We start from the raw sequence: 47,025 nt of genomic DNA, 5'->3' as shown, positions 1-47,025 counted from the left end.
CCCGACGCGCTCGGGCGTCGGGCGGCCGGGGGGAACGGCGGGGCCAAAGGGTTCAGAAGGTTCAGCAGGTTCAGAAGGTGAGGTTCCAGGCGTCGATCGTGCCGGTGTCGCCGGAGGCGCCGTCCTTCACCCGGAGCTTCCAGGTGCCGTTCGCCGCACTCGCGGCGGCGTTGACGGTGTAGGTCTTGGCGACGTTGTCGGTGCTGTCGCTGTTCGGGAAGTCCTCCAGGAGGTAGACCGTGCCGTCGGGCGCGACCAGGGAGAGGACGAGGTCGCCGCGGTAGGTGTGCTTGATGTCCACGCCGACCTTGAGCGCCGCCGGGGCGTTGCCGCTGACGCCGGTGACGGTGATCGGGCTCTCCACCGTGGTGTTGTCGGGGATCGCCACGTCGGCGGTGTTCTCGAAGTACGTGCCGGTGGGCTGGGTGGCGCCGCCGACCGCCTTCAGCGCGTCGACCTGGCCCTCGCCGAAGAAGCCGTTGACGGCGGTGGTGCCGGTGCAGCGGCTGTCGGAGGCGGGGCAGGCCAGGTCGTTGGCCTGGCTCGCCAGCCGGGCCCGGATGTCCGCCGGGGTGAGCGACGGGTTGGTGCTCGCGATCAGCGCGGCCACCCCGGTGACGTGCGGGGAGGCCATCGAGGTGCCGCTCTTGGTGCCGTACTTGCCGCCGGGCAGGGTCGAGTAGACGCCGGTGGCGCCGTCGCCGCCGGGCGCCGCGACGTCGATGACGCCCTGGCCGAAGTTGGAGTAGGAGGCCTTGCCGCTGCCGCTGCCCGTGGCAGCGACGGTCACCACGCCGGGGAGTTCGGTGGGGATGTCGAGGCAGGCGTTGCTGATGGTCCGGGTGACCTTGGTGGAGTCGTTCGGGCTCTCGCTGTCGGTGGTCTTGTTGGCCAGGTCGTAGTCGGAGTTGCCGGCCGCCGCGACCTGCAGCGAGCCCTTGCCCTCGGCGTACTCCTGGGCGCGCTTGACGCCCTCGATGATGGCCGCCTGGTCGAGGTCGTTCGGGCAGTTGAACTGCCAGGGGTCGGTGTAGTAGCTGTTGTTGGTGACCTTGAAGCCGTGGTCGCCGGCCCAGACGAAGCCGCAGACGGTGTTCTCGGCGTAGAAGAGGGTGCTGGTCGGCTCGGCGATCCGGACCGAGGCGATCTTCACGCCCGGTGCGACGCCGATGACGCCCTTGCCGTTCTTCGCGGCCGCGATGGTGCCGGCGACGTGGGTGCCGTGGGTGTCCACGTCGCGCCAGGCTCCGGTGCGGGTGTCGGGCTTGCCGTAGGCGCAGGAGGCCGAGTCGGCGGCGTCGAAGTTCGGTGCGAGGTCCTGGTGCTGGTCGTCCACGCCGGTGTCGAGCACGCCGACCTTGACGGTCGGGGAGCCGGTGGTGACGTTCCAGGCCTGGTCGGCCTTGATCTGGGTCATGTCCCAGCGGTTGGACTCGGTGAGCGTGGTGGCCGCCTGGGCGGGGTTGGCGGGCAGGGCCGGGTTGTAGGCGTCGGCCGGCACGTCGGAGGTGCGGGTCGCGCCGACCTGCTGGATGCCGGTGACGGTCCGCAGCGCGGCGGCGAAGCCGGCGCTGGTGGAGTGGGCGACGATGACGCCGATCGCGTCGTAACTCGCGAAGACCGTACCGCCCTTGGCGGCGACGGCGGTCTTGGCGGCGGCGATGTCGGCGGGGGCGCTGATCACCAGGTAGGCGCGGGTACCGGCGGCCCAGCCGGCCGCGGTGCCCGCGACGGCGGGGGCCTGGGCGGCGGGGGTCTGGGCGGCGGGCGCGGAGACGGCACCGGGGACGGTGGGGGTGGTGGTCGTGGTGGCGGCGGTCGCGAACGCGGTGGGGGTGGCGAGCGCCATGGCCGAGAGCACGGCGAGGGCTGCGGCCGGGCGGCCGAGCCGCCGGGATATCAGGGGTGACACGTGTCCTCCTAATCGGCCCGTGCGTGAGGGGGATCGCACGGGAATTGAAGGAAACATGCCAGATTGGGCTGGACTTGGGGAAGACTTTACGCCCGACGACTTCTCACGGAGACGTTACGTTTTGATGTCGCGGGGTCCGCGGCGCCCCAGGTCGGGGGTGCGCGGCCAGCCGCGGGGCACCCGGCAGGGCCTCCCCCGCGATGGGTCCGGCGGGGCCGATGAACGGCCGGGCGGCGTCCGTCGGTTCACGAAGCACTTCCGCGTCGGCACAGGGCTCGCCGGCGATGAAACAGACCCTGAACTCCAAGCCGTACGGCCGCCCTCGGACCTTCGTCCTGATCCAGAGCGAGAACAGGTCCGCGTCGCCGCGGCTGGAGCGGTTCTCAGTACGGACGTGCCGACCCAGGTACTCGAACGACAGCTTCTCCCGATCGACCAACAGTCCGGGGATCCGTTCGACCGAACCGTGCATCAGATAGAGACACATCAGGTCCACCGGATGTGTCTCGTGCGCCGGCCGCGCAAGGAATCCATCGGAAAAGCTGTCCCGCAAAGGTGTCTCCAGCCGTCCCAACCGCCCTGTCCCCGCATCCTGGGCACGGGGTAGATCTACGGCCTACGGGACGGTTTTCGGCGCCCCTTCGAACCGGCCCGGCTCTTCCCGGCCTCCCCGACCGGCGAGGCATGAGCTCGACAACCCACGTCCCACGTCCCACGTCCCACGTCTCACGTCTCACGTCGCTGGTCGCTCGATCGGCCGAGGCCTCAGGGATCCGTCGGGGGCGGCCTTCGACCTGAGGTGGAGTTCCACGGGCGGGAAGATGGGCCGCGGGGCGGACACGCTCCGGACCTGAGGCGGACGCCTCGCGTCGAGGCCGCCTGGCACTGTGTCAACTGTCTTTGTCGAGACGGATGTTGACGGCATTCGTCGGTCGGATTCGGGAGGACGGCATGGCGGACGGAGCGGCGGATCCGAGGCCCGGGAGGATCGGATCGAAGGGTCGGCGGTGGCGGGGCACGGCCGGGCGGTCGGTGGTCGTCGTACTCGCCGGCGCGGGCCTGCTGGCGACCTCGGCTCCGGCCGCCGGCGCGACGGACGCCCCGGTGGCGCCCTACCGGGTGGCGGCGGGCGGGGCGCGTACAGCGGACGGGGCGGCCCTGGACGCGGTGGTCCGGGCCATGGTGCGGGAGGGCGGCGCGGCGGCGACGCTGGCCCGTGTCCGGGAGAACGGCTCCACGGCCTGGAAGGGTGCGGCCGGCGTGGCCGACCTGGCCACCGGCGCCCCCGCCGATCCGGCCGGCCGGTTCCGGATCGGCAGCGTCACCAAGACCTTCGTCGCGACGGTGGTCCTCCAACTCGTCGCGGAACACCGACTCGGCCTCGACGACTCCGTCGAGAGCCGCCTGCCGAACGTGGTGCCGAACGGCGCCGGCATCACCGTGCGCCAACTGCTCAACCACACCAGCGGCATCCACGACTTCACCGAGGACCCGGCGTTCGACGTCGGCAACGAGGCGACGCTGCGGCAGTGGCTGGCAGGTGGGCGCTGGACGTCCTACCGGCCGCAGCAACTCGTGGACATCGCGAACAAGTACCCGCCGTACTTCGCCCCCGGACAGGGCTGGCACTACTCCAACACCAACTACGTGCTCGTCGGCATGATCATCGAACGCCTCACCGGGCGCAGTTGGGCGCAGGAGGTGGACCGCCGCATCATCCGGCCGCTGGGTCTGACGAGCACCTCGATGCCCATCGACTCGCCCTTCATTCCCGGCTCGCACGCGCACGGCTACTACAAGCTCGCCACCGGCCCCGCCGACGTGACGCTGCTCAACCCGTCGATGGCATCCTCGGCCGGGGCGGGCATCTCCACCACCGCGGATCTCACCCGCTTCATCTCCGCCCTGCTCGGCGGACAACTGCTCGGCCCGGCCGAACTCGCCGAGATGAAGCGCACCAGCGGCCCGGGCGAGGCCGTCGGCTACGGCCTCGGACTCCAGCGGATGACCACGCCCTGCGGCGAGTTCTGGGGACACAGCGGCGGCATCCCCGGCTACAACACCCTGATGGTCGGCGAGGTCACCGGAAAGCGGCAGTTCGCCACCTCGATCAACCGGTACGACCTGTCCGACCCCGCCGCGATGCAGCGGACCTCCAACGACCTGTACTCCACGGGCACCTGCGGCGGCCGCCCGCCGGCCGCCCCGCCGTCGGCCCTCCCGTCCGCCGCCGCGACACCTCGGTCCACCGGACCGCTCGCCTGACCCGAACCCCGGATCCGCGCGCCGGTACGACCACGGACGCGCGGATCACCTGGGTGTTCAGCAGCAGCCGCAGCCCGGCCGGCAGCCGCAGGCGTCCGGCTCCCTGCCGGGCGGCGGGGCGAGCCCGGCGGGCGCGCAGCAGCCCTTGCCTCGCCAGGCGCCGCAGCACCGGCCAAGCGTCCACAGCGTGGGGTCGCATGCCATGGATGGCCCATCACCGCTGAAGGCGTCCAGGTGGGTGGCGTCCAGGCTCAGGCCTGCGCCGTGCTCCCGTCCATCGGGGCTCCTGTTCCCCCGATCGGGCTAGCCGCAGTTGCGTTGGCTTCGGCTCGGGCGGCTAGGGTTCGCCGATGTGATCCATCCCACAGCAGTGGTGCATCCAGATGCCCAGGTGCACCCCGAGGCGACCGTCGGGCCCATGTGCATCATTGGCCCCGATGTGCGCGTCGGGCGTGGCACGAACCTGATCGGCCATGTCTGGGTCGAGGGGCCCACCGTGATCGGGGAGGACAACCAGGTGTTCCCGTTCGCCTGCCTGGGCGGTCCTTCCCAGACCCGAAGCCGGCCGGTCGACGCGGAGCCGATGCTCGTGATCGGGGACCGCAACCAGATCCGGGAGACGGTGACGATCCACCGGGGAAGTACGGCTTCAAGCACGACCCGGATCGGTGACGACTGTCTGATCATGGCCTCCGTGCACATCGGGCACGACTGCGTGATCGGCAACGGCTGCGTGGTGTCCAGTGGCTCCTGCATCGCAGGCCACTGCCGTCTGGACGACTTCGTCAACCTCAGCGGCATGGTGTTCGTCGTCCAGAATCTGCACGTCGGGACCCACGCCTTCGTCACCGCGATGGTCAAGGTCGATCACGATGTCCCGCCCTACACCATCGCGGACGGCTTGGACGGTATGGCGATCCGCGGGGTCAACCTCATCGGCCTGCGCCGCCGCAACTTCCCCCGGCAGACGCTGCGTCATATCGTCGACGCGGTCCGCGTATGGACCACGCGCACGGACCTGTCACGCGCCGATCGCCTGCAGCACATGGAAGCCCGCCACGGGCATCTCCCCGAGGTGAAGAACCTCGTCGACTTCCTCACCACCCGTGGCGCACTGCCCAACGCCCGGCAGCCTTCGCGTCTTCCGACCGCCGGGCGCCTGCTGCCTCCGACGCAGCGCCCGGAGGTTCCAAGCCCGCCTGGCTGAGTCCCGCCCGGCCCTGCGCCAGCCCTCCGGCGAGAGTTCTCCATTCGGCCTGGTCGGCGACCTGGGGACGGTGAGTGCGGAGGACCCTCGGACCACCCGCCCGCCCGGACCGGAAGGGACCACACCCATGGCCACCGCCACCGCGCCCATCACCCGGCTGTCCGAGCCGACCATCGGGCCCGAGGAGATCGACGCCGCCACCCGCGTCCTGCGCAGCGGCCGCATCGTCCAGGGCCCCGAGGTCGCCGCCTTCGAGGACGAGTTCTCCCGCGCCGCCGCGGGCGGCCTCGACTGCGTGGCCGTCAACAGCGGCACGTCCGCCCTGTTCCTGGCACTGCTCGCCCTCGGCATCGGCCCCGGCGACGAGGTCGTCGTTCCCTCCTTCAGCTTCGCCGCGACCGCCAACGCCGTCCGCCTCACCGGAGCCGACGTGGTCTTCGCCGACATCGACCCCGCCACGTACTGCCTCCGCCCCGACGCCGCGGCCGCCGCCATCACCCCGCGCACCACCGCGCTGCTCCCGGTCCACCTCTACGGCCACCCCGCCGCCATGGACGACCTCCGGGCCATCGCCTCCCGCTACCGGATCGCGATCGTCGAGGACGCCTGCCAGGCCCACGCCGCCACCCTGAACAGCCGCCACGTCGGCACCTTCGGCCAGGCCGGCTGCTTCAGCTTCTACCCCACCAAGAACATGCACTCGCTGGAGGGCGGCATGATCTGCACGCCCGACCCCGCCATCGCCCGCACCCTGCGACTGCTGCGCAACCAAGGCATGGAGCAGCGCTACGCCAACGAGATCGTCGGCGGGAACTGGCGGATGACCGACGTTTCGGCCGCCGTCGGCCGCGTCCAGCTCACCCGCCTGGCCCGGGCCACCGCCCGGCGCCGCGCCAACGCCGCCGTCCTCACCCACCTCCTCGCCGGCACCGCCCTCACCCTTCCCGCCGCGGCCGCCGGTGCCGACCCGGTCTGGCACCAGTACACCGTGCGCACTCCCACCGGCCACCGCGAACACCTCCAGCGCACCCTCGCCGCCCACGGCATCGAGACCGGCGTGTACTACCCCACCCCGATCCACCGCCTCGCCCCGTACGCGGACACCGGCCCCTGGTCTCTCCCGCACACCGACCTGGCCGCCGGACAGGTCCTTTCCCTGCCCGTCCACCCCCACCTGCGCGACGAGGACCTGCACCGCATCGCCACCGCCGTGCAGGCGGCCGCCGCCTCCGTCCCGATCGAGGCCTCCCGGTGACTGCCCGGGCCCTGCGTGCCGGGCTCATCGGGCTGGGAGCGATGGGCCGTCACCACGCCCGTGCCCTGGCCGACATCCCCGGCGTCGATCTGGTCGGCATCGCCGACCCCAACGCCGAGAACGGTGACGCGCCCGCGCCCGTCCTGCGCGACACCGACAGTCTCCTCGCCCTCGGCATCGACTACGCCGTCATCGCCTGTCCCACCCGACTCCACGAACCCGTCGCACTCCGACTCGCCGCAGCCGGCATCCCCGCTCTGATCGAGAAGCCCGTCGCCGCCACCACGGCCGACGCCCGGCGCGTCACCGACGCCTTCACCCGCGCGACCCTCCCGGCCGCCGTCGGCCACATCGAGCGCTTCAACCCCGCCCTCCTCGCCCTGCACGACCTCCTCGCCACCGGCCGGTACGGGCAGCTGCTCCAGGTCACCAGCCGCCGCGAGGCCCCCGCCGCCCGCCCCAGCGACACCGGAGTGCTCCTCGACCTCGCCGTCCACGACCTCGACAACACCGCCTGGATCACCGGCCAGCCCTACCGCGGGATCACGGCCTGCACCGCTTCCACCGCCGGCACGGGCACCGAAGACCTCGCCATCATCACCGGAGAACTCCTCAACGGCGCGCTCGCCGCCCACGCCGTCAACCGGCTCCCGCCCCGACGTGAGCGCACCACCACGGTGCTCACCGAACGCGCCGGCATTACCGCCGACACCGCCGCCGCCACACTGACCATCGTGGGCTCCCGCACCGGCCGCACCATCGAGGTCACCGGCGCCGACGCCCTCCGATCCGAACACCTCGCCTTCTGCGATCTCGTGCTGACCGGACGGCACGGCCGCCTCGCCACCCTGCAGGACGCGACCGTCGCGCTGGCCCACGCAGAACGCCTCGGCGCCCGCCGGCCCACGAATGGCCCCGACTCCGTTCCCGTCACCCCCGTCTGCACCATCAGCGGCGAAGCCCAGGTCGAGGGCGAGGAGGTGCACCCTCCCGAGGGCGGCAACGTCCGCCGCCCCGCCCTCGCGGAGGTCCGGGTCAAGGCCGCCCTGCACGACCAGCCGGTCCGCGTCACCGCCGCAGAGGCGGACGGTTCGTCATGGCACGCGGTGGTCCCGGTCGACTGCTCGGTGACCACCCTCGACCAGCCGCACCCCGAATCAGCGCGGCCGGCAATGCCCCGCAACCAGGTACCGGCACCCGCCGCGGCACCAGCTTGACCCGTCCTGCCGCTGCCTGCCTACGCCTGACCACCGGCCCGAGGCACCCCTACTCCGGCCAGCACCCCCGCGCTGGGCAGGCACACTCGCCGCCAGCGCTGCCTCACTCGGGCCCCAGCCCGCCATAGCACCGCCTCGTACACCTACCGGCCGCTTCAACCTTGATGTAGGCCGATGGCCTCGTCCATAGCGGCGCTGTTCAGCGCTGGATTCCCTGGCCCGCCGTTCCACTCCGCGCCTGGCGAGGGAGCATCCGACCGCCTCTCGCAGCCGTTCAAGAACCGGTGATGTGCTGGTCCCGTCCGGCCTGGTACACACGGGAGTTGTCTCGGGCTTCTGCCTTCATGATGATCGGCCGATGCTGGGGCTGCTCACCGTCGGATAATGCCGGGTCCACGTGTTCGTCCAACAGTCGCCGCAGTTCGTCGGCAAGGGCGGGATCCTCGTTGATCAGCTGCTGTAACCGCAGGCGCCAGGCACCCGCCAGAGCCTGTTCGGTGTCCTCGTCGCCCTGCTCCCGTGCGGCCAGTACCTGTGCGCGCACTGCCTCCAGGTCGGATCCGACACCATCGGCCCGGTCGGGGCGTCGGCGCCGCCACCACTCCACCACCGCGGCCCGGGTCTGCTGCCAGCCGTCGGTTGCCATCGCGCTCACCAGCGCGCTTCCCGCTGCCAGGACGACCGGATCCATTTCGCCCCCCACATCAACAAGACACTGCTGTAAGGACCGTAACCGGCATCGTCTCGAACTCGGAGCCCTTTGCGCAAAGTCGCGGTGCTCTGCCACCACCGAGTGAGCGACAGAGCCGCTCGATGGACAGACCCGCTTCCCCTGTGGCGGGGCCGTCCCTGCGGTGGCATCATGAGGCGGCAGATCCGATGGGGGGAGCTGAGGGTGGGCGCGATCGTCTTGCGGGTGCACCGGGCCGTCCGGGACGAGCGTGTCGTAGAACGGTGAGCGGCACAGGGTGGCAGGAGCCTGAGGACGCGGCGGAGCAGCCACTTTCGATGAGTGCTGCGGCCAACGACGAGGCCAGGATCTACCAGTCCGGCCGTGACATGGTCGTGGCGGAGGCCGGCGACGTCCATCTGCACTACCTGGACGGCGTACGCGAGACCCGGCGGGCCCCCGTGGATGCCGCCGCGCAGTGTCCGTACCCGGGGCTGAAGCCGTTCGAGCCGGGCGATGCCCGGTGGTTCTTCGGCAGGGACGAGCTCGTCGCGCAGGTGCTGGCCGAGCTCGACCGTGACGCCGAGGGGCCGCTCGTGATCGTCGCTCCCTCCGGGGCGGGGAAGTCCTCGCTACTGCGGGCGGGGGTGCTGCCGGCGCTGGCGGAAGGCCGCCTGCCCGGTTCGGCCGGCTGGAGCCAGCTGTTGCTGACCCCCACCGAGCGGCCGGTCGACGAACTGACTGCCCGGTTGGAGCAGGTCGTCGGGGTCAGTGCCGCGGAGGCCCGTCGCGCGATCGAGGCGGGTCCGGACGCGGTTGCGTCCGTGCTGCGCGCGTCGTCCAGCACCTCTCGGCTCCTGTTGGTCGTGGACCAACTCGAAGAACTGTTCACCCTGTGCACCGATGAGCTGCAGCGGCAAGCGTTCCTCGATCTCCTGGACGCTCTGGCCGCTGGTCCGGAGCCCGCCGCCTTTGTCGTCTGCGTCCTACGGTCCGACTTCTACTCCCAGTGCGTGACCTACCCCCAACTGCGGTCCGCATTGCAGCACCGCCAGATCGTCGTCGGGCCGCTGTCGCAGGAGGGCCTTCGGGAAGCCATCCTCTTCCCTGCCCAGGAGGTCGGACTCGTCCTGGAGCCCGGGCTGGTGGAGCTGATGCTGGCCGACCTCGGGTGGCCGGGGAGGGAAGTCGGCCAACTGCCGCTGCTGGCCCACGCGTTGCGGGCCGTCTGGCACCAGCGGCAGGGCAACACCCTGACCGTCAGCGGGTACCGCACCACCGGCGGGATCGGCCAGGCCGTGGCAACCAGCGCCGAGCGGATCTACTCCGGCCTCGACCCGGCAGGGCAGTCAGCGGCCCAGGCCATGTTCCTGCGGCTGGTCCGAATCGGTGAGAGCGGCGACGGAGCGGAGGACACCCGTCGCCGGGTCGCCCGGTCCGACCTGCCTGCCGGCCTCGTCGGGGTGTTCACCGTCGGCCGGCTGCTCACCGTGGAGCACGACGCCGTCACCATCGCGCACGAAGCCCTCGTCCGCGCCTGGCCCCGCATGCGGACCTGGATCGAGTCCGACCGCGCCGACCGGCTCGTCCGCCAAGGCCTCGAAGAGGCCGCGGCGGCCTGGGAGCGCGACGGCCGGGATCCGGGCATGCTCTACCGAGGCGAGCGTCTGGTCGCGGCCAGGCGGGTGGCCCACGAGGCCGGCCCTCTCGCCACTGTCTTCCTGAAAGCCTCCGCACACCGGGCCCGCCGGGTGGCCGCCCGCCGTAACCGGGTGATCGCGGTGCTGAGCGCTCTGGTCCTTGTCGCGGTCGCCGCCGCGGCGGCCGCCGTACAGCAGAGCTTTACGGCCCGGTCCGAGCGCGACACCGCCGTGTTCCACCAGATCCTGGCCAAGGCGGACCATCTGAGGGGAACCGACCCGTCGCTGGCTGCTCAACTGGACCTGGCCGCACACCGCATGCGCGAGGCGGACCCGGAGGCGTACACGCGACTTGTCAACGATGCCGCGTCGACGCTGTCGACTGCCTTGGCCCACCGGAACCCGGTCGGCGAGGTGGTGTTCAGCCCGGACGGTCGGCTCCTGGCCGGTGTGGGGCTGCACGGGGCCCTGGAGCTGTGGGACACGACCGAGCCGCGGCACCCCGCCTCCCGAACCGAGTTGCTGCCAGGGCTCGACACCGGTGTCCTGTCGGCCGCGTTCAGCCCGGACGGCAAGCTGCTGGCAGCCGGCAGCGACGGACACCTCCGGCTGTGGGACGTCACCGACCCCGCCCGCCCGAAGGCCGGGGCCGACCTGAGGACGAACGGCGGCATCGACGCGATCGCCTTCAGCCCCGACGGCGGACGTCTGGCCGTGGGCGACGACAAGCAGGTCCGGGTCTGGGACCTGGCCGTCCCCTCGTCACCGGCCCCGCTCGGCAAGCCGCTCGGCCAGACCGGCATCGTCACCCGCCTGCGCTTCGGCCGGGACGGCAACGTCCTGGTCGTGGGCGTCCTGGTCACGAACCCGACGGACGCCGCGGTCCGGGTATGGGACCTGACCGGCTCGACCGCGCCCACTCCGCGCAGCACGGCCTTGAAGACGGAGGACCGGCCGACCGTGAGCTGGTTCGGCATGAGCCCCGACGGCAAGGAGGTCGCCGTGGCGGCCGGTGGCGGGACCGTCCACCGGTGGGACATCGGCGATCCAGCGGCTCCCGCACCCCTGGGGGAGCCGCTGCCCGGTCACGGCAGCCTGCCGGCGTCCCTTGCGTACAGCCCTGACGGCCGCGTTCTCGCCGTCGCAGGCGACGACGGCACCATCCGGCTGTGGGACGTCACCGACCGCGCGCGCCCCAAGCCCCTCGGCACACCTCTGCCGGGATCCTCCCCGACGTCCGGTCCCCTGCCCTCGGGCCGGCTCGGCAACGGCCACGAACTCGTCTTCGGTCCCGACAGCACCACACTTGCCGCGGCAGGCGACGACGGAACGGTGCGCCTGTGGAACGTGGCCCTGCCCGAGCACATCACCCCCCTCGGCAACCCGCTCGTCGGCCACGGTGACGCCGTCCGCTCCCTGACGTTCGGCCCCGACGGCACGACTCTGGCGACGGCCGGGATGGACAGCACGGTCCGGCTGTGGAGCCTGCCGGGATCACGGCTGGTGCAGCAGGGCGATCCTTCGGGAGGCCTCTCGATCAGCTCCGACGGCGAACTCCTCGCCGTGCGCGGTGACGACGGTGCCCCGGGCATCCGGACATTGCGGACCACCCCGGCGGGCACCTGGGCCAGGACCGGGGCCGACCACCTGTTCAAGGACGTGTGGTCGGCGGTGTTCAGTCCGGCCGGGCGGACGCTCGCGGCCGCCACGACCGACCAGACCCTACGGCTGTGGGACCTGCGCGACCCGGCCTCGCCGCGGGCAGCGGGAAGCACGAGGACCGGACACCAGGACACGATCAATCAGATGATCTTCACCCCGGACGGGGGTGCACTCTTCACCAACGACCGGACGTCGGTACAGCTGTGGGACGTGAAGGACCCGGGCCGTCCGAGTGCACTGGCCACCCTCGTCGATCTCACCGACCGGGCGGCACACGACTACAGCGTAGGCATCGGCCGCCTGGCCCTCAGTGCCGACGGAGCCGTGCTCGCCGTCGAAACCGGCGAGGGCACGAGGGAGACGAGCGTCCACCTGTGGGACGTCCGCGATCCGGCCCGGCCACGTCCGGCCGGCACCCTGTCCGCCCCGCTGGGCACCGTCGAATCGGGTCCGCCCGTCTCCGTCACCTCCCTGGCCTTCGCCGGAACGACTCTCATTCTCGGTGACCAGGACGGGAGGCTCCACCTGTGGGACATCGGCGACCCGGCACGACCCCGCTCACGCGGTCCCGCCGTCACCGCCCACGCCGTCAAGGTGACCGCCCTGGCCCTCGATCCGCAGGGCAGGACCCTGGCCACGAGCAGCGAGGACCACACCGTACGCCTCTGGGACATCAGCGACATCTCCCACCCCCGCCCCCTCGGCACACCCCTGACGGGCCACGCGGGACCGGTGACCGCCCTGACCTACAGCCAGGACGGCAGACACCTGGTGACCACGAGCCGGGACGGCACCGTCCAACTCCGCGCACTGAGCCCGGACGACCTGTCCCGCACCGTCTGCGCCACCACCTGGCAGGCCCTCACCCGCACCTCATGGGAGCGCCACCTGCCGGGTATCCCCTACGAACCCCCCTGCTGACCGTTCTCGGAACTGCCACGCTTCCGCGGGGTCATCTACGACTGCCCGACCGAGCGGCGTGGCACCCTGTTCGAGCCAACCGACGCAGTGCTGTGCACCGACGGGCCGGTGAAGACCCTGGTGGACCTGGCGCCGGCGCCCGAGCACGCCCGCTCGCCGCGGAAGAGGTCGAGCCGCGCGAGCGCCTGGTCGCCCAGTTCGACGCCAACGACCTCAAAGTGGCGCACCCGTGACCCCGACCCACATCGTTCCAAGGGCGGCGCCCCCAGCTCGGTGCTGGGCTGGACCTGCTTGACCCATTCGGTAGCTGGGACAACAACGAAGGCCGCGGGCCGGAGGATGACGAGGCCGTCGGCCGCGGCGACATCGAACGCCTTCACAACCGGATCCTCGCGTTGCTGAACCGGTGACCTGTGCCCACCGGCCGCGCGCCCGCCGCCCGTCCCTGCCCCCATGACCCACCGTGCCGGGCACAACTCCGACATCCACACAATTCCCAGGATGACGAATGACCTTCCGCACCATGGCAACCGCCGCGATCCTCGCGCTCTCCATAGCGATCGGCTCCTCTGAATCCACTCTGGCGATTGAGCCGGACATGCCAATCTGGAGTGTCCCTACCGCCGAGAGCCTCCCGATCTGGACCGCTTCCACCCGGTGATCAACGCGGGACGCCGTACCGCACCCGGAAGCCCCCTCCCGTCGCACTCGCGACGAGCCGCGGCTCTCTGCAGTACAGGTGCCCACCGACCCCGGCATCCAGGCAGCAGTCTGCGGCCCCCGCACCGAGCTGCTCTGGGGCCACGACAACCACTCCGCAGTGGGTGCCTCGACTGCCTGGCTCGCCCACCTGCTCCGCCGGCTGGAACAAGTCCCCGCGCTCCTGGCCCGCCGGACGCGGCCGCGAAGACACCACGCACGTGCTCGGCGACCGACTCGTGGCCCCTCCCCAGCCGCTCGACCGGCCCGGAGGCGGCACGAGCCGGACGAAGGTGAGCCTTCGGCACACCCGTCCCCGAGACCGCCGAGCTGCTTACCGACCCGCGGGCCGTCGAGCACGCGATCACCGCACACAATCAGGCGGACCTGCCGCTCTTCCCAGCGGCCGGGATCGCCGGGGCGGGCCTCGCCGTCGTCGCCGTACCGCTTCCTGGGACCGCCGAACCTGAGGTGCGGATCGTCGTCGGCCCCGGCCAGGAGGAACGCTGGGATCGGGCAGCATGAGCATGTCCGTAATGAACGATTGTGTTCCCTATGCCCCGGGGATACCGTCGGTAGTGGTGAACGAATCCGTCCCCTGCCCGCCGTTCACCCTCGAACCCATTGGGGGACCGCCATGGCCACCTCGCGCGCCCTGGCCGAGGCTTCGCCCGCGACCGCACGTCGGGGCCAGCACCCGGGGATCGCTCTCACCGTCATCGCGGCGACACAGCTGATGGTCGTTCTCGACATCACGATCGTGAACATCGCGCTGCCGCACATCCAGTCGGCGCTGGGGTTCAACACCACCGAACTGTCCTGGGTGATCAACGCCTACACGCTCACCTTCGGCGGGCTGCTGCTGCTCGGCGGGCGCGCCGGCGACATCCTCGGGCGGCGGCGGGTGTTCATGGTCGGCGTGCTGGTGTTCAGCCTGGCCTCGCTGCTCGGCGGCGTCGCGCAGTCCTCGGCCTGGCTGCTGGCGGCCCGGGCGCTCCAGGGCCTGGGCGGCGCCATCGCCTCGCCGACCGCACTGGCGCTGATCGCCACCAACTTCAAGGAGGGCCCGGAGCGCAACCGGGCCTTCGGAGTGTTCTCGGCCGTGGCCGGGGCCGGTGGCGCGATCGGGCTCCTGCTCGGCGGCATGCTGACCTCCTGGCTGTCCTGGCGCTGGGTGTTCTTCGTCAATGTGCCGATCGGCATCGCGATCGCGCTGCTGGCGCCGCTGTACATCAACGAGTCCGAGCGGCACCCCGGGCGTTTCGACCTGACCGGCGCCTTCACCGCCACGGCGGGCATGGTCTCGCTGGTGTACGGCTTCATCCGTGCCTCCGACCACGGCTGGACGGACCCCGTGACGCTGACCGCCTTCAGCCTCGCCGCCGCACTGCTGGTCGCGTTCCTGTTCAACGAGCGGCGGGTGCCGCAGCCGATCACCCCGCTGCACCTGTTCCGCGACCGCAACCGCTCGGGCGCGTACGGGCTGATGCTCTGCGTGGCCGCGACGATGTTCAGCATCTTCTTCTTCATCACCCTGTTCGTGCAGGAGATCCTCGGCTTCAGCCCGCTGCGGGCCGGCTTCGCGTTCCTGCCGATCAGCGTGGCGATCATCGCCGCCGCCCAGTTCGCCGCCCGCAACCAGCTGCGCTGGGGCCCCAAGCCCTTCCTCGTGACCGGCTCGCTGCTGGTGCTGAGCGGGGTGGTCTGGGCGACGCAGATCGACATCGACAGCACCTACGTCGGCGGCATCCTCGGCCCGACCCTGCTGTTCGGCTTCGGCATGGGCTCGATCTTCGTCCCGGTGATGCTGACCGCCGTCTCCCACGTCGCCCCGCACGAGACCGGCGCGGCCACCGGCATGCTCAACACCACCCAGCAGGTGGGCGGCTCGCTCGGCCTGTCGATCCTGATCACGGTGTTCGGTACGGCCAGCCGCAACGAGGCCCGGCAGCAGGCCGGGGCGTTCCTGCGGCAGGCCACCCCGCAGCAGCTCGCCCAGTTCCGGGCCACCGGCCGGCTCCCGGCGCCGTACTCCTCGCAGGTGCTGGTGCACGGCATCGCCAGCGCGTTCCAGATGGGCCTGGTCTTCGCGGCGCTGGCGGTGTTGATCGCGGTGTTCGTGATCAAGGTCGGCCACCTGCCGGTGCCGCCGGCCGTCAGTCCTTCGGGGGGCGGCGCTTGACAGGGCGTCGGGGTGACCGGGAGAGTCCTTCTTGCAATGGTTTTCATCTTCGATAACCGGTGCGGGTGAGCGCTGCCCGTTCCGCCGGTCACCGCTGCCCGCCACCGGTCGAAGCCCACGCATCCCCGAAAGAGGACCTCCATGTCGCTCGACGTCTCCCCCGCCCTCCTCGCCCAGGCCCAGCAGGGCCGCGTCGACGAGGCCGACTTCCTCGAGACCGTCCGCACCTCCCTCCCGTACGCCTACCAGGTCGTGTCCGGTCTCAGCACCGAACTCGCCACCGGCCAGGAGGAGTTCACCACCGACAACACCACGCCCAGCGACGAGCAGCGCGCCCAGCTGCTGCGCGCGCTCGCCAGCAACGCGATCCGGGGCAGCCTGGAGAGCCACTTCGGGGTGAAGCTCGCCTTCGTCAACTGCCACCGCGTCGGCGCCTTCCGCCCCGGCACCGAGGACGGCGCGGCGTACCGCGAGTTCACCTCGCTGCACAACCAGATCCGCAACCAGAGCCCGGAGCTGCGCAGCTGCTGACAGCCCCCGAAGGCGGCCCGGACGCGGTCCGAGCACAGCCCGGGCAAAGCCCGGGCGCTACCCGAGCCGGCCCGGGCGCGACCCGTATCACGGCGGCTCCCACCCTGCCCACCGGGGTGGGAGCCGCCGCACGTGACACCCGCGTTGCGCCGTGTTGCGGGCCGGTGACCGGATCGTGCGTCGATCTTGTCGGACGGCGCGGCGCCCGCTTACGTTCGAAACGCACCATCTCGACCGGCCCTCACCGGGCCGCCCCTCACCCCCGCGGAGCCCACCATGTCGCCGACCCCTCGCCCGCTGCGGAAACTCGGCTTCCTGACCATCGGGCTCTTCGACGAGGCGGACCCCCGCCGCGGCCACGAGTCCACCCTCGACCTCATCACCCTCGGCGAGCGGCTCGGCTTCGACAGCGCCTGGCTGCGCCACCGCCACCTCCAGTACGGCATCTCCTCCCCGATCGCCGTCCTCGCCGCCGCCACCCAGCGCACCAGCCGCATCCAGCTCGGCACCGCCGTCACCCCGCTCGGCTGGGAGAACCCGCTGCGGCTCGCCGAGGACCTGGCCACCGTGGACGTGCTCTCCGGCGGCCGGCTCAACCCCGGCTTCAGCGTCGGCCCGCCCACCCACTACGAGCAGGTGCGCGGCGCGCTCTACCCGGACACCGGCGAGCAGGAGGACTTCAGCCCCCGGCGCGCCGAACGGCTGCTCGCCCTGGTCCGCGGCGAGGACGCCTCCGACTTCGCCGGCACCGAGGGCATCGAGGTGTACTCCCGCCGCGTCCAGCCGCACTCCCCCGGCCTGGCGTCCCGGCTCTGGTACGGCGCCGGCAGCCTGCGCTCGGCCCGCTGGGCCGGCGAGCAGGGGCTCAACCTGCTCACCAGCAGTGTCGTGAAGCCGGAGAGCGAGGAGGGCCCGCTCGACTTCGCCGCCATCCAGGCCGCCCAGATCCGCGCCTTCCGCGAGCGCCACCCCGACGGCGAGCGCGCCCGGGTCTCCCACGGCCTGGTGGTCATCCCCACCGACAGCGCCACCCCCGAACAACGCGCCAAGTACCGGGCGTACGCCCTCGCCCGCACCCCGCGCACCCTCGCCCCGCAGGGCCCGGCCCGGCTGCTGTTCGCCCCCGACCTGGTCGGGACGACCGAGGAACTCGTCGAACGGCTGCACGCCCACGCCGGCTACCGCGAGGTGGACGAGGTCGCCTTCGCCCTGCCGTTCACCTTCGAACACGAGGACTACGTGCAGATCCTCACCGACCTGGCGACCCGGCTCGGGCCCGCCCTCGGCTGGCGTCCGCAGCCGGCGCCCGCCGAGGGCTGACCCGCCCGACCCCTTCCCTGTCCCTGTCCCTGTCCCTGTCCCTGTCCCTGTCCCTGTCCCTGTCCCCAACAGGCGTACAGACAGCGGGAGTCGGCCGCAACCACCGCGTCCGGCACGGCGTCCCAAGCCGGTACGGACGGACGGCCGGCCCGGCCGGACGCCACCCCGGGGGGAGACCGCGATGGGGCCCTACCACGCCACACCCGTACCGCCGCCGCCCGCCCTGCACCCCTGCCCGAACTGCGGGCTCACCGACCAGGTCCGCGGCGTCCCGGCCGTGTACCACGCGGGGAGGACGCGGGTCACCACCCGCCCCTCGCAGGGGAGCGGCGACCACCGGACCCGCGAGGTCGTCTCCGACCTCGCCCGCGCCCTGGCACCCGTCCCGATCCGCGACCAGCCACCCGGCCGCGCGGCGACGGCACTGGGCGCCGTCGCCCTCGTGATCGCCTTCTTCACCTTCTTCGCCGGGAACTTCGCCCGGCAGTTCGACGACGACGCGCCCGCCTTCGCCGCACCGGTCCGGGACCACCACGCCTTCGAGATCCCCGTGGTGATCCCGGTGGTCGCCGTCATCGCCGGAACCGTCCTCCTCGTCACCGCGGCCGCGCTCCGCGCCTCCGCCGACCGCGAACTCGCCGGCCGGCCCCGGGCCGAGCACCTCTGGGCCCAGGCCTGGTACTGCGCCCGCTGCGGCACCGCCCACTTCCCGCCCACCACCGGCTCGCCCACCGGCGTGCCGACGGCCGCCCTCAGCCTCCCGGAGTTCCGCCGCGTCGTCTGGACGGCCGGCGGCTACGGCCACCTCGCGGACCGGTACTGACTCAGAACTCGCTGGTGTCGAGGTCGAGTTCGAACGGCTCGGGCAGTCGCACCGGCACCCCGGACGGGTGCGGCCCCTCGACCCGGGTCCAGCCGAGCGCGCCGGGTTGGGAGAACAGCGTGCAGGCCCGCTCCTGCCGGTCCACCAGGAGGTAGAGCGGCGCACCGAACTGGGCGTAGCGCCGGCGCTTCACCGTCCGGTCGGTGTCGGCACTGGAAGGCTCGGTCGCCTCGACCACCAGCAGCGTCCGGTCAGGCGTCAACGCCCCGCCGTGTACGGCCAGTTCAGTCGGCACGACGGCCAGGTCCGGCACGTAGCGGTCCGCCGTGCCCGGCAGGGCCAGATCACCGGAACCGGAGCACAGGCCGCTCGGCCGCAGGGCCGGGGCGAGCTGCTGCCGGAGCAGGTCGACGGTGCTCTGGTGCGCCCAGGAGTGCGTCACCGGGACGGCGGCCCCCTCGATGATCTCGCTCTCCACGCGGCGAAGCCTATCGGTCTCCACTGATGTCCCGCTCTGGCCAATTGAACAAGCGCTTGCTTAGAATCGGGCGCGTTCAGCCGTCGAGCCCGAGCGCCCCTGGAGACGTCATGGCCGGAGCCACCGGAGTCAACCGTCAGATCCGCCTTGCCAGTCGGCCGGTCGGGGAGGTGCGTCCGGAGGACTGGGCGCACGGGGAGGAGGCGGTGCCGGAGCCGGGCGAGGGCGAGTTCCTCGGGCGGACGCGGTACGTGTCGCTGGATCCGGCGATGCGGGGATGGCTGGACGACCGGCCGTCGTACCTGCCGCCGGTGGGGCTGGGCGAGGTGATGCGGGCCGGCTCGGTGGTGGAGGTCGTGGCGTCGAACCACCCGGGGTTCCGGGTCGGGGACCACGTGGTCGGGGCCTTCGGGGTGCAGGAGTACGCGGTCTCGGACGGGAAGGGCGCGCTCACGGTCGATCCCGCGCTCGCGCCGCTGTCGACGTACCTGGGCGCCCTCGGGATCCCCGGGATGACGGCGTACTTCGGGCTGCTGGAGGTCGGGGCGCTCAAGGAGGGCGAGACCGTCGTCGTCTCCGGCGCCGCCGGGGCGGTCGGCAGCATGGTCGGCCAGATCGCCAAGCTGAAGGGCTGCCGGGTGGTGGGCATCGCCGGCGGCCCGGAGAAGTGCGCGCTGCTCACCGGCGAGCTGGGCTTCGACGCCGCGATCGACTACCGCACCGAGGACGTCCGCAAGGCCCTGCGCACCCACGCCCCGGACGGCATCGACGTCTACTTCGACAACGTCGGCGGCCCCGTCCTGGACGCCGCGCTGACCCGCCTGGCGATGCACGCCCGGGTGGTGGTCTGCGGCGCCATCAGCCAGTACAACAACGAGGGCGCCGTGCAGGGCCCGTCCAACTACCTCTCCCTGCTGGTGCGGCGGGCCCGGATGGAGGGCTTCGTGGTGTTCGACTACGCCCGCCGGTACCCGGAGGCGGCCGCCGAGCTCGCCGGCTGGATCGCGGAGGGCCGGATCAAGGTCAAGGAGCAGGTGGTGGAGGGCACCGTGGACGACTTCCCGGAAACCCTCGGGATGCTCTTCCGGGGCGAGAACACCGGCAAGCTGGTGCTGCGGCTCGTCTGACGCACGGACTCCCCGGGCGGCCGTCACCCCCCTACGGCCGCCCGGGATCGGGGCCCGGGATCGGGGCCCGGGCCCCCGGGGTCGGACACGGAAGCCCGGGGTCAGAGCAGTCGCTTGATCTCGCCGCGAGCCCGGTAGAAGCCGCCCGAGGCGGACTCCCGCACCTCGGCGACCAGGTAGCGGGCCCCGGCGATCCGGATGTCCTTGGGGAACTGCACCCGCCACGACGGGTCGTAGCCCTGCGAGACCACCCGCATCCGCAGCCGGACGCCGTCCTGGACGCACTCGACCTCGACCTCGCCGCCGGTCCGGGCGGTGACCACCTCGACCGTCTCCGGCCCGGCGCCGGCCAGCACCGGCTCCCAGCCCGCGCCCTTGATCTCGGCGGTCTCCGGCAGCGTGCCGTCCTCCGCCGCCCGCACCGCCTGCTCGCCGGCGTCCAGGCAGGCCAGCGAGCCGTCGGTGGTCACCAGGTAGAGCCGCCCCGCCCGGTACTGCATGCTGTACGCCGAGCCGCAGCCGGTGGCGAGCTTCCACAGCCGGGTGCCGTCGGCGGCGAAGCAGTACACCGAGGAGTGGTTGTCCCCGGCGAAGACGTACTCGCCGTCCGGGGAGGCCGCGCAGGAGAAGACGGCGGCGTCGCAGCGGTAGGCGGCCACCTCGGCGCCGTCCGACTTGCGCAGCCGGTGCACCCAGCCGCGGCCGGTGCCGGCGAACACCTCGTCGGCCTCCTGCCAGCCGAACAGCACCTCGCCGTTGGTCGGGGTGTGCCACCGCTGGTCGCCGCTGCGGTTGTCGTAGCGGGCGACGCCGCGCGAGTGGCCGTGGTAGACGCCGTCGGCGTCACACCGCACCATCCAGCCGGACCGGCCGTCGGCCTGGCGGCGCCACTGGAACTCGTCCTCGTGGTCCACCGTCGTGAGCCCGCCGCGCTCGTCGGCGACGCCGAGCACGCCGTCGTGGATGTCGAGCCAGAAGATGTCCACGTCCTGGGCGATCTCGTACGCCACCCGCGGGACCTTGCCGCCCAGGTCGTACACCTTGCCGTCGTCGCAGCCGGCGTAGATCCACCAGTCGTCGGCGACGATGCACTTGACGCCGTCCGGCAGGCCGTAGCGGGCCGTCACCTCGCCGTCGTGGGTGAGGGTGTACACGTCGCCGCGCTCGTTGCCGACCCAGGCGTGCTCCTCGCCGACGAAGATCCCGAAGGCGGGCGAGCCGGAGCGGAAGCGCCACAGCAGCGGCGCCTGACGGGCGGTCGAACGGCTGCTGACGATCTGCCGCCTGGTCACCGCCCGGCGCTGGCGCACGCCCCGGACGGCCGGGGCGTAGCCCTTGCGGACCTTCTCGCCGATCTTCTTGGCCGCCGACGCGGCCGCCTTCTCCGGGCTCGGGAACGTCGTCGACTTGCTCTGCCCGGGCTCGCCTATCCGCCCGTAGCGCACCGTCACCACCTGGCCGGCGAGCCGCACCTCGTAGAACTTGTGCGCGCTCCCCTCGTCCTCGGACAGTTCGAGGTACGTGACCTGCTCTTCCACGGCGACGGACACGACGGAGTCCCCTTTCGGGCAACGGAGATGGGGGTCGGTTCGGGACCGGCCCGCCGACACCTCCCAAGCTACGGCCTGGCACTGACAGTCGGCTCCGGCCGGCCCCGGCTCGGCGCAGCTCGGCCCGGCTCGGCGCAGCTCGGCTCGGCGCAGCTCGGCTCAGCGCAGCTCGGCCAGGAGGGCGCGCAGCCGTTCGTCCTCGCGGACGATGTCGTACGCGAGGCCGGAGGTGACGATCCGGCCGTCGCGCTCGACGAGCTCGCCGACGTACCGGAGAAGGCCGCTGTCCCGGGCGGCGGCGCCCAGCGCGTGCAGCGCCTCGCAGCCGCCCGTGACGTCGGCGCCCGTCTCGACCGCGTGGAGCGCGGCCCGGGCGAGGCGGCCGAGGTCGACGGTGTCCGGGTCCGCGATGTCGAGCAGGGCGCGAGCGGCGCCGGCGGCCTTCTCCGGGTCGTCGAGCAGCGCTTCCAGCCGGGGAATCAGGTCCCGGCCGGCCGCCCCGAGGGACGCGGCCGCGCGCAGCGCGCCGACCACCGTCCAGCGGGCCCACAGCCGGCTCCCGGCGGTGCGGTCGAGGACGGACGCCAGGATCCGGACGGCCTCCTCGGCGTCGCCGTCGATCTGCCAGACGGCGCGGGCCGTCGCGACGTCGGCGTCCAGCTGCGGGGCGGTCGGCTCCGGGTCCTCGCTGACCGCGGCGAGCAGGGCCGGGAGCAGCCCGGCGGCGGCCGGGCCCAGGTCGGCGGCCGCCCGGGCCGCCTCGGCCCGCTCGCGCGAGGCCGCCAGCCGTTCGGTGGCGGCGGCGAGCAGGAGGTCGGGTTCGCCGGTGACGTCGTAGTGGGCGCGGGCCGCCTGGAGCTGTCCCGCCTCCGCCCGCAGCGCCTCGGCGGCCCGCTCGCGCGCCTCGGGCGGGCCGCCGGCGACGACGGCCGCGACGGCGGAGGCGGCGTACGGGAAGCGGGGCAGCACCGCGCACAGCTCGGGCAGGCCGGCGACGGCCCGCGGACCCCACCGCCGCAGCAGGTGGACCAGGTCGGCGGTCTCGTTGGTGCCGAGCCCCTCGACGGCCAGCCGGGCGCGCACGGCGGTGAGCAGCTCCGGGTCGAAGGGGAAGGCCGGGGCCCGCGAGTCACCCGCGGCGTTGCGGGCGCGCGGGCGGCGCTCCAGGTCGCGGGCCAGCAGCGGGGCGGCCTGCCGGGGGGCGATCCGGACCAGCGCCGCGAGGGCCTCGTCGGCCACCTCGTCGCCCGGCCCGTCGCCCGGCCCGTCGTCCGGCCGGTCGGCGAGTCCGACGAGCACGGGGGCGGCCTCGGCGGCGAGCGGGCCGAGCTTGGCCAGCAGACTCGCCGCGGTGTCCTGGGCGGCGAGCGGGGCGACGGCCGGGATCAGCCGGGACGGGGCGCCGCGCGAGACGTAGCAGGCGTGGTCGGCCGCCCACAGGGCCTCGGCCTGCACCTCGGGGCGCGGGTCGCGCAGGGCGGCCTCCAGCAGGTCGAGGGCCGCCTCGCGGTCGGCGTCGGTGTCGCGCTCCAGCAGGGTGTCGACGACCGTGTACAGCAGCTCCTCCTGGTCGAGGCTGTAGCGGTCGACGGTGAGCTCGCGGGCGGGCAGCAGGCCGAGCACGGCCGCGTGGTGGACGGCCCCCCAGCGCTCCTCGTTCCGCAGGCAGACCAGGACCGCGGCCAGCCGCAGCGGCACCGGGGTCTCCTCGCCGAGCAGCACCCGGGCCTCCCCGGCCGCCGCGCTCAGGTCCACCCGGCCGAGGGCGACGAGCAGTTCGGCGGCCACCTCCGGATCCTGCTCGGCCGCCCAGCGCTCCCCCAGGGCGGACGGCGCGGCCGCGCCGTCCCGGGTGTGGCCGACGGCCCAGGCGGCGGCCAGCCGGACGGTTTCGTCCGGGTCGGCCAACAGCGGTATCAGGAGCGGCAGTTGGGTAACCACGGCAGCCCGGACCGCGCCCTCGGGGACCTGCCACTCGTCCTCGCTCTCGGCCAGCCCGCCCAGCAGGCACAGCACGTCCACCGTCCGGATCCCGGCGGCGGCGATCCGGGCCAGGTACGGCACGGCGTCCACGCTGGCCGAGTACACGGTGCCCTGGTGGAGGATGCTCCCGTACAGCTCGGAGACCGCCTCCGCGGCCGCCCCGTCGTCGCCCTCGGCGAGCGCGCGCAGCAGGTCGGGCAGGTCCTCGGCGCAGCCGTAGGCGTGCGAGACGGTGGCCCAGGGGTGGTCGTCGAGCCCGGCGAGGGCGGTGGTGAGGTCCATGGCCGCGATCCTGGCAGGCGGGACCGACAACGCCGCCGGGCGGGGAATACCGCAGTGACGGGGGCGACGCCGCTGCCGGTGCGCCCCGGGTCCGGACGACCGCGCGTCAGCCAGTGCCCGAGCCACGACCGCCGGAACCCGGGTATCGGCATCATTGTCAGTGCCCCGCGCTACGCTCCCGGCACCCTGAGGAAACACCGGGGCCCGCTCCCTCGAATTCGCCTACGGGGAGCGGGCCCCGGACTTCGCCGGGGCCTCCCCGGCGGTCCACGCAGACGCTGCGGTCCCGTCAGGTCCGGCGGGCGTGCGAGGCGAGGCGGTCGGCGAGGGCGGTGACGAGGCCTCGAAGCTCCTCGGGCCGTTCGATCACGAAGGGACGGTCGATCGCGGCGAGCACCGGAGGCAGCCAGTCGAGTCGCTCCGCCCGGAGCTCGACACGCAGCCAGCGCTCGGAGCTCTTGTCCGCGTCCGGCTCCGGCTCCAACTCCGGCTCCGGCTCCGGCTCCGGCCGCGGTTCGGGTTCGGGTTCGGATTCGGGTTCGGGTTCGGGTTCGGATTCGGGTTCGGGTTCGGGTTCGGGTTCGGGTTCGACCAGGATCGCGACGCTCTCCGGGAGGTGGCGGCGGATCCACTCGGGCGTCGCGCGGATCCGCAGCGTCACCTCGTGCCGGTAGTCGGCCGTGGCCAGGCCCGACACGACGCGCTCGGCCGGCTCCGGTCCGGTCGGTGCCTCGAAGGAGCCGGGCAGGGCCCTCGCGTCCATGACCCGGTCCAGCCGGAGGGTCCGGTCCTGGCCGATCCCCGCGTCCGCGCCGGTGACGTACCACCGGCCCGCGTGGGCGACGATCCCGTACGGATGCAGCGTGCGCTCGCTGGGCCGGCCGTTGCGGTCGGTGTACCGGACCGCGACCGGCCGTCGATGGCGCACCGCGTCGGCGAGGGTGAGCAGGACCCCGGTATCCGGTGCGCCGGCCTCGCCGGGCCGGTCCGTGGTCCCGAGCGGCCGGTCCGTGAAGGAGAGCGACTCCAGGAGCGTGTCGAGTCGGCCGGCCAGGTGCCGGGGCAGCACCCGCCGGATCTTGGCCGCCGCGGTCTCTCCCGCGGTGCGTTCGGCCGTCGCCAGTCCGGCCCTGGGGCCGGTGAGCAGGCCGAGCAGCACCGCCAGGGCCTCGTCGTCCCCGAGCATGAGCGGGGGCAGGCGGTGTCCGGGTGAGAGCCGGTAGCCGCCGTACCGGCCGCGTACGGACTCCACGGGCACGTCGAGGTCGACCAGGTGGTCCACGTAGCGCCGCACGGTTCGGCCGTCCACGCCGAGCCGGTCGGCGAGCTCGGCCACCGTGCGGGTGCCGCCCGACTGCAGCAGTTCGAGCAGGGTCAGCACGCGGCCGGTGGGTCGGGACATGGCGAAAGTCTAGGACGAATAGGGGACCGATTCTGTCCACTATTCCTCCTAGTCTGCCGAACACACGACCGGATGTCCGGACGACCGCACGACCGCACGACCGCACGACCGCACGACCGCGGCCGTTTCCGCTTCGCATCCGTTTCCGTTTCCGCTTCCGTTTCCGTTCCGGCATGACCGAGGAGAACACCCCATGGACTTCGTTTCGATCCGCATCATCACCGGCGACGTCGCCCGACTGGTCGACTTCTACGAAAGCGCCCTGGCCGTCCGGGCGCAGTGGGCCACCGAGGACTTCGCCGAACTCCGGACGGCGGGCGCGACCCTCGCGATCGCCGGGGTCCGCACCGTACCGCTGTTCGCCCCCGGCTCCGCCCGGCCGGCGGCCAATCACAGCGTGATCACCGAGTTCCTCGTCGACGACGTGGACCGGGTCCACCGCAGCCTGTCCGGGTTCGTCACGGACTTCGTCAACGAGCCCACCACGATGCCCTGGGGCAACCGCTCGCTGCTGTTCCGCGACCCCGACGGCAACCTCGTCAACTTCTTCACCCCCGTCACCCCGGCGGCCGTCGCGAAGTTCGCCCGCTGACCGGACGCCCCGCGTACCGCCCGCCTCCACCGGGTGGGCGGCACCACGGCCGCGTCCGTGCCGTCGCGGCCGGCGCACGCCGACGGCCGGAGAGAGCCGGAGCCCGGCGGCCGGGCGCTGCCGGCCGGGACGGCGCTCAGAGCCAGCCGCGCTCGTCGGCGACCCGCAGGGCCTCGCTGCGGTTGCGGGTGCCGGTCTTGGCGATGGCCGACGAGGAGTAGTTGCGGACCGTTCCCTCGGACAGGTAGAGCTTGGCGGCGATCTCGGCCACCCCGGCGCCCGAACGGGAGGCGTTCAGCACGTCGCGCTCCCGGGCGGTGAGCGGGGAGGCGCCCGCCGCAAGGGTGGCGGCGGCCAGTTCCGGGTCCACCACCCGCTCGCCCGCCGCGACCCGGCGGATCGCGTCGGCCAGCACCTCCGCCGGGGCGTCCTTGACCACGAAGCCGAGCGCGCCCGCCTCCATGGCCCGGCGCAGGTAGCCGGCGCGGCCGAAGGTGGTGAGGATGACGACCCGGCACCACGGCGCCTGCTGGGCCAGCACGGCGGCGGCCGCCAGGCCGTCCAGCCCGGGCATCTCGATGTCGAGCAGGGCGACGTCCGGCCGGTTCTCCCGCGCCGCCTCCGCGACCTGGTCGCCGCGGCCGACGGCGGCGACCACGGCGAAGTCGTCCTCCAGGTCGAGCAGGGTGCACAGCGCGGTGCGGACCAGTTCCTGGTCCTCGGCGAGCAGCAGGCGGATCGGGCGGATCGTCATGTCGTCCCTTCGTGGCCGGAGTCGGGGCTGGCGGGATCCGGCCCGGCGGCGTCCGGCCCGGCGGATTCGGGTCCGGCGGGGCCCGCACCGCCCGGCGGGACGGTGACCAGCAGCCGCCACCCGCGCGGGTCGAGCGGGCCGGCCTCGACCGTACCGCCCACCGCGGCGACGCGTTCCCGCAGCCCCGTCAGGCCCTTGCCGTCGCCCGTACCGCTGTTGCCCCGGCCGTCGCCCGTGCCGCCCGTACCGCCCGTGCCGCCTGCACCACCCGGCCCTCCCGGTCCGCTCCGGGCGGCGGCGGCCCCGTCGTCGCGGATCTCCACCGAGGTGGCGGTGAGCAGCACCGAGCAGCGCTCGGCCCGGGCGTGCCGGACCACGTTGGTGATCCCCTCGCGCAGCACCCAGCCGAACAGCTCGCGCTCCCCCGGCGCGACCGCGTCCGCCGCCGTCGGCAGGTCGGCCACCACCCCGGCGGCGCGCAGCAGTTCACGGCCGCGGGCGATCTCGCCGGCCAGCGTCACCTCGCGGTAGCCGCTGACGGCGGCGCGGACGTCGGACAGCGCCTGGCGGGACAGCGTCTCCACCGCCGCCATCTCCGCCACCGCCAGGTCCAGGTCCTTGCCCGCGAGCCGCTGGGCGAGGCGGGACTTGACGGTGATCGCGGTGAGCGAGTGCCCCAGCAGGTCGTGCAGGTCCCGGGCGATCCGGTTGCGCTCGGCCTCCGAGGCGAGCCGTGCCACCTCGGCCCGGGCGGCGACCAGGGCGTCGTTGGTGGCGGCGATCCCGGCGAAGGCACCGCAGGTGAGCGAGGTGAACAGCAGGGCCAGGGCCTGGAATCCGCCCGGACCGGTGTGCCAGGGGCGCACCGCCCAGGGCACCACCAGCGCGGCCAGCGTGCCGGCCGCCACCACCCGGGCGGCGTGCTCGCGCCACTGGATCGCCACCGCGGAGACGACCACGGTGGCGAGGAAGAAGGCGTCCTCGTGGGCGAACGGCAGCGCGGCCAGGAACAGTGCCGTCATCATCGCCAGCAGTGGCACCGTCCAGCGCCGCCGGCCCAGCCCGAGGGCGAGGGCCAGCAGCGCGTAGCAGAGGCAGAACGCGACGACCACGGCGTACCCGGCCACCGCGGCCGCCCCGGAGACGGTGCCGCCGACGGCGACGGCGGTGAGTGCGGGGAAGACCATCATCCCGCTGGCCAGCAGCGGGCGCCGCCAGCCGTGGCCCCAGTGCTGGACGGGACCCGGTGCGGCCCCCGGGCCGGGGGCCGCGGTCGCGCGGTCCGTTTCCGTGCGGTCCGTATCCACGCGGTCCGTGCCCGTACGGTCCGTACCCACGCGGTCCATGCCCGCACGGTCCATGCCTGCGCGGTCGCGGTCTCCCGCGCGGTCGCGCTCGCGGTCGTCGCCCGCGCGGTCGAGGCCGGTCACCCTCGTTTCCCCCTCCTCAGAGCCTGGCGAACAGGCTACGCAGGTGCCGTCCGTTGACCACCGCGGCCACACCCAGCAGGGCGAGCCCGCAGACGCCCTGCTCCACCTTCATCCACACCGGGAAGGTCCCCGGCAGGGCGATGATCGTGGCGATGGCGACCAGCATGACGGCCGAGAGGATCCGCAGCCGCCGGAACGCGCCCCGGGAGCCGTTGGCGGCCCGGACGGTCAGCAGGAGGGTGAGGGCGGCGCTGGCCACGACGATGGTGCCGCGGACCAGCACCGGCGCGTTGACCATCGTGTGGTGGTCACGGAGGGCGACGGCGGCCGCCAGTGTGACGACGCTGAGGCCGAGATAGGCGAGCACGAGCCGCCGGACGGTGCGGAAGGCCCGACGGGTGTCGGGGTGCTGCAGGTCGGTGTCGTTCATGGCATCCATGCTGGTCGTGGACCTGTTTCCGGGGGCAGTGTGTTCGCACACCGGCGCACCGTGACAATTGTCAGCGGGCCGCCGCCGACGAGCCGTTGACGACGGACCGTCGCGGCCCGACCGTCGCCGGCCGAGCGTTCCGGGCCGACCGCCGTCGGCCGCCCCTGTCAGCGCCCGGCCGCCTCCGCCCGGTCCCCGTCCAGCAGGCGCACCATGTGCAGCTTCGCGACCGCCCGCCCGTCGACCAGGACGGCCCTCGGCTCGCGCCCCCACACCTCGAAGCCGCAGGCGGTGTAGAGCCGCAGGGCGGGCTCGTTGCCCTCCGAGACGGTCAGCAGCACCTGCCGCAGCCGCCCGTCCCGCACCGCTGTGCGCAGCACCTCCCGCACCAGGGCGCGGCCGATCCCCCGCCCGGCGGCGCTGCGGGCCACCGCCATGCCGTACAGCGTGCCCTTGTGCCGCTCCTGACCGCGCTGCGGCACCTTCAGCCCGGCGGTGCCGACCAGCGCGCCGGCGTCGTCGAAGGCGCCGATCAGCGCGCCCGGCCCGGCCTCGGCCCCGGCCAGCCGGTGCAGCGTCTCCGACAGTGGCCTGCCGGCCTCCTCGGCGTGGCTGGAGGTGAAGGCGCTCGGCGTCCCGCGCAGCGCCGCCAGCCGGAAGGCCCGGTACGGTTCGGCGTCCGCGACGCCCAGCCGGCGCAGCACCACGGGCCGCGCCGCGGCACGCCGACCGTGCTCAGCCGAGACGGACACGGGTGCACCTCGTCACGTACGGCAGGGCGATCTCCTCGCGGCCGGCCAGGTCCGGGTGGGTGGCCAGCAGCTGCTCGACGTCGGCCAGCAGGCGCACCCGCTGGTCCTCCGGCAGCGCGATCACATAGCTGCGCGAGGCGACCATGTCGACGATCCCGGCCCGGGTGGTGACGTGCTCCCAGCCGATCTCCAGCCGCTCGGGCGCACCGAACGGCGCCGGGAGGACCGGCCTGGTGTCGATCCGCGGCGGCGACGCGCGGTGCATCAGCACGCCCAGGGCGGCCGCCCAGGGTTCGGACTCGTCCCGGACGTTCCACACCAGCGCGAGCGTGCCGCCGGGGGCGAGCACCCGGGCGATCTCCGGCACCGCGACCGCCGGGTCGAACCAGTGCCAGGCCTGCGCCACCACCACGGCGTCCACGCTGCCGTCCGGCAGCGGGATGTGCTCGGCCGAGCCCGCCCGGACGGCCGCCTTCGGCACCGTCGCGGCCAGCCGCGCCCTCATCCCCTCGTCGGGCTCGACCGCCACCACGTCCAGGCCCGCGTCGACCAGCAGACCGGTCAACTTGCCCGTCCCGGCGCCCAGATCGAGCACCCGGCGGGCCTCCCGGGGCACCGCCGAGCCGATCAGCGCCCGCGGATAGCCCGGCCGGCCGTGCTGGTACGCGTCCACCGCCACCCCGAACGACCGCGCCCGCAGCCGTCCGGCCCACCGCCTGGTCGCACCCTGCCGCGTCATTCCGCAGGCCCGCCCGATCTCCTCCCAGGTCGCCTCCCGCCCGCGCCGCAGCTCCTCCACCAGCTCCGTCCGCCGCTCCTCCAGCGCCTCGATCACCCCCGACAGCCGCCGCAGCCCTTCCACCCCACCGCCACCGGCCACATCCTCCGCCACCCGCCGACCAAGATCGCCCGTCTCCATGGCCCGGCACTGTACGGACCCGAGCCGGAAGCCGTCAACCATCATTGCCCTGTGACGCAACATCCGTTGCCTCCGACCGTGCCACCGGCCCCGGCCGTGGTGGTGCGGCCGGGGCCCGTCGGCGGCCCACCGTCACAGCGGCCGGAGCGTGAGCACGAACTGGGGCAGCGCCAGCAGGAGCAGGACGGTGCCCGCCTCGATCCAGCGGTACTTCGCGCGGATGATCGCACTGGTACCGGCCAGCGCCGAGAGCAGCGGGCCCGCCGGATCGCGCCCGGCCCGCTCGAAGGCCCGCCGCAGCCGATCCGGACCCGCACCCGGGGCGATGTGCTCGAAGTACCCCGGACCGGCCGCGGCACCCCGCCGCCCCTTGCGATGACGGGGAACCAGCGCGGAGGCGAAACAGCCCACCGCCAGCAGGGCGCTGGCCACCGCACTCCACCGCAGGAGCGGAACCGTCCACGCCAGGGAGCCGGAACCGGCGCCGCCGTCCAAGGGGACGAAGGTCGCGAGCACCGCACCGGTGAACGCCAGGAAGACGGCGGCCTTGGTGTCGGCCCGGACCAGCTCCGCGCTGTTGGCCGCCATCAGGCGCTCCATCGCCGACACCGAGGACGGGGTGGTCACCGCTGTCGGCGCGACGGCCCGGCGGGACCGTCGAACGGCCGGCCGCCGAGGGCTTCCGGCGACGGACCGCCTGCGGGGCGCACGGCGCACCGGCTCGCGGCGCACCGGCTCGCGGCGCACCGGCTCGCGGCGCACGCCTGCCGGGGTCATCGCGGCACCCCGTTCGGGACGCCGTTCGGGACACCGCCCGCCCAACCGTTGACGTGGGTGTGGAGCTTGGTGAAGCCCGGACCCGGCCCGCCGGGCTGCGGGGCAGGCCCGGGGACCTGCCGCCCGAGGGCGACCAGGCGGTCCCGCAGGATCCCGGACAGCTCCTCCTGCTCCTGCTCCGTCAGCCTACCCAGCATGAGGGCCATCCTGTCCTGCCAGGTGCTCTCTCCCCGGAGCAGGTCGGAGTGGCCGACCACCCAGTCCAGGACATCGCGCACCTCGTCCGGCTTCCTGGCGAGCCAGAGGGCCGCGAGGGCGACCGGACCGTCCTGCACATAGCGCCGGCAGAACTCGTACTCCTCCTTGCTCTTGGCCGTCCAGTCGAAGGGCACGTCCATCGCGTCCGGCTCCCCGAGGCGCAGTTCGTTGCCGTGCTCGCGCGCGGAGACATCGGTGACGCGGTAACCGAGCCCGTAGTGGGGCAGCACGTACGGCGCCGCCAGGTACTGGATCAGCTCCTCGGGGCCCAGCCTGGTGCCCGCGGCCGCGAACTGCTCCCTGAGCTGGTACAGGCGCCCGTCGAGGTCCTTGCGCACCGGCAGCCATCCCAGGCTGGTCCGGGTCTGCACGGCCCGTGCGGCGTCGTGGACCCACCAGAGGACGTGGACCTCCAGCGAGGCCGTGCCGAACGAGGTGGGAAGGCGGACATCCCGAGTGCCCGGCCGCTCGTTGAGGTCGACCAGGTACGCCTGGTCGAATCCGCGCAGTCCCAGCCGAGCGGCGACCCCGCCACCCGGGTTCGGACGGCCCTTCCCCAGCTGGCGGTACACCCCGTGGCGATCCCCCAGAACCAGGGCGCGGTCGCGCCGCCCGGACCAGCGGTGCCGGAGGATCTCCCGCCAAGGAGCGCGGGTGGCCCGGGTGTAGACGGGCGGGTCGGTGTCGAGGGTCATCGGGGGCCTCCGAAGGCAGGAGCGGAGCGGTAGGGCTGCGGCTCGCCGCGCCGCCAGGCCTCCAGGGCACGGTGGGCGATGTCGCGGCCCGCCAGGTCGGGGTCGTCGCTGCGGTCGATCTCGACCATCAGCCTCAGCTCGCCGGGCCGCATGTCCTCGGCGAGCGCCGCGAGCAGCGTCTCCACGGCGGCCCGGAGGGGTTCGTCCCAGACTGCCCGACGGCACCAGCCGAGCAGCCTCGTGCGCGAGCTGTCGAAAAGGGTCTCGTCATTGAGGCAGTGCCGAACGAAGGCCGTCACCGGTTCGCCGAACTCGCCCTGGAGGAGCAGTTGTTGCTGGAACCACGAAGGGTCTCGGAGCAAATCGAGGAATGCCGTGTGCGCGAGCACGGCGTCACGCTCGGACCGGTCCGCCCACTCGATGAGCTTGCGGAACACCGCCGTCTGGTTTCCGCCGTGGAAGAGGCTCCACAGGGCCCAGCGCACCCTCACGGCGACGATGTGCTCGCGCTCGTCCTCCCCTCGGTAGCAGCGCCGGAGCAGTGCGAGCGCGAATTCCGGCCGGGCCGCTCCGAAGTCTCCACCGCAGGCACCGGCCGCGGTCGAGCGGAGCTGCCAGCCGCCGCTGTAGCTCCAGCTGTCGAGGCGGTGCTTCACCTCGCCGACGAGAATCGGGTCCTGGGCCGCGATCCCCAGCGCGTACGCGGCGATGCTCTGGCTCTGCGTGTGCTCGGACTTGGCCAACTTGCGGATGTGACGCAATGCCTGACGGCCACCGCTCCAACCCGTGGCGAGCCCCACCACCCGCCCCATGGGCTCGGCCAGGTCGGACTCGGAATCGGAATCGGACACCTTGTCGATCCACTCGGTCAGCAGTCCCGGCACGTCCCCGTACTGCCGCCACACGTGTCGCAGCACCGTCTCCGCCTGGCGGTGCCGCTTGAAGCAGATCGGCTCCACCGTGTAGGTGTAGCTCGACGTCCGCAGGGTCCCACCGGGCGCGTGCTCGGCCCGGACGGTCGCCAGCAGTTCGTCCAGCGAGCGCCGGAGAACGAACCGCGGGTTCGGCCGGGGCGCCTGGCCCTCCCCGTCCGCATTCGGCCGCACGACCGCGTCAAGGCGACCGTCGGCCAGCTTGAGCAACCGGTCGGTCTCGTCCAGGACGATCCGGTGGTCCAGGCCCTCCAGGACACTCGTCACCAGCAGGAACGCCAGCGCGTCCGGGTCCTCACGGAGCTCCTTCAGGAGGTCGGGGACCTCTGTCTCCGCGAGGAAGCTGAGCCGCTGGCCGAGGTCGGCCAGTTCAGGATCGTCCTCGCGCGCCCGCGTCACCTCGTCCACGAGCTCGACGACCTGGGCCGGCACCAGTTGGGGAGCCAGCAACTCGTCGAGGTCCGGCTCCAACCGGTCCAGCAGGTCCCGGCGTCGCCCCTCGTCCGGCAGTACCGCCTCCAGCCGTGCGTCGAAGACCGCTCGCGGTGCCGGAGGCGCATAGGACACCGGGCGGATGTCCATCGCGCGGACGAGACGGCGACACAAGCCCGGGTCGTGCGGCAGCAGCACCACCATGCAGGCGTCGGCCGTCTCCAGCCGGGCGCGCAGCTTGGCGACAGCCGTGGGGCCGAGCTGGACCGCGGGCGACAGGCCGTGCACCAGGTACCCGCGCGCCTCGCTGTGGGTGGGCCGCCAGGACGACAGGTCCGAGTCGCTGTCGAGCGCGCGCAGGGCCATCGTGTTCCCGCCGCCCTCGAACAGCAGGTTGAGCGCAGTTGTGCGGCGTCCGGTACCGGGGTCGCCGGCGAGGAAGAGCAGGCGGGTGCCGAGCGCGCTCAGCCCCTCGGCGAAGCAGTCCGGCTCCGCGAAACCGGTCCGTGCGGCCAGGATCTCCATCGACGAGATGGGTCCGTCCTGTGCCTCCACCCGCTCGCCGCCGCCCGGGGCGGCCCCGACGCCGCCGTTCTCGACGCGCTGGTCCCCGTGCACCGAACCGGTGTTGATGTTGCCACCCGGCGCGAAGATGAAATGCGGGCGGTCCCCTCCCCAACCGGCGAACCGGTCCGCCAGGTCGTCGATCCCGAAGTCGGCGTCGAAGTCGGGATCGAAGTCGTCCGCCGCGCCCGGCCCCTCGATGGCCGGGCGTTCGTCGGGGCTCACCGGTGGTGCTCGTTCTTGTCGCCGTGGACGGTGTCCTTGTTGCCCCGGACGTAGTCGCCGCCGAAGCCTCCGTACGAGTCGCCCCCCGCGTTGGTGACGCTCTGACCGCCGTACACCGTGCCGCTGTTCAGGTTGCTGCCGTCGCCCCGCTGGGTCACGACCGTCCTGGGCGCCCGGCGCCCCTCCGCCGGCCGGTCCGGCTTCCGGCCGTCCCGTCCCTCCTGCTCCTCCACCACGGCGTCGCCGAGGATCCTGCGGTCGTACAGGTTCCCGGACGGCGAGGGCACGTAGAGCCATGCCTGCTGGTCGAAGCGCTTGCCCTCGACGGTCGCCGGTACCTCGATGAAGTGGTCGGGGTGGCGCCCGGTGTAGCCGCTCGCCACCGCGTCCTGGTAGCACCGGTCGGACAGGATGGCGGCGACGTGGGTGATGCTCTCGTTGGAGGCGGCGAGCATGGCCTTCACCGGGCGGGAGTCGAGCAGCCGGTGGGTGTCGTTGCGCGGGGTGCCGTTGCCGTCGAACTCGCCGCCGGTGTCCGGCAGCGGGCCGATGTTGAGGCTGACCCGCAGCCGGATCCGCACCGTGCCGACCGAGTGCACGTTGAACTCGGTGAGCACCTCCTGGAGGGTGTTCAGCCAGGGGTGGACGAGGAAGGGCATCCAGGCCGGGTCGAAGCCGAACACGTATCCGTCGCCGGTCGAGTTGGGGAACCTCCGGTCCTGCCAGACGTCGCCCAGCCCGGCCCGCTCGAAGGACCACTGGAGCACCTGCGGCACCGACCTGCTGATCACGCCGTGTTCGATCGCCGGGTGTCCGGTGAAGTCCTTGGCGTCCACGGCGACGATGCCCCGGTACGGCGGGAGGTGCCGGCTGCGGCTGTACGGCAGGGCGCTGGCCTCGGGCATCGGCTGGTCGAACTCCGTCATTCTCTGCTCCTTGTGGTTCCCGTGCTGACCTTGCGCCACCAAGCTTCGCGAGGTTGCGTGGCGCGGTGTGCTCACTCGGTGCGGAAAACGAGTGACGGAGGTCACATCGACGGAAGGTTGAGGTGACGGCTCGTCAGTCGCGCAGGGATGCGGCCGCCCGGCGGAGGGCGGGGAGGTCGTGGAGGGCGATGGACTTGCGGCCGGCCTCGACGCGGTGGGCGGCCAGGGACACCAGGGCCGCGGTGACGGTGTTGCGGGAGACTCCGAGGTGTTGGGCCAGTTCGTCCCGGGTCAGGGCGAGTTCGATGCGGCGACCGGCCGTGGGCACCGGCCCTGCGGAGAGGTCGGCCAGGGCGACCAGGGCGGCCGCCAGCCTGGGTACGACGTCGCCTCCGGTCCGGGCCAGGTCGGACTCCCGCAGCCGGCTCATGGCGTAGCGGACCAGCACGGGAAACAGCCCGTGCTCGGCGACGAAGCGCAGGAAGGCCGTCTTGGTGACGACCACGACCGTGCAGTCCGAGATCGCCTGGACGCTTGCCGAGCGGACGCCGTCGTCCAGGACGGCCACTTCCCCGAGGAGTTCGCCGGGGCCGCGGAACGCCAGCAGCCGGACGTCCCCGTTGCGTTCCCGCCGGCTCACCTTGGCCACTCCGGCCAGCAGCGCGAGGACGTGGGTGCCCGGTTCGCCCTGGCGCAGCAGGGTGGTGCCGATGGGGTGCCGGCGCTCGAACGCCTCCGCCAGCATGCCCGTCCAGACGGCGTCGCCCATGAGGTGGCGCAGGGTCCGGCCGGACGGATCCGGTGCTCGGCTGTCGTGATCGTCCATGCGACGAGCCTAGGAGGAATCGGTCACCGCGGGCCGGGGAATCGGGACGTCGCCGTGCGGCTCGCCAGGCCGGGCCGTGAATCCCCTTCCGGGTGATTGCCACCCGCCCGGTTGACCCGGTTCGCCGCGCTTAGCACGAACTCCGCGCGAGGTGGCGGGACTTGGCGAGGAAACCCTTCGCATGAGCGAATCCGGAGCGGGTCGGCGGCGCGCGGGCGGCGGGGCGAGAAGCCTGGTGGGAGGGCGGTGGCCGCTCCGGGTTGCGACTGGTGTGCGAGATGTCGGTGTTGTCCGGCTGGATACGACAAGTCGGTTGCGGGACGGTATTTTTGACTTTCGGTCAGGATGTCCTGAACTTGGCTATGCTGCACCACCACGCCTGCGGAGCCGATCCCCCGCCTGTCCCCCTTTGCTGTTCCGATCGTTTGAGGATGCTGAATGCTTCGAGCTGGATCGTCACTCGCCAGACGGCGCCAAGCGCCCCTGCTCGGCTGGTTGTTGCCGACGGCCGTGATGGCGGTGGCCGTGGCGGTCGCCGCGATGGTGGTGTCCGCCGGGGCCCGGGCCGGGGTGCTGTGGTGCGGGGCGACGGGCACCGTGCTGGTGGCCGTGGTGGCCGCCGAGTCGGCACGCCGCGGGCGGGCGCTGAGTGAGTCGCGCGACCGGCACGCCCGGCAGGTGGAGGAGTTCCAACGCCGGCTGGCCGGTCAGGAGGACGAGCTGGACCGGCTCGCCCGGGGCGAGATGCGCCGGATCGTCGCCGGGGCCCGCTACGGGTACTCCTTCGACGTGCTGACCCGCCCGCTGGAGGAGAGCGACGCCCCCGTGTCGCCGCGGTTCCGCCGCTCCCTGGTGGCCGTCGCCGAGGCCGTCGCCAAGGCCGTCGACGACGAGGTCAGCCGGCGCGACTCGGCCGAGCGGGCCTTCGTCAACATCGCCCGCCGGGTGCAGGCCATCATCCACCGGCAGGCCAAGGACCTGCGGGAGATGGAGGACCGGCACGGCAACGACCCGGCGGTCTTCGACGACCTGCTGCGCCTGGACCACGGCAACGCGCTGACCGGCCGCCTGGCCGACAGCATCGCGGTCCTGTCGGGCGCCCGCCCCGGCCGGCAGTGGACCCGGCCGATCGCGCTCTACAGCGTGCTGCGCGGCGGCATGTCCCGGATCCTGGAGTACCAGCGGGTGGACCTGCACCCGGTGGCGCAGATCTCCGTCACCGGACCGGCCGTCGAGCCGCTGATCCACGCCGTCTCCGAGCTGCTCGACAACGCCACCCGCTACTCGCCGCCGCACACCCACGTGCACCTGAGCGCCTCCGAGGTGCAGAGCGGGATGGCGATCGAGATCGAGGACGGCGGCCTCGGCCTCACCGACGAGGCCCGCTTCCGCGCCGAGCGCTCGATCCGCGAGGCGATGGTCTCCAAGGACTTCGACGACCTCACCGAGTCCCCCCGGCTGGGCTTCGCCATCGTCGGCCGGCTCTGCCAGGCGTACGGCTTCCAGATCTCGCTGCGCCGGTCCGCGTACGGCGGCGTGCGGGCGGTGCTGGTCGTGCCGCAGGAACTGCTCACCACCGCGCCGCCGACCGGGCGGGCGCACGGCATCGGCGCCTTCTCAGGCCCCCGTCCGCTCCCGGCGAACCCGCCCCGGCACGCGGCCCCGGGCCGTCCCTGGGGCACCCGGACGACCTCGGCCGGCGTCGGGCCGTCCTACGGTTCGACCAACCCGTGGGGGCCGTCCGGCCCGGGCGCCGGGGACGACGAGGTGATCGTGACCGAGTGGACGCCCAACGGCCTGCCGCAGCGCCGGCGCAGCCGCCCGATGATGCCGCGGGGCTTCGGCGGGGCCGCGCGCGCCACCGCGCAGCCCGCCGGTCCGATGGCGCAGCCCGCCGGGCCGGTGGCGGGGCCGCCGGCCCGGGCGACGGGCCCCGCCAAGGAGCCGAAGCAGCCGGGCCTGTGGCTGGAGGCGTTCATGGACGGCATCAAGGGCACCGGACCGGGCCCGTCCGGCCCGGCGGGTGCCGGAGCCGCCACCGACGGCGGGCGCACCACCGACGCCGGACGCGCCACGGGCCCCGGACGGACGGACCTCGGACGGACGGGCCCCGGACGGACCGACCCCGGGTGGGCGGGTGCCGGACGGACGGGTACCGGACAGGCGGGTGCCGGACACACGAGCGCCGCGCACACCAGTGAAGACACGGCAGGGAAGGGCGAGCAGTGATTCCGCACCGCAACAACATGGACTGGATCCTCAACGACCTCGCGGACAGCGTCCCGTGCGTGCGCCACGTCATCGTGCTGTCGGCCGACGGCCTGCGGATCGCCCAGTACGGCACCGCCCCGGACACCGCCGACCGCCTCGCCGCCGCCTGCGCCGGGCTGCAGAGCCTGGCCGGCGCGATCGGCCACGAGTTCCCGCACGGCGACGGCTCGATGCGGCTGGTGGTGATCGAGGTGGACGGCGGCTACTTCTACCTGATGGCGGCCGGTGACCGCGCCTATCTCGCGGTGCTCGCCGACGAGGGCGTGGACGCCGGGCTGGTGAGCCACCAGATGCGCGACCTGGTCGCCCGGATCGGCGAGCACCTGTCCACCCCGCCGCGCAATCCCGAGGCGGTCGCGTGAACCGGCACCCGGCCCGGCCTGCCGCGGTGGGCTGCGACGGCGGGACGGGCACATGAACGAGCACAGCGAGGCGGTGGCATGACGGCCGAGAAGGGTGGCTGGGACGGCCCCGAGCCCGACCGGCTGTACGTCATCACCCGGGGCCGCAGCGGCCCCTCCGGACCGGGGGTCTTCGACCTGGTCACCCTGATCGTCTCCCGTGCGGAGCCGACCCCCGCCCACCAGCCGGAGCAGGCCGCCATCCTGCGGCTGTGCCGGTCCCCGCTCTCGGTGGCGGAGGTCTCCGCCTACCTGGAGCTGCCCGTCAGCGTGGTCATCGTCCTGCTGGCGGACCTGCTCGACGACGGGCTGATCGAGGCCCGCAGTTCCGCCGTGCCCGCGGCGGAGCTTCCCGACCGTGCCCTGTTGGAGGCGGTGATCCATGGACTTCAGCGGCTCTGACACGGTGGTCGGGCCGGCCGGATCGGACCTGCTGCCGGACACCGTCACCACGGCGGTCAAGGTGGTGGTGGTCGGCGGCTTCGGTGTCGGCAAGACGACGCTGGTCGGCGCGGTCAGCGAGATCCGCCCGCTGACCACCGAGGAGACCATGACCCAGGCCGGGGTCGGGGTGGACGACCCGACCGGGGTCGAGCAGAAGACCTCCACCACCGTGGCCATGGACTTCGGCCGGATCAGCATCAGCGACCGGCTCGTGCTCTACGTCTTCGGCACCCCCGGCCAGGAGCGGTTCTGGTTCCTCTGGAACGGCCTGTTCGAGGGCGCCCTGGGCGCGGTGGTGCTGGTGGACACCCGCCGGCTGGAGGTCAGCTTCGAGGTGATCGGGCGTCTGGAGGAGCGCGGCGTGCCCTTCGTGGTGGCCGTCAACGGCTTCCCGGAGGCGCCGCCCGTCCCGCTCGACGAGGTCCGGGACGCGCTGGACCTGCCGCCCGAGGTGCCGATCGTCGCGTGCGACGCGCGCAGCCGGGAGTCCAGCCGGGACACCCTGATGACCCTGATGCACTACCTGTACGAGCTGGCCGCCCCGTCCACCGGCTGAGCCGACGGTCCGTCCGTAGCACCCCCACCGACCGCCCGTCACCGAACCCACCCGCGACCGGAGACCCCCGTGACCACCCCGTTCCCCGAACCCGCCACCCCCGCCGGCCCCTCGTCGCCCGCCGCCCCGCCGCCCGGCTGCCCGGCCCACGCGGGCGGCGGCATCGCCCCGACCGGCCCCGGCGGCCTGCGCCGCCTGTACGGGCCGGAGGCCGAGACCGACCCGGCGGGCCTGTACGAGAAGCTGCGCGCCGAGTACGGCGAGGTGGCCCCGGTGCTGTTGCACGGCGACCACCGGGCCTGGCTGGTGCTCGGCCACGGCGCCAACATCGCCGCGATGCGCACGCCCTCGCTGTTCTCCCGGGACTCGCGCCTGTGGAGCGCCTTCCGCAACAACGAGGTCCCGCCGGACTCGCCGCTGCTGCCGGTGGTCGCCTGGCAGCCGATCTGCGTGTTCGCGGACGGCGACGAGCACCGCCGGCTGCGCGGCGCGCTGCTGGACGGTCTGAACGGCTTCGACCGGCGCGGCATCCGCCGTCACGTCCGCCGCTTCACCACCGACCTGGTCCAGGTGGTCGGGCCGACCGGCCGGGCCGAACTGATCTCCCAGTTCGCCGAGCACCTGCCGATGCTGGTGATGACCAAGCTGCTCGGCATGCCGGACGAGTACGGGCCGCAGCTGGTGACCGCCGCCCGGGACCTGCTGAAGGGCACCGAGACGGCGATCGCCAGCAACGAGTACGTGGTCGCCGGTCTGCGCCGGACCATCGCCCTCAAGCGCGAAAGCCCCGGTGACGACCTGACCAGCCGCCTGCTGGCGCACCCGGCCGGGCTGACCGAGGACGAGGTGATGGAGCACCTGCGGGTGGTGCTGCTGGCCGCGAACGAGACCACCGTCAACCTGATCGCCGACTCGTTGAAGATGGTGCTCACCGACCCGCGGTTCCGCGCCCACCTCTCCGGCGGCCAGATGACCCTGGGCGAGGCGCTCGACCAGGTGCTATGGGACTCCCCGCCGATGTCCCTGGTGGCCGGCCGCTGGGCGACCGCCGACACCGAGCTGGGCGGTCAGCGGATCGGTGCCGGGGACCTGCTGCTGCTCGGGCTCGCGGCGGGCAACGTGGACCCGGTGGTCCGGCCCGACCTGGCGGCCCCGCTGTACGGCAACCGCTCCCACCTGTCCTTCGGCGCCGGTCCGCACGAGTGCCCCGGCCAGGACATCGGGCGGCACGTCGCCGAGGCCGGGATCGACATCCTGCTCACCCTGCTGCCGGACGTCCGGCTCGCGGTGGCCGAGGAGGAGCTGACCTGGAGTTCGGCCTGGATCTCCCGTCATCTGACGGCGCTGCCGGTGGAGTTCACCGCCCGCGACATCGAGCCGGACCCGCTCTCGGTGGCGGAGGCCGAGGAGGCGGAGGCGGAGCAGGCGAAGGCCGGGGCCCAGCAGGTGGAGCAGGGCGGCTCGGCGGCTCAGCAGGCCGTTCCGGGCCCCCGGAACGCCGGGCGCGCCGGGACGGCCGGGCCGCAGGCCCCGACGACCCCGACGGTCCCGGCGCAGCGCCGCGGCTGGTGGGACGTGCTCACCGGTCTGTTCCGGCGCTGAGCCGCCCTGGGCTGCCCTTATCCGCCCTGGGCCGCCCGGCACACGGGTGACCGGCACACGGCCGACCTGCGCCGGTCGGCCGTGTGCCGGGCGGCCCGGCCGTCAGCCGTCGCGCCCGTCGGTCCGGCGCCGGTACAGGGTGAAGGTGTCCACCGGGGTGAGGTCCCCGTGCGGTCCGTCGAAGGTGTAGTAGACGACCTTCATGGTGGTCGTGCCGCCGCGCCGGTCGCCCGGGTCGACCTCGAAGGCCGCGAAGCCGTGGGCGTGGGTGCGGTCCTGGACGGCGGCCCAGGGCGCGTCCTCGGTGACCCAGACCGACTCCCGGTACGGCGCGCCCGGCTTCGGGTCCTCCAGCCCGACGACCACCCGGCCCTTGGGCTTCTCGAAGAGGTCGTCCTGCGTGGTGGCGGCGTTGCCGCCGGCCCCGATGATCATGTGGACGGTGCCCCGCCCGGTGTCGACGAGGTCGGTGCGGGTGTCGGTCGGCACCGGGGTGCGGGTGTCGTTGGGCAGGGTGCCGCGGACGGGGTGGGAGCGCTCGTAGTAGTGCTCGTGGCCGCACACCACCAGGTCGACCCCGTAGGCGTCGAACAGCGGGCCCCAGGTCTCGCGGAGGCCGAGATCACTGCCGGAGCCGTGCATCGAGCTGGAGATCATCGGGTGGTGCATGCAGACCACGATCCAGTCGATCGCCCGGCTGCTCCGCGCCGCCCGCAACTCCCGCTCCAGCCAGCGCCGTTGGGCGCCTCCGGAGTAGCCGCGCAGGTAGACGTCGCCGGAGTTCTGGATGGCCTCGTCGTCGTTGGCGAGGCTGATGAAGCGCACCGAGCCGACGGTGAAGGCGTACCACATGCCCCGGGTCTCCTCGTCGGAGGAGGCCGAGGAGTCGGGGAGGGTGAAGTAGGCCTGGTAGCCGGTCGCGCCGATCGGGCCGTTGCCGCCCTCGTTCTCGTGGTTGCCGACGCAGGGCATCCAGGGCCGCAGCCGGGTGGAGCGGCTGTTGCTGATGAACCAGTCGGCCCAGGTCGCGGTGCGGCTCTGGCCGTGGCGGCCGGCGTAGGAGGAGTAGCAGAGGTCGCCGTTGATGAGGTTGAACAGCGGCCCGACGCGTTCGACGGCGGCGACGATGTCGGCGGAGGCCGCGGTGCCGACCTGGCTGCTCATGAACACGGGGTACTTGCCGAGCGGGGAGGGCATGCCGTCGGGGAAGGTGATCCGGCGGCGGAGGTTGGGCGCGGCCTGGTCCCCGAAGCTCGTGAAGGTGAAGGGGGTTCGGCCGCGCGGGGCGGTGGTGAAGGTGCCGGTCTCGGCGTTGGCGCCGTCGTGGCCGGCGCTGTAGAGGTAGGTGGTGCCCGGGCGCAGGCCGGTGAGCCGCGCGTGGTGGACGTACACCTCGGCCTTGTCGATCGAGTCCCGGTAGGTGCGGGTCTCGGCCTGGACGACCCGGCCGAGGCCGCCGTCCGGCGAGCCGTACCGCACCTGTGGTCGGCGCACGGACTGCGGGGTGAGCCAGGAGACGGTCATCTCCGTACTGGCGTCGGTGCCGAACTGCAGGTGCAGCCCGGTCACCGAGGCCGTTCCGGCGCGGTGCGGGGTGGTCTGCAGGAGCGGACCGGCGGGCGCGTCGTCGGCCGGCTGGGCGGCCGCGGGTTGCGCGGCCGCCGTCCCTGCCGCCACGAGGGCGGCTCCGGCCGCCGAGGTGCCCTTGAGGATGGACCTGCGTGCAATGGTCATGAAATCTCCGCCTGCCGAGTGGGGGGTTCGACGGGCAGTCACTTTAATGACATGAGCACGTAAAGACGATCGTTTTGACGAGGAAGGATCCGACTACGCCTTGCGGCCGACTCCCCCGTACACCGAGACCGTGCCCCCGCCCGGGGCCGGGACCTCGGCGAGCTCCGGGTGCCAGTCGTTGATCAGGACCACCCCAGGATCGTCCAACTCCAGCCCGGCGAAGAAGAGTTCGACGCGCTCGCGCGAGCGGAAGTGAAGCGTGATCCCGGCGTCCTCGTACCGGCGGGCGGCGGCCGCGCTGCGCTCCGGCGCGATGTCGGCCGTCCCCGCGGACAGCGCGAGGAAGCTGCCGGCGGGCAGGGCGTCCAGGATCTTGCGGACGGGCGGGTGCGCGGCCTCGTCGGAGAGGAAGTGGACGATGTTGATGAGCGTCAGGGCGACCGGCTCGCGGAGGTCCAGGGTGCCGGCCACCGCCGGGTCGGCGAGGAACCGCTCCGGTTCGCGCAGGTCGCCCTGGACGTAGGCGGTGCGACCCTCGGGGGTGCTGGTGAGCAGGGCGCGCGAGTGGGCGAGCACGATCGGGTCGTTGTCGACGTAGACCACGCGGCAGGCCGGGTCGACGGACTGCACGATCTCGTGCAGGTTGGGCGCGGTGGGAATGCCGGTGCCGACGTCCAGGAACTGGCGCACGCCGTGCACCTCGGCGAGCCGGCGCACCATCCGGTGCATCACGGCACGGGCGGCGGTGGCGTCCGCGCGCACGCCGGGCAGGTCGGCCAGGACGCGGTCGCCGACCTCGCGGTCCGCGGGGAAGTTGGTCTTGCCGCCGAGCAGGTAGTCGTAGACCCGGGCCGAGTGCGCCCGGTCGGTGCGCAGGTCCACCTGCGGCGGCTCCTCGAACCCGGGCTCGGTCAGCCAGCTCTCCGACAGGCCGGTGCCCGGCGGACGGTCGTAGGACCCCCAGTCGTCCGAACCCCGGTCGCCCGGACCGCCGACACCCGTACCGGTGTCCGATGCGCCGCCGCCCCGTCCGGCAGTGTCCGGTATGTCCGCACCCGATGCGTCGGTACCCATGCTCCGCCCTCCCCGATCAGCAATGGTCCGGACCACTCAACCACAGTGGATGACTGTCCGTCAGGCGGTTCCCGGTGTCCGCTGAACCGAGGCTTCCGCGCCCCGCACGGCCGCGGCGAAGGACGGCACCTTCATCGCCGTCAGCAGCGCGAGGGCCGGGCCGGCCGTGCAGACGGTGACGTATCCGGGGATCAGGCCCAGCAGATGACGGCCGTTCAGCCACTCGGCGAGCAGCGGGAAGGTGCCGCCGAACGCGGCGATGGTGGTCGCGTTGACCACGCCGAGGCCGACCGCCCGCACCTCGGTCGGGAAGAGCAGCCCGGTGAAGACGTTGAGCGTGCCGAGCACCGTGGCCACCAGCATCCCCAGCAGCACGGCGACGACCTGGAACGGCAGCCAGCCCTGGCGCAGCCCGGCGAGCAGGATGCCGACCATCGGGATCGGCAGGCCGAAGCCGATCCGGGCGACCGGCAGCAGGCCGAAGCGGTCGGCGGCGACACCGGTGAGCAGCATGGTGGCCAGCACCACGACGAGCACCACCGTCATGAAGGAGGCCGCCTCCTCCTTGCCGACCACGTGGTAGGCGGCGGCGTACTGCGGCAGGTACGCCAGCGCGAAGTAGTAACCGACCGTCCCCCCGAGGGTGTTGAGGAAGACGGTGAGCACCGCCCAGCGGTGCTCGCGCAGCGTCCGCAGGAACGGCGGGCGGGCGGTGCGCCGCGCGCGCTCCCGGGTGCGGCGGAACTCCGCGCTCTCCGGCGCCCACCGCCGCACCCAGACGGCGGCCAGCCCGAGCAGTGCGGCGACCGCGAAACCCAGGCGCCAACCACCGTTCTCCAGACCGGACTTGCCGATGGTGTGGATCAGCACGGTGAGCACCCCGAAGGAGAGCAGCGAGCCGAGGACGATCCCGCCGTAGGAGATCGAGCTGAACGCGAAGCGGTGCCGCGGCGGGGCGGTCTCGGTCACGTACGCGGCCACGCTCGGCGCCTCCCCGCCGAAGGCGAGCCCCTGCACCACCCGGGCGAGCACGGCCAGCAGTGCCGCCCAGACCCCGATGGCCTGTTGGCCGGGGATGACGGCGATGCCCAGGCTGGCGGCGGCGATCACCGCCATGCCGAGGCTCAGCGCGAAGCGCCGTCCCCTGGTGTCGCTGAGGCGCCCGATCAGGTAGGAGCCGACCGGCCGTGCGACGAAGCCCACCGCGAAGGTGACGTACGCGCCGAGCACGCCGCTGACGCCGTGCTTGCCGTGCCCGAAGAGGTCCGCCGCGAAGTAGGGCGCGAGGACGGCGTAGATGCTCCAGTCGAAGGACTCGACCACCGATCCGACCGTCGCCGCGGCCAACTCCCGCCGCCGCCCGCCGGCTTCCGCCTGCTCACGGAGCGGGGCCACCGCACTGCTTTCTGTCATGACCTCAGCATGGCATCGTTCGGCGCCCCGCGGAATCACCCCTCGCGCCCGGCGGACGGCTCCACCCCGGCATCGTGGCGAGAGGCGTCGTGCGGAGAACTCCGAGAATCCCATGTGACCGATGTGACAGGCAGGTGATATTCCTGTGCCGTGCATTTCATGATCACCAGGAACCCGCGGCGCGTCCTGCCCGCCGCCGTCGCCACCGCCGCCCTGCTGGCCGGCTGCACCGGCGGGAGCGGCACGGCCGCCGCGCCCGCGGCCACCACGGCCCCCGCCGGCGCGACGCCGACGGCCACCCCGACGCCCACCCCGACCGTCAAGCCCACCGGTGCCGCCGACCCGGCGCTCAAGGCCTTCTACGGCCAGCAGCTCGCCTGGGGCCCCTGCGCAAAGGACCCGCAGAACAAGGAGGACGTCTCGGCGCTCCAGTGCGCCGCCCTCAAGGTCCCGCTCGACTACACCGCCCCGGCCGCCGGCACCCTCGACGTCGCCGTGGTCCGCAACCCGGCCACCAAGCCCGACCAGAGGATCGGCTCCCTGCTGCTCAACCCCGGCGGCCCGGGCGGCTCCGGCGTCCAGATGGTCACCTACGACCCCAAGGGCCTCGACGGCCCGCTGCACGACCGCTACGACATCGTCGGCTTCGACCCGCGCGGCACCGGCGGCACCAGCCCGCTCAACTGCCTGGACGACCGGGCCCGGGACGCCTGGCTGAACACCGACCAGGCCGGCGACGACCACGGCAAGCAGCTCGCCGACGCCTGCCAGGCCAAGTACGCACAGGTCCTGCCCTTCGTCGGCACCCGCAACACCGCCCGGGACATGGACGTGCTGCGCGCCGCCCTCGGCGACCAGAAGCTCAGCTACCTCGGCATGTCCTACGGCACCTACCTCGGCTCGCTCTACGCCGAGGAGTTCCCGGACCGGGTCGGCCGGCTCGTCCTGGACGGCGCCACCTCGGCCTCCACCTCGCTGATCCAGCACAACATCGAGCAGTCGGCCGGCTTCGAACGGGCGCTGAAGGCCTTCGCCGCGGACTGCGTCACCAAGGACGCGTGCCCGCTCGGCAAGGACGCCGACCAGGCCCCGCAGAAGCTCGCCGCCTTCCTCGACGGGCTCAAGGACAAGCCGCTCAAGACGGAGAAGGGCCGCACCCTCACCTCCAGCGCGGCCTGGACCGGTGTGCTCAGCCGGCTCTACAGCGGCGAGAAGGCCTGGACCGGCCTGCGCAACTCCATCGGCTGGGCGATGGTGCGCGGCAAGGGCGACTACCTGCTCGACCTCGCCGACGGCTACAACGGCCGCGAAGACGACGGCCGTTACAGCCCGTCCGCGGACGCCTACACCGCCATCCACTGCGCCGACGGCGCCACCGACGCCCCGGCCGGTGAGCAGCTGCATGCCGCGCTGACCGACCTCGCCGCCAAGGCCCCGCTGGTCGGCAAGCACGACCCGATGGCCTCGCTGTTCGACCCGGACTGCCGGATCTGGCCGTTCCGCGCGACCGAGAAGCCGCACGTGATCAAGTCGGCCGCCACCGCCCCGATCGTGGTCGTCGGCACCACCGGGGACCCGGCCACCCCGTACGCCTGGGCCGAGAAGCTCACCGCCGAACTCGGCAACGCCGTCCTGATCAGCCGCGACGGCGAGGGCCACACCGGCTACGGCGCGAGCAAGTGCGTCCGCGCCTCGGTGGACGCGTTCCTGCTGGACGGCACCGTCCCGGCCGCGGGCATCCACTGCCCGACGGACTGACCGCGGGCCTGCTCCACCGGCGGGGGGGGCGGCAGACGGCCCCGCCCCCCCCCGCGGCGCCGGCGCCCCCCCCGGCGGCGGGCGGGGCGGGGCGGGGGGGGCGGGGGGGGTATTAAAAAAAATAGGAGCCGAAC

38 protein-coding genes are annotated in these 47,025 nt (G+C 73.2%); 18 read left to right on the top strand and 20 right to left on the bottom strand.

From position 1 onward, the window contains the following. Positions 1–70: 70 nt before the first annotated feature. A complete protein-coding gene (locus ACFVHV_RS28105; protein ID WP_380354508.1) occupies positions 71–1,861 on the bottom strand; it encodes a S8 family serine peptidase in 1,791 nt (596 codons plus the stop codon). 1,083 nt (positions 1,862–2,944) lie between these two features. Here ACFVHV_RS28105 and ACFVHV_RS28100 point away from each other — a divergent pair. The 4 genes from ACFVHV_RS28100 to ACFVHV_RS28085 all read left to right on the top strand — a co-directional run bounded on the left by ACFVHV_RS28100 (position 2,945) and on the right by ACFVHV_RS28085 (position 7,856). Further along, positions 2,945–4,177: a serine hydrolase domain-containing protein gene (locus tag ACFVHV_RS28100; protein ID WP_380354501.1), complete on the top strand. Its 1,233-nt coding sequence runs from the start codon at positions 2,945–2,947 to the stop codon at positions 4,175–4,177. Positions 4,178–4,529: 352 nt separating this feature from the next. Then, positions 4,530–5,384, top strand: coding sequence for an acyl-ACP--UDP-N-acetylglucosamine O-acyltransferase (gene lpxA, locus ACFVHV_RS28095; protein ID WP_380354498.1), 855 nt, complete (start codon positions 4,530–4,532; stop codon positions 5,382–5,384). A 127-nt stretch (positions 5,385–5,511) separates the two neighbouring features. After that, positions 5,512–6,639, top strand: coding sequence for a DegT/DnrJ/EryC1/StrS family aminotransferase (locus ACFVHV_RS28090; protein WP_380354495.1), 1,128 nt, complete (start codon positions 5,512–5,514; stop codon positions 6,637–6,639). Next, positions 6,636–7,856 carry a Gfo/Idh/MocA family oxidoreductase gene (locus tag ACFVHV_RS28085; protein WP_380354492.1) on the top strand — a complete coding sequence of 407 codons (1,221 nt, stop codon included), beginning with the start codon at positions 6,636–6,638 and terminating at the stop codon, positions 7,854–7,856. Before ACFVHV_RS28090 ends, ACFVHV_RS28085 begins: the two co-directional genes overlap by 4 nt. 274 nt (positions 7,857–8,130) lie before the next feature. On the opposite strand, the gene ACFVHV_RS28080 is transcribed toward ACFVHV_RS28085, so the two are convergent. Further along, positions 8,131–8,547 carry a hypothetical protein gene (locus ACFVHV_RS28080; RefSeq protein ID WP_380354490.1) on the bottom strand — a complete coding sequence of 139 codons (417 nt, stop codon included), beginning with the start codon at positions 8,545–8,547 and terminating at the stop codon, positions 8,131–8,133. A 317-nt stretch (positions 8,548–8,864) separates the two neighbouring features. Between ACFVHV_RS28080 and ACFVHV_RS28075 the strand changes: the two genes are divergently transcribed. Then, the gene (locus ACFVHV_RS28075; RefSeq protein WP_380354487.1) at positions 8,865–12,749 is read left to right on the top strand and encodes an NACHT and WD repeat domain-containing protein; all 3,885 of its coding nucleotides are present in this window, start codon (positions 8,865–8,867) and stop codon (positions 12,747–12,749) included. A gap of 35 nt (positions 12,750–12,784) precedes the next feature. On the opposite strand, the gene ACFVHV_RS28070 is transcribed toward ACFVHV_RS28075, so the two are convergent. Beyond that, positions 12,785–13,129 (bottom strand): hypothetical protein, encoded by a 345-nt coding sequence (locus tag ACFVHV_RS28070; protein WP_380354485.1) that lies wholly within the window; start codon positions 13,127–13,129, stop codon positions 12,785–12,787. 128 nt (positions 13,130–13,257) lie between these two features. On the opposite strand from ACFVHV_RS28070, the gene ACFVHV_RS28065 reads away from it, so the two are divergent. The 5 genes from ACFVHV_RS28065 (at position 13,258) to ACFVHV_RS28045 (ending at position 18,304) form a co-directional block, all read left to right on the top strand. Then, positions 13,258–13,410 (top strand): hypothetical protein, encoded by a 153-nt coding sequence (locus tag ACFVHV_RS28065; RefSeq protein WP_380354482.1) that lies wholly within the window; start codon positions 13,258–13,260, stop codon positions 13,408–13,410. Between the two features lie 675 nt (positions 13,411–14,085). Continuing rightward, positions 14,086–15,630 carry an MFS transporter gene (locus tag ACFVHV_RS28060; protein WP_359898376.1) on the top strand — a complete coding sequence of 515 codons (1,545 nt, stop codon included), beginning with the start codon at positions 14,086–14,088 and terminating at the stop codon, positions 15,628–15,630. Positions 15,631–15,771: 141 nt separating this feature from the next. Further along, on the top strand, positions 15,772–16,161 hold the full coding sequence (locus ACFVHV_RS28055; RefSeq protein ID WP_380354479.1) for an SCO5389 family protein: 390 nt from the start codon (positions 15,772–15,774) through the stop codon (positions 16,159–16,161). A gap of 276 nt (positions 16,162–16,437) precedes the next feature. Continuing rightward, positions 16,438–17,481, top strand: coding sequence for an LLM class flavin-dependent oxidoreductase (locus ACFVHV_RS28050; RefSeq protein WP_359898374.1), 1,044 nt, complete (start codon positions 16,438–16,440; stop codon positions 17,479–17,481). A gap of 181 nt (positions 17,482–17,662) precedes the next feature. Further along, complete coding sequence (locus tag ACFVHV_RS28045; RefSeq protein ID WP_380354476.1) at positions 17,663–18,304, top strand: hypothetical protein; 642 nt, start codon at positions 17,663–17,665, stop codon at positions 18,302–18,304. 1 nt (position 18,305) lies between these two features. Here ACFVHV_RS28045 and ACFVHV_RS28040 read toward each other — a convergent pair whose 3' ends face one another. Then, on the bottom strand, positions 18,306–18,782 hold the full coding sequence (locus ACFVHV_RS28040; RefSeq protein ID WP_380354474.1) for a Uma2 family endonuclease: 477 nt from the start codon (positions 18,780–18,782) through the stop codon (positions 18,306–18,308). Between the two features lie 110 nt (positions 18,783–18,892). Between ACFVHV_RS28040 and ACFVHV_RS28035 the strand changes: the two genes are divergently transcribed. After that, positions 18,893–19,909 (top strand): NADP-dependent oxidoreductase, encoded by a 1,017-nt coding sequence (locus ACFVHV_RS28035; protein WP_380354472.1) that lies wholly within the window; start codon positions 18,893–18,895, stop codon positions 19,907–19,909. A 101-nt stretch (positions 19,910–20,010) separates the two neighbouring features. Here the strand turns inward: ACFVHV_RS28035 and ACFVHV_RS28030 are convergent, their stop codons facing one another. From ACFVHV_RS28030 to ACFVHV_RS28020, 3 genes are all read right to left on the bottom strand, one after another. After that, positions 20,011–21,447: a WGR domain-containing protein gene (locus ACFVHV_RS28030; protein WP_380354506.1), complete on the bottom strand. Its 1,437-nt coding sequence runs from the start codon at positions 21,445–21,447 to the stop codon at positions 20,011–20,013. A 171-nt stretch (positions 21,448–21,618) separates the two neighbouring features. After that, entirely contained in the window at positions 21,619–23,724 is a 2,106-nt protein-coding gene (locus tag ACFVHV_RS28025; protein WP_380354470.1) for a hypothetical protein, read from the bottom strand. 289 nt (positions 23,725–24,013) lie between these two features. Further along, positions 24,014–25,126, bottom strand: coding sequence for a helix-turn-helix transcriptional regulator (locus tag ACFVHV_RS28020; RefSeq protein WP_380354467.1), 1,113 nt, complete (start codon positions 25,124–25,126; stop codon positions 24,014–24,016). 193 nt (positions 25,127–25,319) lie between these two features. Here ACFVHV_RS28020 and ACFVHV_RS28015 point away from each other — a divergent pair, with 193 nt between their 5' ends. Beyond that, a complete protein-coding gene (locus ACFVHV_RS28015; RefSeq protein WP_380354464.1) occupies positions 25,320–25,718 on the top strand; it encodes a VOC family protein in 399 nt (132 codons plus the stop codon). 136 nt (positions 25,719–25,854) lie between these two features. Here ACFVHV_RS28015 and ACFVHV_RS28010 read toward each other — a convergent pair whose 3' ends face one another. The 10 genes from ACFVHV_RS28010 to ACFVHV_RS27965 all read right to left on the bottom strand — a co-directional run bounded on the left by ACFVHV_RS28010 (position 25,855) and on the right by ACFVHV_RS27965 (position 35,638). Continuing rightward, a complete protein-coding gene (locus tag ACFVHV_RS28010; protein ID WP_359898366.1) occupies positions 25,855–26,472 on the bottom strand; it encodes a response regulator transcription factor in 618 nt (205 codons plus the stop codon). Next, the gene (locus ACFVHV_RS28005; protein ID WP_380354461.1) at positions 26,469–27,902 is read right to left on the bottom strand and encodes a sensor histidine kinase; all 1,434 of its coding nucleotides are present in this window, start codon (positions 27,900–27,902) and stop codon (positions 26,469–26,471) included. Before ACFVHV_RS28005 ends, ACFVHV_RS28010 begins: the two co-directional genes overlap by 4 nt. Before the next feature lie 16 nt (positions 27,903–27,918). After that, positions 27,919–28,332 carry a hypothetical protein gene (locus ACFVHV_RS28000; RefSeq protein ID WP_359898364.1) on the bottom strand — a complete coding sequence of 138 codons (414 nt, stop codon included), beginning with the start codon at positions 28,330–28,332 and terminating at the stop codon, positions 27,919–27,921. Between the two features lie 167 nt (positions 28,333–28,499). Further along, positions 28,500–29,084: a GNAT family N-acetyltransferase gene (locus tag ACFVHV_RS27995; protein WP_380354458.1), complete on the bottom strand. Its 585-nt coding sequence runs from the start codon at positions 29,082–29,084 to the stop codon at positions 28,500–28,502. Beyond that, positions 29,068–30,003, bottom strand: a complete 936-nt coding sequence (locus ACFVHV_RS27990; RefSeq protein WP_359898362.1) for a methyltransferase domain-containing protein — start codon at positions 30,001–30,003, stop codon at positions 29,068–29,070. The genes ACFVHV_RS27995 and ACFVHV_RS27990 overlap by 17 nt, the downstream gene beginning before the upstream one ends. 132 nt (positions 30,004–30,135) lie before the next feature. Beyond that, positions 30,136–30,591: a Pycsar system effector family protein gene (locus tag ACFVHV_RS27985; protein WP_359898361.1), complete on the bottom strand. Its 456-nt coding sequence runs from the start codon at positions 30,589–30,591 to the stop codon at positions 30,136–30,138. A 185-nt stretch (positions 30,592–30,776) separates the two neighbouring features. Beyond that, complete coding sequence (locus ACFVHV_RS27980) at positions 30,777–31,733, bottom strand: hypothetical protein (RefSeq protein ID WP_359898360.1); 957 nt, start codon at positions 31,731–31,733, stop codon at positions 30,777–30,779. After that, the gene (locus tag ACFVHV_RS27975; RefSeq protein WP_380354454.1) at positions 31,730–33,886 is read right to left on the bottom strand and encodes a hypothetical protein; all 2,157 of its coding nucleotides are present in this window, start codon (positions 33,884–33,886) and stop codon (positions 31,730–31,732) included. Before ACFVHV_RS27975 ends, ACFVHV_RS27980 begins: the two co-directional genes overlap by 4 nt. Next, the gene (locus ACFVHV_RS27970; protein ID WP_380354451.1) at positions 33,883–34,812 is read right to left on the bottom strand and encodes a hypothetical protein; all 930 of its coding nucleotides are present in this window, start codon (positions 34,810–34,812) and stop codon (positions 33,883–33,885) included. Before ACFVHV_RS27970 ends, ACFVHV_RS27975 begins: the two co-directional genes overlap by 4 nt. 133 nt (positions 34,813–34,945) lie before the next feature. Then, positions 34,946–35,638 carry a Crp/Fnr family transcriptional regulator gene (locus ACFVHV_RS27965; protein WP_359898357.1) on the bottom strand — a complete coding sequence of 231 codons (693 nt, stop codon included), beginning with the start codon at positions 35,636–35,638 and terminating at the stop codon, positions 34,946–34,948. Positions 35,639–36,076: 438 nt separating this feature from the next. On the opposite strand from ACFVHV_RS27965, the gene ACFVHV_RS27960 reads away from it, so the two are divergent. The 5 genes from ACFVHV_RS27960 to ACFVHV_RS27940 all read left to right on the top strand — a co-directional run bounded on the left by ACFVHV_RS27960 (position 36,077) and on the right by ACFVHV_RS27940 (position 40,912). Next, positions 36,077–37,867 (top strand): ATP-binding protein, encoded by a 1,791-nt coding sequence (locus ACFVHV_RS27960; RefSeq protein ID WP_380354448.1) that lies wholly within the window; start codon positions 36,077–36,079, stop codon positions 37,865–37,867. Between the two features lie 17 nt (positions 37,868–37,884). Continuing rightward, positions 37,885–38,271 carry a roadblock/LC7 domain-containing protein gene (locus ACFVHV_RS27955; protein WP_380354503.1) on the top strand — a complete coding sequence of 129 codons (387 nt, stop codon included), beginning with the start codon at positions 37,885–37,887 and terminating at the stop codon, positions 38,269–38,271. A 78-nt stretch (positions 38,272–38,349) separates the two neighbouring features. After that, positions 38,350–38,712 carry a DUF742 domain-containing protein gene (locus ACFVHV_RS27950; protein WP_359898354.1) on the top strand — a complete coding sequence of 121 codons (363 nt, stop codon included), beginning with the start codon at positions 38,350–38,352 and terminating at the stop codon, positions 38,710–38,712. Beyond that, complete coding sequence (locus ACFVHV_RS27945) at positions 38,693–39,310, top strand: ATP/GTP-binding protein (protein WP_359898353.1); 618 nt, start codon at positions 38,693–38,695, stop codon at positions 39,308–39,310. Before ACFVHV_RS27950 ends, ACFVHV_RS27945 begins: the two co-directional genes overlap by 20 nt. A 69-nt stretch (positions 39,311–39,379) precedes the next feature. Continuing rightward, on the top strand, positions 39,380–40,912 hold the full coding sequence (locus tag ACFVHV_RS27940) for a cytochrome P450 (RefSeq protein WP_380354444.1): 1,533 nt from the start codon (positions 39,380–39,382) through the stop codon (positions 40,910–40,912). A gap of 102 nt (positions 40,913–41,014) precedes the next feature. Here the strand turns inward: ACFVHV_RS27940 and ACFVHV_RS27935 are convergent, their stop codons facing one another. The 3 genes from ACFVHV_RS27935 to ACFVHV_RS27925 all read right to left on the bottom strand — a co-directional run bounded on the left by ACFVHV_RS27935 (position 41,015) and on the right by ACFVHV_RS27925 (position 45,133). Continuing rightward, on the bottom strand, positions 41,015–42,646 hold the full coding sequence (locus ACFVHV_RS27935; RefSeq protein WP_380354441.1) for a purple acid phosphatase family protein: 1,632 nt from the start codon (positions 42,644–42,646) through the stop codon (positions 41,015–41,017). 93 nt (positions 42,647–42,739) lie between these two features. Beyond that, the gene (locus tag ACFVHV_RS27930) at positions 42,740–43,720 is read right to left on the bottom strand and encodes an SAM-dependent methyltransferase (protein ID WP_380354438.1); all 981 of its coding nucleotides are present in this window, start codon (positions 43,718–43,720) and stop codon (positions 42,740–42,742) included. A 60-nt stretch (positions 43,721–43,780) separates the two neighbouring features. Then, positions 43,781–45,133 carry an MFS transporter gene (locus ACFVHV_RS27925; protein ID WP_359898349.1) on the bottom strand — a complete coding sequence of 451 codons (1,353 nt, stop codon included), beginning with the start codon at positions 45,131–45,133 and terminating at the stop codon, positions 43,781–43,783. A 159-nt stretch (positions 45,134–45,292) separates the two neighbouring features. Between ACFVHV_RS27925 and ACFVHV_RS27920 the strand changes: the two genes are divergently transcribed. After that, complete coding sequence (locus ACFVHV_RS27920; protein ID WP_380354435.1) at positions 45,293–46,891, top strand: alpha/beta hydrolase; 1,599 nt, start codon at positions 45,293–45,295, stop codon at positions 46,889–46,891. The last annotated feature ends 134 nt before the right edge of the window (positions 46,892–47,025 follow it).

It is taken from the genome of Kitasatospora sp. NPDC127116, from assembly GCF_042677365.1.
GTDB classification, from domain to species: domain Bacteria; phylum Actinomycetota; class Actinomycetes; order Streptomycetales; family Streptomycetaceae; genus Kitasatospora; species Kitasatospora lactacystinica.
This window is presented reverse-complemented; position numbering and strand designations above follow the sequence as displayed.

Excerpts from the sequence above, each read along its gene's own strand:
- ACFVHV_RS28090 (WP_380354495.1), top strand. The coding sequence starts at position 5,512 with ATGGCCACCGCCACCGCGCCCATCACCCGGCTGTCCGAGCCGACCATC.
- ACFVHV_RS28080 (WP_380354490.1), bottom strand. The coding sequence starts at position 8,547 with ATGGATCCGGTCGTCCTGGCAGCGGGAAGCGCGCTGGTGAGCGCGATG.
- ACFVHV_RS28075 (WP_380354487.1), top strand. The coding sequence starts at position 8,865 with ATGAGTGCTGCGGCCAACGACGAGGCCAGGATCTACCAGTCCGGCCGT.
- ACFVHV_RS28065 (WP_380354482.1), top strand. The coding sequence starts at position 13,258 with ATGACCTTCCGCACCATGGCAACCGCCGCGATCCTCGCGCTCTCCATA.
- ACFVHV_RS28060 (WP_359898376.1), top strand. The coding sequence starts at position 14,086 with ATGGCCACCTCGCGCGCCCTGGCCGAGGCTTCGCCCGCGACCGCACGT.
- ACFVHV_RS28055 (WP_380354479.1), top strand. The coding sequence starts at position 15,772 with ATGTCGCTCGACGTCTCCCCCGCCCTCCTCGCCCAGGCCCAGCAGGGC.
- ACFVHV_RS28050 (WP_359898374.1), top strand. The coding sequence starts at position 16,438 with ATGTCGCCGACCCCTCGCCCGCTGCGGAAACTCGGCTTCCTGACCATC.
- ACFVHV_RS28045 (WP_380354476.1), top strand. The coding sequence starts at position 17,663 with ATGGGGCCCTACCACGCCACACCCGTACCGCCGCCGCCCGCCCTGCAC.
- ACFVHV_RS28035 (WP_380354472.1), top strand. The coding sequence starts at position 18,893 with ATGGCCGGAGCCACCGGAGTCAACCGTCAGATCCGCCTTGCCAGTCGG.
- ACFVHV_RS28025 (WP_380354470.1), bottom strand. The coding sequence starts at position 23,724 with ATGGACCTCACCACCGCCCTCGCCGGGCTCGACGACCACCCCTGGGCC.
- ACFVHV_RS28020 (WP_380354467.1), bottom strand. The coding sequence starts at position 25,126 with ATGTCCCGACCCACCGGCCGCGTGCTGACCCTGCTCGAACTGCTGCAG.
- ACFVHV_RS28015 (WP_380354464.1), top strand. The coding sequence starts at position 25,320 with ATGGACTTCGTTTCGATCCGCATCATCACCGGCGACGTCGCCCGACTG.
- ACFVHV_RS28010 (WP_359898366.1), bottom strand. The coding sequence starts at position 26,472 with ATGACGATCCGCCCGATCCGCCTGCTGCTCGCCGAGGACCAGGAACTG.
- ACFVHV_RS28000 (WP_359898364.1), bottom strand. The coding sequence starts at position 28,332 with ATGAACGACACCGACCTGCAGCACCCCGACACCCGTCGGGCCTTCCGC.
- ACFVHV_RS27990 (WP_359898362.1), bottom strand. The coding sequence starts at position 30,003 with ATGGAGACGGGCGATCTTGGTCGGCGGGTGGCGGAGGATGTGGCCGGT.
- ACFVHV_RS27985 (WP_359898361.1), bottom strand. The coding sequence starts at position 30,591 with ATGGCGGCCAACAGCGCGGAGCTGGTCCGGGCCGACACCAAGGCCGCC.
- ACFVHV_RS27980 (WP_359898360.1), bottom strand. The coding sequence starts at position 31,733 with ATGACCCTCGACACCGACCCGCCCGTCTACACCCGGGCCACCCGCGCT.
- ACFVHV_RS27970 (WP_380354451.1), bottom strand. The coding sequence starts at position 34,812 with ATGACGGAGTTCGACCAGCCGATGCCCGAGGCCAGCGCCCTGCCGTAC.
- ACFVHV_RS27965 (WP_359898357.1), bottom strand. The coding sequence starts at position 35,638 with ATGGACGATCACGACAGCCGAGCACCGGATCCGTCCGGCCGGACCCTG.
- ACFVHV_RS27960 (WP_380354448.1), top strand. The coding sequence starts at position 36,077 with ATGCTTCGAGCTGGATCGTCACTCGCCAGACGGCGCCAAGCGCCCCTG.
- ACFVHV_RS27955 (WP_380354503.1), top strand. The coding sequence starts at position 37,885 with ATGGACTGGATCCTCAACGACCTCGCGGACAGCGTCCCGTGCGTGCGC.
- ACFVHV_RS27950 (WP_359898354.1), top strand. The coding sequence starts at position 38,350 with ATGACGGCCGAGAAGGGTGGCTGGGACGGCCCCGAGCCCGACCGGCTG.
- ACFVHV_RS27945 (WP_359898353.1), top strand. The coding sequence starts at position 38,693 with ATGGACTTCAGCGGCTCTGACACGGTGGTCGGGCCGGCCGGATCGGAC.
- ACFVHV_RS27935 (WP_380354441.1), bottom strand. The coding sequence starts at position 42,646 with ATGACCATTGCACGCAGGTCCATCCTCAAGGGCACCTCGGCGGCCGGA.
- ACFVHV_RS27930 (WP_380354438.1), bottom strand. The coding sequence starts at position 43,720 with ATGGGTACCGACGCATCGGGTGCGGACATACCGGACACTGCCGGACGG.
- ACFVHV_RS27925 (WP_359898349.1), bottom strand. The coding sequence starts at position 45,133 with ATGACAGAAAGCAGTGCGGTGGCCCCGCTCCGTGAGCAGGCGGAAGCC.
- ACFVHV_RS27920 (WP_380354435.1), top strand. The coding sequence starts at position 45,293 with ATGATCACCAGGAACCCGCGGCGCGTCCTGCCCGCCGCCGTCGCCACC.